The 56,717-nt window shown below is 70.8% G+C and carries 52 protein-coding genes and 1 tRNA gene (2 of these 53 running past the window's edge); 21 read left to right on the top strand and 32 right to left on the bottom strand.

From position 1 onward, the window contains the following. Both OG842_RS23900 and OG842_RS23895 read left to right on the top strand, forming a co-directional pair. Positions 1-649 carry the final stretch of an LCP family protein gene (locus OG842_RS23900; protein WP_266732437.1) on the top strand. Its footprint begins 1,154 nt before the window's first position, so the window shows 649 of its 1,803 coding nt (coding positions 1,155-1,803); its start codon lies off the left edge, out of view; its stop codon occupies positions 647-649. A 49-nt stretch (positions 650-698) separates the two neighbouring features. Further along, a complete protein-coding gene (locus tag OG842_RS23895) occupies positions 699-2,381 on the top strand; it encodes an LCP family protein (protein WP_266732436.1) in 1,683 nt (560 codons plus the stop codon). An 85-nt stretch (positions 2,382-2,466) separates the two neighbouring features. On the opposite strand, the gene OG842_RS23890 is transcribed toward OG842_RS23895, so the two are convergent. Then, the gene (locus OG842_RS23890) at positions 2,467-3,480 is read right to left on the bottom strand and encodes a glycosyltransferase family 2 protein (protein ID WP_266732434.1); all 1,014 of its coding nucleotides are present in this window, start codon (positions 3,478-3,480) and stop codon (positions 2,467-2,469) included. A gap of 133 nt (positions 3,481-3,613) precedes the next feature. Between OG842_RS23890 and OG842_RS23885 the strand changes: the two genes are divergently transcribed. After that, positions 3,614-5,122 carry an LCP family protein gene (locus tag OG842_RS23885; protein WP_443064000.1) on the top strand — a complete coding sequence of 503 codons (1,509 nt, stop codon included), beginning with the start codon at positions 3,614-3,616 and terminating at the stop codon, positions 5,120-5,122. 94 nt (positions 5,123-5,216) lie between these two features. Here the strand turns inward: OG842_RS23885 and OG842_RS23880 are convergent, their stop codons facing one another. Continuing rightward, entirely contained in the window at positions 5,217-5,765 is a 549-nt protein-coding gene (locus tag OG842_RS23880) for an acyl-CoA thioesterase (RefSeq protein ID WP_266732430.1), read from the bottom strand. 119 nt (positions 5,766-5,884) lie between these two features. Here OG842_RS23880 and OG842_RS23875 point away from each other — a divergent pair, with 119 nt between their 5' ends. Both OG842_RS23875 and OG842_RS23870 read left to right on the top strand, forming a co-directional pair. Then, complete coding sequence (locus OG842_RS23875; RefSeq protein ID WP_266732429.1) at positions 5,885-7,177, top strand: LCP family protein; 1,293 nt, start codon at positions 5,885-5,887, stop codon at positions 7,175-7,177. A 94-nt stretch (positions 7,178-7,271) separates the two neighbouring features. Then, positions 7,272-7,913: an SMI1/KNR4 family protein gene (locus OG842_RS23870; RefSeq protein WP_266732428.1), complete on the top strand. Its 642-nt coding sequence runs from the start codon at positions 7,272-7,274 to the stop codon at positions 7,911-7,913. Positions 7,914-7,921: 8 nt separating this feature from the next. Here the strand turns inward: OG842_RS23870 and OG842_RS23865 are convergent, their stop codons facing one another. Both OG842_RS23865 and OG842_RS23860 read right to left on the bottom strand, forming a co-directional pair. Then, the gene (locus OG842_RS23865; protein ID WP_266732427.1) at positions 7,922-8,131 is read right to left on the bottom strand and encodes a DUF397 domain-containing protein; all 210 of its coding nucleotides are present in this window, start codon (positions 8,129-8,131) and stop codon (positions 7,922-7,924) included. Further along, entirely contained in the window at positions 8,128-9,006 is an 879-nt protein-coding gene (locus OG842_RS23860) for a helix-turn-helix domain-containing protein (protein ID WP_266732426.1), read from the bottom strand. The genes OG842_RS23865 and OG842_RS23860 overlap by 4 nt, the downstream gene beginning before the upstream one ends. 174 nt (positions 9,007-9,180) lie before the next feature. Here OG842_RS23860 and OG842_RS23855 point away from each other — a divergent pair, with 174 nt between their 5' ends. From OG842_RS23855 to OG842_RS23845, 3 genes are all read left to right on the top strand, one after another. After that, the gene (locus OG842_RS23855; RefSeq protein WP_266732424.1) at positions 9,181-9,672 is read left to right on the top strand and encodes an ATP-binding protein; all 492 of its coding nucleotides are present in this window, start codon (positions 9,181-9,183) and stop codon (positions 9,670-9,672) included. A gap of 204 nt (positions 9,673-9,876) precedes the next feature. After that, entirely contained in the window at positions 9,877-10,851 is a 975-nt protein-coding gene (locus tag OG842_RS23850; protein ID WP_266732423.1) for a helix-turn-helix domain-containing protein, read from the top strand. 31 nt (positions 10,852-10,882) lie between these two features. Continuing rightward, the gene (locus tag OG842_RS23845; RefSeq protein WP_266732421.1) at positions 10,883-11,779 is read left to right on the top strand and encodes a hypothetical protein; all 897 of its coding nucleotides are present in this window, start codon (positions 10,883-10,885) and stop codon (positions 11,777-11,779) included. A gap of 83 nt (positions 11,780-11,862) precedes the next feature. On the opposite strand, the gene OG842_RS23840 is transcribed toward OG842_RS23845, so the two are convergent. Then, positions 11,863-13,020, bottom strand: a complete 1,158-nt coding sequence (locus OG842_RS23840; protein ID WP_266733788.1) for an acyl-CoA dehydrogenase — start codon at positions 13,018-13,020, stop codon at positions 11,863-11,865. A 209-nt stretch (positions 13,021-13,229) separates the two neighbouring features. Between OG842_RS23840 and OG842_RS23835 the strand changes: the two genes are divergently transcribed. After that, positions 13,230-14,573, top strand: coding sequence for a UDP-glucose dehydrogenase family protein (locus OG842_RS23835; protein WP_328512454.1), 1,344 nt, complete (start codon positions 13,230-13,232; stop codon positions 14,571-14,573). A gap of 15 nt (positions 14,574-14,588) precedes the next feature. Here OG842_RS23835 and OG842_RS23830 read toward each other — a convergent pair whose 3' ends face one another. Further along, positions 14,589-15,098, bottom strand: coding sequence for a CGNR zinc finger domain-containing protein (locus OG842_RS23830; RefSeq protein ID WP_266732419.1), 510 nt, complete (start codon positions 15,096-15,098; stop codon positions 14,589-14,591). 130 nt (positions 15,099-15,228) lie between these two features. On the opposite strand from OG842_RS23830, the gene OG842_RS23825 reads away from it, so the two are divergent. Next, the gene (locus OG842_RS23825; protein WP_266732418.1) at positions 15,229-15,591 is read left to right on the top strand and encodes a VOC family protein; all 363 of its coding nucleotides are present in this window, start codon (positions 15,229-15,231) and stop codon (positions 15,589-15,591) included. Between the two features lie 46 nt (positions 15,592-15,637). Here OG842_RS23825 and OG842_RS23820 read toward each other — a convergent pair whose 3' ends face one another. Genes OG842_RS23820 through OG842_RS23810 form a run of 3 tightly spaced genes read right to left on the bottom strand, consistent with a single transcriptional unit; the run spans position 15,638 to position 18,563 of the window. After that, positions 15,638-16,822: a dipeptidase gene (locus OG842_RS23820; protein WP_328512677.1), complete on the bottom strand. Its 1,185-nt coding sequence runs from the start codon at positions 16,820-16,822 to the stop codon at positions 15,638-15,640. A gap of 53 nt (positions 16,823-16,875) precedes the next feature. After that, positions 16,876-17,415 carry a 5-(carboxyamino)imidazole ribonucleotide mutase gene (purE, locus tag OG842_RS23815; protein WP_266732416.1) on the bottom strand — a complete coding sequence of 180 codons (540 nt, stop codon included), beginning with the start codon at positions 17,413-17,415 and terminating at the stop codon, positions 16,876-16,878. Then, entirely contained in the window at positions 17,412-18,563 is a 1,152-nt protein-coding gene (locus OG842_RS23810) for a 5-(carboxyamino)imidazole ribonucleotide synthase (protein WP_266732414.1), read from the bottom strand. The genes purE and OG842_RS23810 overlap by 4 nt, the downstream gene beginning before the upstream one ends. 172 nt (positions 18,564-18,735) lie before the next feature. Here OG842_RS23810 and OG842_RS23805 point away from each other — a divergent pair, with 172 nt between their 5' ends. Next, positions 18,736-19,326, top strand: a complete 591-nt coding sequence (locus tag OG842_RS23805; protein WP_266732412.1) for a GtrA family protein — start codon at positions 18,736-18,738, stop codon at positions 19,324-19,326. Positions 19,327-19,360: 34 nt separating this feature from the next. Here the strand turns inward: OG842_RS23805 and OG842_RS23800 are convergent, their stop codons facing one another. Together OG842_RS23800 and OG842_RS23795 are read right to left on the bottom strand one after the other, a co-directional pair. After that, on the bottom strand, positions 19,361-20,626 hold the full coding sequence (locus OG842_RS23800) for an ATP-binding protein (protein ID WP_266732410.1): 1,266 nt from the start codon (positions 20,624-20,626) through the stop codon (positions 19,361-19,363). Positions 20,627-20,676: 50 nt separating this feature from the next. Beyond that, positions 20,677-21,354 carry a response regulator transcription factor gene (locus tag OG842_RS23795; protein WP_072488330.1) on the bottom strand — a complete coding sequence of 226 codons (678 nt, stop codon included), beginning with the start codon at positions 21,352-21,354 and terminating at the stop codon, positions 20,677-20,679. A 491-nt stretch (positions 21,355-21,845) separates the two neighbouring features. Here OG842_RS23795 and OG842_RS23790 point away from each other — a divergent pair, with 491 nt between their 5' ends. Then, complete coding sequence (locus tag OG842_RS23790) at positions 21,846-23,336, top strand: peptide MFS transporter (protein ID WP_266732409.1); 1,491 nt, start codon at positions 21,846-21,848, stop codon at positions 23,334-23,336. Between the two features lie 146 nt (positions 23,337-23,482). Here the strand turns inward: OG842_RS23790 and OG842_RS23785 are convergent, their stop codons facing one another. From OG842_RS23785 to OG842_RS23760, 6 genes are all read right to left on the bottom strand, one after another. After that, complete coding sequence (locus tag OG842_RS23785; RefSeq protein ID WP_328512676.1) at positions 23,483-24,838, bottom strand: hypothetical protein; 1,356 nt, start codon at positions 24,836-24,838, stop codon at positions 23,483-23,485. A gap of 38 nt (positions 24,839-24,876) precedes the next feature. Beyond that, on the bottom strand, positions 24,877-26,052 hold the full coding sequence (locus OG842_RS23780) for a hypothetical protein (protein ID WP_443063999.1): 1,176 nt from the start codon (positions 26,050-26,052) through the stop codon (positions 24,877-24,879). Beyond that, positions 26,049-27,068, bottom strand: coding sequence for a hypothetical protein (locus tag OG842_RS23775; protein WP_401878098.1), 1,020 nt, complete (start codon positions 27,066-27,068; stop codon positions 26,049-26,051). Before OG842_RS23775 ends, OG842_RS23780 begins: the two co-directional genes overlap by 4 nt. An 86-nt stretch (positions 27,069-27,154) precedes the next feature. Beyond that, complete coding sequence (locus OG842_RS23770; protein WP_328512453.1) at positions 27,155-27,820, bottom strand: peptidase; 666 nt, start codon at positions 27,818-27,820, stop codon at positions 27,155-27,157. A 190-nt stretch (positions 27,821-28,010) separates the two neighbouring features. After that, positions 28,011-28,532, bottom strand: a complete 522-nt coding sequence (locus tag OG842_RS23765) for an ATP-binding protein (RefSeq protein ID WP_266732407.1) — start codon at positions 28,530-28,532, stop codon at positions 28,011-28,013. A gap of 221 nt (positions 28,533-28,753) precedes the next feature. Continuing rightward, positions 28,754-29,122: an STAS domain-containing protein gene (locus tag OG842_RS23760; RefSeq protein ID WP_266732405.1), complete on the bottom strand. Its 369-nt coding sequence runs from the start codon at positions 29,120-29,122 to the stop codon at positions 28,754-28,756. Between the two features lie 283 nt (positions 29,123-29,405). Here OG842_RS23760 and OG842_RS23755 point away from each other — a divergent pair, with 283 nt between their 5' ends. Beyond that, positions 29,406-30,431: an RNA polymerase sigma factor SigF gene (locus OG842_RS23755; RefSeq protein ID WP_266732403.1), complete on the top strand. Its 1,026-nt coding sequence runs from the start codon at positions 29,406-29,408 to the stop codon at positions 30,429-30,431. A 122-nt stretch (positions 30,432-30,553) separates the two neighbouring features. On the opposite strand, the gene hutI is transcribed toward OG842_RS23755, so the two are convergent. The 4 genes from hutI to hutU all read right to left on the bottom strand — a co-directional run bounded on the left by hutI (position 30,554) and on the right by hutU (position 36,142). Next, positions 30,554-31,741, bottom strand: a complete 1,188-nt coding sequence (gene hutI / locus OG842_RS23750) for an imidazolonepropionase (protein ID WP_266732401.1) — start codon at positions 31,739-31,741, stop codon at positions 30,554-30,556. Positions 31,742-31,773: 32 nt separating this feature from the next. Beyond that, entirely contained in the window at positions 31,774-33,159 is a 1,386-nt protein-coding gene (locus OG842_RS23745; protein WP_328512452.1) for a formimidoylglutamate deiminase, read from the bottom strand. After that, a complete protein-coding gene (locus OG842_RS23740) occupies positions 33,150-34,358 on the bottom strand; it encodes an allantoate amidohydrolase (protein WP_266733781.1) in 1,209 nt (402 codons plus the stop codon). The genes OG842_RS23745 and OG842_RS23740 overlap by 10 nt, the downstream gene beginning before the upstream one ends. A gap of 122 nt (positions 34,359-34,480) precedes the next feature. Continuing rightward, positions 34,481-36,142, bottom strand: coding sequence for a urocanate hydratase (hutU, locus tag OG842_RS23735; protein ID WP_266732397.1), 1,662 nt, complete (start codon positions 36,140-36,142; stop codon positions 34,481-34,483). A gap of 359 nt (positions 36,143-36,501) precedes the next feature. Here hutU and OG842_RS23730 point away from each other — a divergent pair, with 359 nt between their 5' ends. Continuing rightward, a complete protein-coding gene (locus OG842_RS23730) occupies positions 36,502-37,014 on the top strand; it encodes a roadblock/LC7 domain-containing protein (protein ID WP_266733780.1) in 513 nt (170 codons plus the stop codon). Positions 37,015-37,026: 12 nt separating this feature from the next. On the opposite strand, the gene OG842_RS23725 is transcribed toward OG842_RS23730, so the two are convergent. From OG842_RS23725 to OG842_RS23715, 3 genes are read right to left on the bottom strand one after another with little or no spacing between them, the layout of a single operon-like run. Then, positions 37,027-37,593 (bottom strand): hypothetical protein, encoded by a 567-nt coding sequence (locus OG842_RS23725; RefSeq protein WP_266732396.1) that lies wholly within the window; start codon positions 37,591-37,593, stop codon positions 37,027-37,029. A 53-nt stretch (positions 37,594-37,646) separates the two neighbouring features. Continuing rightward, the gene (locus OG842_RS23720) at positions 37,647-38,354 is read right to left on the bottom strand and encodes a hypothetical protein (protein WP_266732394.1); all 708 of its coding nucleotides are present in this window, start codon (positions 38,352-38,354) and stop codon (positions 37,647-37,649) included. Positions 38,355-38,398: 44 nt separating this feature from the next. Beyond that, complete coding sequence (locus tag OG842_RS23715; RefSeq protein ID WP_266732392.1) at positions 38,399-39,247, bottom strand: MurR/RpiR family transcriptional regulator; 849 nt, start codon at positions 39,245-39,247, stop codon at positions 38,399-38,401. 229 nt (positions 39,248-39,476) lie between these two features. On the opposite strand from OG842_RS23715, the gene OG842_RS23710 reads away from it, so the two are divergent. Continuing rightward, positions 39,477-39,896 (top strand): hypothetical protein, encoded by a 420-nt coding sequence (locus OG842_RS23710; protein ID WP_266732391.1) that lies wholly within the window; start codon positions 39,477-39,479, stop codon positions 39,894-39,896. Positions 39,897-39,966: 70 nt separating this feature from the next. Here OG842_RS23710 and OG842_RS23705 read toward each other — a convergent pair whose 3' ends face one another. Further along, positions 39,967-40,728, bottom strand: coding sequence for an SDR family oxidoreductase (locus tag OG842_RS23705; RefSeq protein WP_266732390.1), 762 nt, complete (start codon positions 40,726-40,728; stop codon positions 39,967-39,969). A gap of 149 nt (positions 40,729-40,877) precedes the next feature. On the opposite strand from OG842_RS23705, the gene OG842_RS23700 reads away from it, so the two are divergent. Continuing rightward, positions 40,878-41,714: a helix-turn-helix transcriptional regulator gene (locus OG842_RS23700; RefSeq protein WP_266732388.1), complete on the top strand. Its 837-nt coding sequence runs from the start codon at positions 40,878-40,880 to the stop codon at positions 41,712-41,714. A gap of 323 nt (positions 41,715-42,037) precedes the next feature. On the opposite strand, the gene OG842_RS23695 is transcribed toward OG842_RS23700, so the two are convergent. Next, positions 42,038-43,444: a cystathionine beta-synthase gene (locus tag OG842_RS23695; protein ID WP_266732386.1), complete on the bottom strand. Its 1,407-nt coding sequence runs from the start codon at positions 43,442-43,444 to the stop codon at positions 42,038-42,040. Positions 43,445-43,599: 155 nt separating this feature from the next. Between OG842_RS23695 and OG842_RS23690 the strand changes: the two genes are divergently transcribed. The 3 genes from OG842_RS23690 (at position 43,600) to OG842_RS23680 (ending at position 47,159) form a co-directional block, all read left to right on the top strand. Beyond that, a complete protein-coding gene (locus OG842_RS23690) occupies positions 43,600-44,676 on the top strand; it encodes an SGNH/GDSL hydrolase family protein (protein WP_266733779.1) in 1,077 nt (358 codons plus the stop codon). 122 nt (positions 44,677-44,798) lie between these two features. Further along, positions 44,799-46,019, top strand: coding sequence for an acetyl-CoA C-acetyltransferase (locus tag OG842_RS23685; protein ID WP_266732385.1), 1,221 nt, complete (start codon positions 44,799-44,801; stop codon positions 46,017-46,019). Between the two features lie 309 nt (positions 46,020-46,328). Continuing rightward, positions 46,329-47,159, top strand: a complete 831-nt coding sequence (locus OG842_RS23680; RefSeq protein WP_443064070.1) for a hypothetical protein — start codon at positions 46,329-46,331, stop codon at positions 47,157-47,159. Positions 47,160-47,234: 75 nt separating this feature from the next. Here the strand turns inward: OG842_RS23680 and OG842_RS23675 are convergent, their stop codons facing one another. The 3 genes from OG842_RS23675 to OG842_RS23665 all read right to left on the bottom strand — a co-directional run bounded on the left by OG842_RS23675 (position 47,235) and on the right by OG842_RS23665 (position 48,847). Beyond that, on the bottom strand, positions 47,235-47,552 hold the full coding sequence (locus tag OG842_RS23675) for a hypothetical protein (RefSeq protein ID WP_266732381.1): 318 nt from the start codon (positions 47,550-47,552) through the stop codon (positions 47,235-47,237). A gap of 136 nt (positions 47,553-47,688) precedes the next feature. After that, the gene (locus tag OG842_RS23670; protein ID WP_266732379.1) at positions 47,689-48,576 is read right to left on the bottom strand and encodes a Bax inhibitor-1/YccA family protein; all 888 of its coding nucleotides are present in this window, start codon (positions 48,574-48,576) and stop codon (positions 47,689-47,691) included. Between the two features lie 185 nt (positions 48,577-48,761). Next, positions 48,762-48,847, bottom strand: a tRNA-Leu gene (locus tag OG842_RS23665). 489 nt (positions 48,848-49,336) lie between these two features. Here OG842_RS23665 and OG842_RS23660 point away from each other — a divergent pair. Both OG842_RS23660 and OG842_RS23655 read left to right on the top strand, forming a co-directional pair. Then, positions 49,337-50,107, top strand: a complete 771-nt coding sequence (locus OG842_RS23660; protein WP_266732377.1) for an ABC transporter ATP-binding protein — start codon at positions 49,337-49,339, stop codon at positions 50,105-50,107. Positions 50,108-50,163: 56 nt separating this feature from the next. Beyond that, positions 50,164-52,692, top strand: a complete 2,529-nt coding sequence (locus tag OG842_RS23655) for an ABC transporter permease (protein ID WP_266732376.1) — start codon at positions 50,164-50,166, stop codon at positions 52,690-52,692. 117 nt (positions 52,693-52,809) lie between these two features. Here the strand turns inward: OG842_RS23655 and OG842_RS23650 are convergent, their stop codons facing one another. The 3 genes from OG842_RS23650 to OG842_RS23640 form a co-directional block, all read right to left on the bottom strand. Next, on the bottom strand, positions 52,810-54,114 hold the full coding sequence (locus OG842_RS23650) for an SAM-dependent methyltransferase (protein WP_266732374.1): 1,305 nt from the start codon (positions 54,112-54,114) through the stop codon (positions 52,810-52,812). 277 nt (positions 54,115-54,391) lie between these two features. Further along, positions 54,392-55,777: an NAD(P)/FAD-dependent oxidoreductase gene (locus OG842_RS23645; RefSeq protein WP_266732373.1), complete on the bottom strand. Its 1,386-nt coding sequence runs from the start codon at positions 55,775-55,777 to the stop codon at positions 54,392-54,394. A gap of 461 nt (positions 55,778-56,238) precedes the next feature. Beyond that, positions 56,239-56,717: the 3' portion of a Ppx/GppA phosphatase family protein gene (locus OG842_RS23640; RefSeq protein ID WP_266732371.1), read on the bottom strand. The gene runs 463 nt beyond the window's last position; the window shows 479 of its 942 coding nt (coding positions 464-942); the start codon falls outside the window, past its right edge; it ends in the stop codon at positions 56,239-56,241.

Genomic DNA, 56,717 nt, shown 5'->3' with positions numbered 1-56,717 from the left:
GGCACTCACCGTCGACACCGGCATCGGCACGGGGAAGAAGCTGGCCTCGCTGGCCCAGGAGCTCGGCAAGGTCAACACGAAGAACATCACCTTCACCACGGTGCCGGTGCTAGACAACCCGGCCGAGAAGACACCGGTCACCGTCGTACTGAACCCGCCCAAGGCCGACGCGCTGTTCGCGATGATGCGCGACGACACCTCACTGACCGAGGTGAAGTCGAAGAAGAAGGCCGCGAAGAGCAAGCAGGACGCACTCCTCAAGGGCTCCAAGGCCGCCGCGGGCGACGTACGCGTCGATGTGTACAACGGCGGCAAGGTCCCCGGTGCCGCGCAGGCGACGGTCGTCTGGCTGCAGAACGAGCAGGGCGTCCTCAAGTCCACCAACAAGGCGAACGCCCCGGCGAAGGTCAAGAAGACGACGCTGGAGTACGCGCCGAACCAGGCGGACCAGGCCCGCGCCCTGGCCGCCATGATGGGCCTGCCCGGCTCGGCCATGAAGCAGGGCACCACGGATGCCGAAGGGCTCCAGGCGATGGTGCTGACGTTGGGGGACGACTTCAAGGGCGCGGGCACACCCATCACCGGGCCGGCAAAGGTGCCGGCCGACATCCAGCAAGCAAACGCCGACAAGGCAGAGTGCGCCAAGTGACACCGGGTCACTGCGCGGAACAACGAGTCTGAGCAGCAGGGGGGTCCTGGTGGCACGGAGCGGTACGCCCGGGGAAGGGACGCGGCCACGCGTCCGGCAGGCCGGTCGACCCGGCCGGGACGGCGGTCTCCACACGGAGGCGCCGGAAGAGGAGCCGGGCTCCGGCGGAGGTGGCCGCCGGGCCGCCCCGGCGGAGAGTGGGCACCGGCGCGGTGGCCCGAAGCGGCACGGCAAGAAGGGCAAACGCCGGGTGCTGCGCTGGGTCGCGTCGGTGACCGCGCTGCTCATAATCGGCGGCGCCGGCGCCGGTTACCTATACATCGAGCACCTGAACGGCAATCTCAAGAAGGCCGATCTGACCCTCGGCGACAAGAAGATGGCCGATCACAAGGCCAACGCCGCCGGTCAGACCCCGATGAACATCCTGCTCATAGGCTCGGACGCGCGGGACTCCAAGGAGAACCAGAAGCTCGGCGGGGCCAAGGACACCTTCGGTGCACCGCCCCTGGCCGACGTGCAGATGCTGCTCCACCTCTCCGCCGACCGCAGCAACATGTCGGTGATCAGCATGCCGCGCGACACCATGCTGAAGATCCCGAAGTGCACCGACCCGGAGACGAAGAAGGTCTACCCCGCGACCACCGGTCTGGAGATGACCAACGAGACGCTCGGCCGCGGCGGTCCCGGTTGCTCGGTGGCCACCTGGTATGAGCTCACCGGCATCACCATCGACCACTTCATGATGATCGACTTCTCCGGTGTGATCTCGATGGCGGACGCGATCGGCGGCGTCCCGGTCTGCGTCAAGGGCAACGTCTACTCGCACACCAGCACCGGCAAGGGCTCCGGGCTGAAGCTGGAGAAGGGCACCACGAAGATCAAGGGCAAGCAGGCCCTCCAGTGGCTGCGCACCCGCTACGGCTTCGAGGACGGCACCGACCTCGGCCGTACCCACGCCCAGCACATGTACATGAACTCGATGGTCCGTGAGCTGCGCAAGGGCACCAAGCTCACCGACCCGGGCAAGCTGATGAACCTCGCCGAGGCGGCGACGAACGCGCTGACGGTCGACAAGGGCGACAACGGCCTCGGCTCGGTCAACAAGCTCTACGACCTCGCGGAGGAGCTCAAGAAGGTGCCCACCAAGCGCATCACCATGACGACGATGCCGAACGTCTACGGGACGGGCACGCTCAAGGAGCGGGTGCTCCCCAAGCCCGGCGACGCCGAGCAGCTCTTCCAGATGGTCCGCGACGACGTCCCGCTCGACGGCAAGGCGGCCAAGCGCAAGAAGCCGGCCGCCGCCAAGAAGCCCACCGCGTCCCCCGCCGAGACCCCGGTGACCGTCCGCAACGGGACACGTACCGAGGTCGACTACCCGGTCAAGGGCCGGGCGACGGCGGTCAAGGACCTGCTGGCCGGGAAGGGCTACACCCAGTCCACGATCGACTCGCAGAACACCGAGCCGGCGAAGCGGACCGGGATCCTCTTCCCCACCGTGGACATGGAGGGCAACGCCCAGGCGGTCGCCAAGGCGCTCGGCATCCCGCTGACGGCGGTGAAGAAGTCGACCGACGTCTCCGGCATCACGCTGACCGTGGGAGCCGACTGGCGCGAGGACGGCGACTACCACGCGCCCTCCGCCGAGGAGAAGACCCCGGACAGCGCACGGGCGCTCAACGGCGACGACGACTCGGCCTGCATGGACATCCAGCCCGGCTTCGGCTGGTAGCGCGCTTCAGCTGACAGCGCGCCGCGCACAACGCACCGCGGGGGCCTTCCGGCACATCGGAAGGCCCCCGCGGTGTCGTCGGGTGTCACACGGTGACGGCCGGCCGGCGGCTGGCGATGACCTTCTTCGCGAGCGAGCGGGGGCTGGTCAGGAAGCCGTACCCCCACGACATGTGCATGGTCGCGAGGGCCACCGGGATCTGGGCCCGCGCCTTCAGCGACAGGCCCTTGCCCGCCGGTACGGACCCGGCGACGATCGCCGCGACGTACCCGGCGGGAACGACGAACGCCCACGGGGTGACGGCCGCGCCGACCACGATGCCCGCCGCGATCGCGCAGACGGCGGTGGGCGGCGCCAGGTAGCGCAGGTTGATCGAGCCGGAGTGGTAGCGGGCGACGACGTGGCGCCAGCGGCCGTAGTCCTTGTACTGCTTGGCCAGCGCCCGCACGGAGGGGCGCGGCCGGTACTGCACCTTCAGTTCGGGCGAGAACCAGATCAGGCCGCCCGCCTCGCGGATGCGGAAGTTCAGCTCCCAGTCCTGGGCCCGGATGAACTCCACGTTGTAGCCGTCCGCCTTCTCCAGCGCCTCGCGGCGGAAGACGCCGAGGTAGACGGTCTCCGCCGGGCCGGCCTGGCCCCCGGTGTGGAAGGCCGCGTTGCCGACGCCGATCTTCGACGTCATGGCCGCGGCGACGGCGTCCTCCCAGGCGTTCTCGCCCTCGGCGTGCATGATGCCGCCCACGTTCTGCGCGCCGGTCTCCTCCAGGAGGCGGACGGCGGTCGCGATGTAGTTCGGCGAGAGCATGCCATGTCCGTCGACCCGCACCACTATGGGGTGACGGGAGGCCTTGATCGCGGCGTTGAGGGCTGCCGGGGTGCGGCCGGTCGGATTGGGGACGGTGTGGACCCGGGGGTCCTCGCGCACCAGCTCCGCGGCGATCTCGTCGGTGCGGTCCGTGGAGGGGCCCAGTGCGATGACCACCTCCATCTCACCCGCGTACTCCTGCTCCAGGATGTGCCGGACGGAGTTCCTGAGGTGACGTTCCTCGTCGAGCACCGGCATGATCACGGAGACGGCGGGGTACTGCGCGGCAGGCATGGTGGTCCTCGGGTGGTCCTCGGGTGGCGCCGGGGGTTCGCACCCCACCGGGCGGCGTTATTCGGCCGCCACGTTACCGCGAATGGGGGATGCCGGGGCGCCCCGCCGGGTCGCGCACCGGACCTTTGATCATATGGACCTACTGTGCGAACGGTCCCCTCGCACCGCGGAGGTCTCCCCCGTGCCCACACCCCACCGCTCCCCCAGTCCCTCGCGTTCCCATGCGGTTCCGCCCCGGCGCAGGTCCAGAAAGCAGGACGAACGCCCACGCTGGGGCATGCGGATGGCGACCGGTCTCTCCGTGCTGGTGCTGGGGGCCGGCGGGGTCGGTCATGCGGTGGTGACCAATCTGGAGACCGGGATCGACCGGATCGATCCGTTCAAGGACATGAAGAACCGGCCACGCGCCGGGACCGGCATGAACCTGCTGCTCGTGGGCACCGACGGCCGCGACCGGATCACCCCGGAGGAGAAGCAGAAGTACCGGCTGGGCGGTGCACCATGCCACTGCACCGACACGGTCATGCTGGTGCATCTGTCGGCGGACAAGAAGCGCGCGAGCATCGTCTCGCTGCCCCGCGACAGCTACGCCGAGATCCCCGAGCACACCGACCGGAACACCGGTGTGCGGCACTCCGCGCACCCGCTGAAGCTGAACGCGGCCTATGCCGAGGGCGGTCCGAATCTGACCTTGCGGACCGTCGAGCACATGACGGGCGTCAAGGTCGACCACTATCTGGAGGTCGACTTCACCAGCTTCATGAAGACCGTGGACACCCTGGGCGGCGTGCAGATCTGCACGACCCGGCCGCTGAAGGACTCGTACACCGGTCTCGATCTCGCCGCGGGCACCCATGAACTGGACGGCGGGCAGGCCCTCCAGTACGTACGCTCCCGGCACATCGACGGGGCCGCCGACCTGGGACGGATGCAGCGCCAGCAGAAGTTCCTCGCGTCGCTGATCGCACGGGCGACCAGCAGCGGTGTGCTGCTGAACCCGGTGAAGTTCCAGGACGTCGCCTCGACGATGCTGCGCTCGGTCCGGGCCGACAAGGGGTTCGGTACGGAGCAGCTGCTGGAGCTCGCCCAGGCGATGCGCGGCTTCTCCCCGGCCTCGTCCGAGTTCGCCTCCGTACCGGTGGGGAACGTCTCCTACCCGGTGAAGGGCATCGGCTCGACGGTCAGATGGGACGAGGCCAAGTCGAAGAAGCTCTTCCGGGCACTGCGCGAGGACAAGCCGCTCGCCCCCGCGCGGCCCGAGGAGCCGAAGGCGCAGACGGTCGACGTCGCCCCCCGGCAGGTCCGGGTCCAGGTCTACAACGGGACTCCGAAGGACGGCCTCGGCAAGACGGTCGACGCCGCGCTGCGCGCCACCGGCTTCGACACCACACGCGCCCCGCTCAACGGTGAGCTGCACGCCCTCAAGCGCACCCTGATCAGCTACGACCCGCGCTGGGACCGGTCCGCGAGGTCGCTGGCTGCCGCGCTGCCCGGGGCCGAGCTGCGGCCGGTGCGGGGGCAGGGGGCCACGATGCGGGTGACGGCGGGCGCGGACTTCGAGACGGTGCGGCGGGTACGGGCCGAGGAGAGGGACCCTGGCGAGTTCGGCACGGTCACGGGCGACCAGGTGGCCTGCCCGTGACGGTGGGGCGCCGGGCCCGGAGCGGCTCGGAGCGCCCTGCGGCAGGCAGCCCCGCGACGCCGCGAGGTCTGCTGCCGGGCGCTGCCCCCGGGGCTCAGTCCTCGATGCCCTCCGCCGCGCGCTTCTCGCGCAGCTCCCGGATCGCCCGGCGGCGGGCGAGGCGGTGGGTGCGCCGGATCTGCGCCTCCTGGTAGCGCCGCTTGTCGCGCTCCGTCTCCGGGATCACCTGCGGTACGGGGCGCGGCTTGCCGTCCGCGTCGACCGCGGCGAACACCAGATAGGCGCTGCCGACCTGCTGGGCGGGGGTGGATTCGTTCCATCGCTCGGCCATGACGCGGACGCCGACCTCCATCGAGGAGCGGCCGGTCCAGTTCACCTGGGCGCGGACGTGAACGAGATCACCGACGCGGACCGGCTCCAGGAAGACCATCTCGTCCATCGAGGCCGTCACGGCGGGGCCGCCGGAATGCCGGCCGGCCACGGCACCCGCCGCGTCGTCGACCAGTTTCATGATCACGCCACCGTGCACGGTGCCCAGCAGATTGGTGTCGCTGCCGGTCATGATGTGGCTGAGGGTGGTCCGGGAGGCGGCGGTCGGCTTGCCCGGAATGTCGCCCTCCGGGCGCGGGGCCTGATCTGTCATACCGTCCACCTTATGCGGGGGCTTACACGCGGCCGCAATGCATCAGCTTCGCAACAGCCCTGATGCGATTTCCCGCACCCCCTGTAATAGCGGTACTCCTGGCCTGCACACTGGTTCGCATGAACGATTGGCCCGAGGGATGGTCCGACGACAACCGCGGCGGCAACCGCTACGGGCGGGGCAGCGCCGGTGAGCAGCCGGAGGGCGCCCGCTCGATGCCGCACGTCCAGCGCCGCCCCGCCCCGCAGCAGCGCCCCGCGCCGCCGAGGCAGCGGCCGATCCCCCAGCAGCCGGGCGGCTACGACAACGGTGGCCCGCAGTACGACAGCGGGTACAACACCGGTCAGGTCTACGGCGGCGGCAACGCCGGCGGCCGGGGCAACGGCCACGGGGGCGATCAGGGCGGCGGCGGTTACACACAGGGACGGCCGGCGCCCGACTGGCGCCGCCGGATCAAGATAGGCGCGCTGACCCTGGCGGTCGTGGTCCTCGGGGTCTCCATAGGCACGTACTTCTGGGCCGATTCCAAGCTCAAGCGCGAGGTGGACCTCTCCAAGGTCATCGAGCGGCCGGAGGGCGGCGACGGCACCAACTACCTGATCGTCGGGTCCGACAGCCGTGAGGGCATGACGGCCGAGGACAAGAAGAAGCTCCACACGGGCTCCGCCGAGGGCAAGCGGACCGACTCGATGATGATCCTGCACGACGGCTCCAACGGGCCGACGCTGATCTCCCTGCCCCGTGACTCCGACGTCGAGATCCCCTCGTTCAAGGGCTCCGACTCCGGCAAGCTCTACCCGGGCCGCGGCCGCTTCACCAAGCTGAACGCCGCGTACGCCATGGACGGCCCCGAACTCCTGGTCCGCACCGTCGAGTTCAACACCGGGCTGCGGATCGACCACTACTGCGAGATCGGCTTCGGCGGCTTCGCCAAGATCGTGGACGCGATCGGCGGCGTGGAGCTGGACATCCCCAAGGCATTCAAGGACAAGAAGTCCGGCGCCGACTTCCAGGCGGGCAAGCAGACTCTGAACGGCGAGCAGTCCCTCGCCTTCGTCCGCACCCGCTACGCCTTCGCCCAGGCGGACCTGGCCCGTACGAAGAACCAGCAGAAGTTCCTCGCGGCGCTGGCGAGCCAGACGGCGACGCCGTCCACGATCCTCAACCCGTTCAAGCTGTACCCGACGATGGGGGCGGGCCTGGACACCCTGGTCGTGGACAAGGACATGTCGCTCTGGTCCCTGAGCCAGATGTTCTTCGCCATGAAGGACGTCACGGGCGGCGACGGCAAGTCGATGAACATGCCGATGTCGGGCTTCAGGAACGGCAACGTGGTCTGGGACAAGGCCAAGGTGAAGCAGCTGGTGGAGCAGCTGAAGAACGACGAGAAGGTCACCGTCACCGAGAACTGACGACGCCTGACAGCAGGGCCCGGACGGCACCCCGTCCGGGCCTTGCTGCTGCTCGCCCGCTCATTCGCTGAGGATGATCGCCCATGCACCCAGCGTGCCGAGGTCGCGCTGGAGCCGAAGCCCTCTCACCGGGACCGACGGCTACACCCCCGCCGAACTCGACGCGGCCCAGGCCCGGCTCGGCCTGCCGCTCCCTGCAGCGCTGCGCGACGCCTACCAACTACTTGGGCAGCGACATGACTTGACCGACAATCAGGATTCCCTGCTCGCCCCGAAGGACCTCTACCTCGATGCGGACCGAGGCGTGCTGATCTTCCGCGTCGAGAACCAGTCCTGCGCCTACTGGGGCATACGCGTAACGGACCTCGACCAGGACGACCCGCCCGTCGTGGTCCGCGCCGACCTTGTCCGGCCCACCGCCGACGACTGGGCCGCGTGGCTGGGCCGGGTCAGCGTCGCGTTCGTCGAGATCGTCCTGTCCGAGTCCCTGTGTGCCGATGAGGACCTGATGGGATGGGTGACCCCCGACGACACCGACCTGCCCGAGGACATCGCCGCCACCTTTCGGCGCCTGCCGCTCCCGGAGTACCCGATCAGTCAGCAGCCGGGCTCACGCTGGTACGCGCACGACGAGATCATCCTCCGCGACGATCGCGGGACCGCGATGTTCCGCGCCCGCACGGAGGCGGCCTTCGACCGCTTCGACGGGGCGGACGATGACGACGAGGAGGACTGACGGCCGGGTCAGCGCTCGGCAGCGTAGGAGACGAAGCCCGCCCAGGCACCTGAAGCAAAAGCGAGCCGGGCCCCCTGCGCGTTCTTGGAGTCGCGCACGAGCACCGCGCCCGGAGCGGACGCGACCTCGACGCAGTCGTTGCCGTCGCCACTACTGCTGTAACTGCTCTTGAACCACTCCAGTTCGGAAGCGTCCCCGGCAGAGGGCTTGTTGGTCATGTCTCTCCCAGCACTTGCTCGATGAAGGCCAGCGACTCCCGTGGCGTAAGAGCCTGGGCCCGGATCATCCCATAGCGCAATCCAAGGATCCTGAGCTGCTTCGGGTCCGAGACCGGACGGCCACCGAACGCGCCCTCGGAACGCCCGACCGCACTGCCGTCGGGGAACCTCAGCACCTCGATCAGCCCGCCCGTCCCAGGATGTTCCTCGCGATTAGTCGGCATTACCTGGATCGCCACATTCCGCAACCGCCCAACTTCCAAGAGGCGTTCGAGTTGTCGGCGCATCACCATTGTGCCTCCAACCGGACGGCGAAGCGTCACCTCCTCCTGGACAAAACTCAGCGACGGAAGGGGATCTCGATCAAAGATGGATCGCCGGGCCATGCGAGCGGCCACCACGCGGTCCATCTCGTCCGGCGTGTAGGCGGGCAACCACGAAGCGAACAGGGCCCGCATATGCTCCTCGGTCTGCAACAGGCCATTGATGTTGTGGTGCTGATACGCCTCCAGCTCGACGACCTTGGCCTCCATCTTCGTCAGATCCCGTACCTTCTTCGGATACCGGACCTCCGCCACGTCCTGCTTCATCGCCGCGATCTTCCCGCGTGCCCCGAGCACTTCGTCCGCCCTGTCCAGAAACTCCGGGCGGGGGATGCGACGGCCACCCTCCACCTTGTAGATCTGGTCCTCCCCGTACCCGATCGCGGCCCCGAACTCGCCGGCCCGCAGCCCCGCCGCCTCCCGCCACGCCTTGATCTGGCGGCCCACCGCCGCGACCACGGCCGCCCCCGACTCGTCATCGGGATCGACGTCCCAGCCCGGCTCGTCAGCCCCGGCGTCGCCGCGTTCCGTACCGGTCTCATCCACGCTCATCCGTGCCCCACTTCCGGTGTGCATGCCGTTCTTGACCCAACCCCTGGTCTCCCCGACACGTCACCCCGGACAGCCGGGACAGCCGGGACAGCACTGGACAAGCACGGGACAATCACCGTACGTAAGGGGCTCGTTGCTGTTCACGGTACGCACACCCCGGCCACGCTGAGCAACGTGAACCAACACATCACCCGAACCGAACATTCCGCTCCCGCCCGGCAGTTCACCGTCTCGCTCTCCCCCACCCGCCGAGGCGCCAGGCTCGCCCGGCTCCTGGCCACGGCACACCTGGGCGACTGGGGGATCGTCTGCGAACCGGCCGCGCACATCGTCGCCGAGCTGGCCGTCAACGCCGCCGTCCTCGGCCGCGTACCCGGCCGGGACTTCCGACTCAGCCTCAGTGCCCGCCGCGACGAGCTCCTGCGGATCGAGGTGACCGACACCCGGGGCGAACAACTGCCCGTCGTATCCACCCCCGACCAGTACGCCGAGAGCGGGCGCGGTCTGCTGATCGTCGAGGCACTCGCCGACCGCTGGGGCATAGACGTCGGACCCGTCCCGCGCAAGACGATCTGGGCCGAACTCGACCTCGTACCGCGACCGCCCCACCGGGTCGCGGAATCCCACGACCCGGTGAGCCACGTCCCCGCGCTCCACGACGTATAAGGCTTTAAAGAACCTGGGGAAATCACCCTCCCCACCCAAACCCGCTCCCGTCACTCACTCGGGTGACATGGGGCAACTGGGCTGGATTTCAAGCGGGTTGGCTGGCATATGCTCGCCGCGACAACTCCAGACATGCGACGGCCCCCGACCGAGATTCACAGTCTCAACCGGGGGCCTGACCACCGAGGAAGTAGGAGCTTCCCGATGGCTACCCCGCAGGTTACCGCGCCCCCGTGCGCCCCGTCCCCCGTACCCGGAGACACCACACCGTCACCCGGTGTCATCCACATCAACTTCCGGCACGCCGCAGGCTTCACCGTCATCGGCAACCACCTCGCCCAGCACCGCGGACTCTCCCTCACCGCGATCGGGCTCGCCGCCCACATCCAGTCGCTGCCCGCCGGAGCCAGGATCGGCATCAAGCGCCTCGCCGAACGCTTCCCCGAGAGCGAGACCCGCGTCGCCGCCGCCCTGCGCGAGCTCGAAGCCCACGGCTACCTCCACCGCAGCCGCGTACGCCTCGCCGACGGCCGCATCGTCACCCGCACCGTCTCGTACAACCAGCCCGGCGCCGCCACACACCCCGTCACAACTCCCCACCCCCGGACGGCAACCCCCAGCAAGCCGGCCGCACAACCCACGCCGCCACCGCCGCCACGCGTAACCACCCCCGAGCCGCGCCCGGCTCCGCCCCCCGCACCGCAACCGCAGTCGCACCCCACCCCCGCCCTCGTCCCGGCCCCCACCGCGCGCACGACGCCGCCACCGCCGCTCCCCCAGCCGCAGGAGCTCACGCCGGAACTCCAGCGCGTGGCCACCGCCCTCCTCGCCGACCTGCGCCGCCACGCACCTCAACTCGTCCTCTCCGAGAACGACATCCACACCCTCGCCCCCGGCGTCGCCACCTGGCTCGAACGCGACGCCCACCCCGACACCATCCGCCACACCCTCACCACCGACCTCCCGAACCCTCTGAAACACCCCGCCAAGCTCCTGCGCCACCGGATCACCACTCTCCTGCCACCACCGCTGCCGGGAGCCCAGGACGTCGTCGCACTCGCACGCCCCGGCGTCATCGTCATCCCGCTCCAGAACTGCGACCACTGCGACCGCGCCTTCCGCTCCCGCCACCCCGGCCACTGCCGCGACTGCCGGACGGACCTCCACACAGCCGCCTGACGGAAACGTCACTCAACCCGAACGGACCTACATGGTCAGCTCGCCCCACGAAGCGATGCACCGCATCTTCCAGGAGTACCCCGGCCTCTTCTCCCGCGTCTCCGAAGTGCTCGGAGTCGACATCCCACCACCCACATCGGCCACCGCGCTGCCCACCGACCTCACCGAGGCCCGTCCCGTCGAACGCCGGGTGGACACCCTCCTGCGCATCGAAACAGAGCACGACGGGCCCTTCCTCCTCGCCATCGAGGCCCAGGGCAAGAAGGACCCGCGCAAGACCGCCAGCTGGCCGTACTACGTCAGCTATCTCCACAACAGGTATGGGCTGCCCGTCCTGTTACTGGTCGTCTGCCAGGACCACGCCACCGCCGAATGGGCCGCACGCCCCATCTCCATCGGCGTCCGTCAATGGCAGACCCTCGCCCTGAACCCCCTCGTCGCGGGTCCGCACAACATGCCGGTCATCACCGATGTGGCCGAAGCCCGCAAAGACCTCGCGCTCGCCACCCTGGCGGCCATCACACACGCCGACAATCCGGACGTCGGTGCCATACTGAAAACGCTGTCCGCCGCACTGCGGGACACACCGGAAGCAATCACCGACCCCATCGTCGAACTCACCGCACAGGGCCTGGGCAACCGCCCGGCCGCACAACAGTGGAGGAACCTGGTGGCCGTGGACACGTCTTTCTACAAGTCCTTCATGTCGGAAGAAATCCGGGACGAAGGCCGGGCGGAGGGCCGGGTGGAGGGCCGGGTGGAGGGCCGGGCAGAAGGACTCTTGCTGGTCCTCGAAGCACGCGGCATCGCCCTTGCCGAAGAGACCCGCGAGAAGATCACCGGCTGCGACGACCCCGAGCTCCTGCGCCAGTGGCTGAACCGCGCCGCCACCGCCACCACCGTCGAGGACGTCTTCACCGGGGAGTGATCCAGCCTCGGCCTCCCCGCCGCATACACACGTCCGGCCCCCCGATGCGCACATCGGGGGGCCGGACGCCGGAGAAGCGACCGCTACGGCAGGTTCCTCGCCATGACGATCCGCTGGACCTGGTTCGTGCCCTCGTAGATCTGCGTGATCTTCGCGTCGCGCATCATCCGCTCCACCGGGTAGTCCCGCGTGTAGCCGTAGCCGCCGAGAAGCTGGACCGCGTCCGTGGTGATCTCCATCGCGACGTCGGAGGCGAAGCACTTGGCCGCGGCGCCGAAGAAGGTCAGGTCGCCGTCGAGGCGTTCGGACTTGGCGGCGGCGGAGTAGGTGAGCTGGCGGGCCGCCTCCAGCTTCATGGCCATGTCGGCGAGCATGAACTGGATGCCCTGGAAGTCGGCGATCGGCTTGCCGAACTGCTTGCGCTCCTGGACGTAGCCCTTGGCGTAGTCGAGGGCGCCCTGGGCGATGCCGAGGGCCTGGGCCGCGATGGTGATGCGGGTGTGGTCCAGGGTCTTCATCGCGGTGGCGAAGCCGGTGCCCTCCTCGCCGATCATGCGGTCGGCGGGGATGCGGACGTTGTCGAAGTAGACCTCGCGGGTCGGGGACCCCTTGATGCCGAGCTTCTTCTCCGGGGCGCCGAAGGAGACGCCCTCGTCCGACTTCTCGACGACGAAGGCCGAGATGCCCTTGGAGCGCTTGGTCGGGTCGGTGACGGCCATGACCGTGTAGTACTCGGAGACGCCCGCGTTGGTGATCCAGCGCTTCACGCCGTTGAGGACCCAGAAGTCGCCGTCACGGACCGCGCGGGTCTTCATGCCGGCCGCGTCCGAGCCCGCGTCGGGCTCGGAGAGGCAGTACGAGAACATGCCGTCGCCCTTGGCGAGCGGGCCCAGGTACTTCTTCTTCAGGTCCTCGGAGCCGGAGAGGATCACCGGGAGGGAACCGAGCTTGTTCACGGCCGGGATGAGGGAGGAGGAGGCGCAGACGCGGGCCACCTCCTCGATCACGATGACCGTGGCGAGGGCGTCGGCGCCCGCGCCGCCGTACTGCTCGGGTACGTGCACCGCGTGCAGGTCCGCCGCGGTCAGGGCGTCCAGCGCCTCCTGCGGGAAACGCGCCTCCTCGTCGACCGCAGCCGCGTGCGGGGCGATCTTCGCCTCGGCGAGCGCGCGCACCGTCTCCCGGAGCATCTCGTGCTCCTCGGCCGGACGGTACAGGTCGAAATCGGTCGAACCCGCCAAGACGCTCACTCCCCAAGACGCTAACTACCGTTAAGTAACCCAATTTTAGAGCGCTGCTCCCGCAATGGCCTATGCAAAGCCCGCGTGAGCTTCACGACAGGGGTCCGAAAGGGGTGGGCGAGGCTGTGCGGGCGGCCGGAAACCGGGCCTTCGGGAGCACGACTATGCTCGTTCACCGCAAGTCTGTCCGCATCTCCCAGGAGCGTTCCATGGCCCTCAGGATCACTGTGATCGGCACCGGCTACCTCGGCGCCACCCACGCCGCAGCCATGGCGGAGCTGGGCTTCGAAGTGCTCGGCCTCGATGTCGTGCCCGAGAAGATCGAGATGCTGGCCACCGGCAAGGTCCCGATGTACGAACCGGGCCTGGAGGAGCTGCTGCGCAAGCACGTCGAGGGCATCGAGGGGTCCACGGGACGGCTGCGGTTCACCACCTCCCCGGAAGAAGTGGCGGCCTTCGGCGATGTGCACTTCGTCTGTGTGAACACTCCGCAGAAGCACGGCGAGTACGCCTGCGACATGAGTTACGTGGACGCCGCCTTCGAGTCGCTGGCGCCCCACCTGACCCGCCCCGCGCTGGTCGTCGGGAAGTCGACCGTCCCGGTGGGCTCGGCGGCCCGGCTCGCGGCGCGGCTGGCGGAGCTGGCACCCGCGGGTGCCGACGCGGAGCTGGCCTGGAACCCGGAGTTCCTGCGCGAGGGCTTCGCCGTGAACGACACCCTGCACCCGGACCGGATCGTCGTCGGGGTGGCGAGCGAGCGGGCCGAGAAGCTGCTGCGCGAGGTGTACGCGGTGCCGGTCGCCGAGGGGTCGCCGTTCGTGGTGACGGACTTCCCGACCGCCGAGCTGGTGAAGACCGCGGCCAACTCCTTCCTGGCCACGAAGATCTCGTTCATCAACGCCATGGCGGAGGTCTGCGAGGCCGCCGACGGCGACGTCAAGAAGCTGGCCGAGGCGATCGGGCACGACGAGCGGATCGGCTCGAAGTTCCTGCGGGCCGGGATCGGCTTCGGCGGCGGCTGTCTGCCGAAGGACATCCGGGCCTTCATGGCGCGCGCCGGTGAGCTGGGCGCGGACCAGGCCCTGACCTTCCTCCGCGAGGTCGACTCGATCAACATGCGGCGCCGCGGCCACATGGTGGAGCTGGCCCGGGAGGCCGTGGGCGGCGATTCGTTCCTCGGCAAGCGGGTGGCGGTGCTGGGCGCGACGTTCAAGCCGGACTCGGACGACGTGCGGGACTCCCCGGCGCTGAACGTGGCCGGGCAGATACACCTCCAGGGCGGCCAGGTCACCGTCTTCGACCCGAAGGGCATGGACAACGCCCGGCGGCTCTTCCCGACCCTCGGTTACGCGGACACGGCGCTGGACGCGGTGCGTGGCGCCGATGTGGTGCTGCATCTGACGGAGTGGCGGGAATTCCGCGAGCTGGACCCGGCGGCGCTCGGCGAGGTCGCGTCCCGCCGGATCATCCTGGACGGCCGCAACGCGCTCGACAGCGAGCTGTGGCGCGAGGCCGGCTGGACGTACCGGGCGATGGGGCGTCCGACGGCCTGAGCCGGGGAAGAGACCTCAGCCGCGCTTCGCGCGGTAGGTGCGCATCTTGGCGCGGGCGCCGCACACCGACATCGAGCACCAGCGGCGGCGCCCCGCCGGGCTGCGGTCGTAGTACGCCCAGCGGCAGTCCTCCGCCTCGCACGCCTTGAGCCGGGCCCAGGTGCCCTCGGCCGCCGCGGTGGCGATGGCCGCGGCGACGCGGGCGGTCAGCCCGGCCGGTTCGGTGGCGGGGCACAGTGCGGCGGCGCCCGCCGCGTCCACGGTGACGCGCAGGGGCGCTTCGGCGAGGAGCCGGTCGAGCGGGGACGCCGCGTCGTCCGGCGGGCGGTGGCCGGCGTGGGCGAGGCAGGCGGTACGGAGCGCCTCGCGCAGGTCCCGGGCTTCGGGGACGTCCCGTTCGGTGAGGCCGAAGGCGGCGCGTCCGTCCGCCGTGTCGAGGGTGTCCGCGCCCGTCTCGACGTCCAGCGTGTTGACCAGGGCCTCGATCAGTGCGAGTTCCCCGGGCGCGGGTTCCTTCTCAGTCATGACTGCGACCTCACGATTTCGACCTCATGGTTGCGACGTTACCTCCTTTGCGGCAGCATGCAGTAACGGTTACCGGTTGAGCCAGTGAAGCGGTAACCGCTGTATCCGTCTGTCCGGAGGAGGAATTGTCATGGCTGTCGCCACACTGGGTGCCGTCGTCCTGGACTGCCCCGACCCCGCCGCGCTCGCCGGTTTCTACGCGGGGCTGCTCGGCGGGGAGATCGTGCCCGGCGGGGACGACTGGCTGGAGCTGACCGGTACCGGGGGCACGGTTCTCGCGTTCCAGGCCGCGCCCGGCTTCGTACCGCCGCGGTGGCCGAGTGCGGAAGCGTCGCAGCAGGTCCACCTGGATCTGACCGTGCCGGATCTGGACGCGGCGGAGAAGGAGGCGCTCGCGCTGGGCGCCACCGTGCTGGAGGCGGAGGACCGGGAGCGGAGTTTCCGGGTGTACGCGGATCCCGCGGGGCACCCGTTCTGCCTCTGCGCGGGATGACGGACGGCAGGTGGGGCGCCCCGGAGGGCGCCCCACCTGCCGTGCCTCAGACGGCCGGGCCGTCCAGCTGCTCGATCGTGGCGTGCGAGGGGCCGCGGCGGGTGCGCAGCTCGCGCGCCACGTCCTCGGCGTCGCGCAGCACCCGTACGGCGTTTCGCCAGGTGAGCTTGGCGAGGTCGGCGGCGGACCAGCCGCGGCCGATCAGCTCCGCGATCAGGTTCGGGTAGCCGGCGACGTCCTGGAGGCCCTGGGGAAGGAAGGCGGTTCCGTCGTAGTCGCCGCCGATGCCGACGTGGTCGATGCCGGCGACCTCGCGCATGTGGTCGAGGTGGTCGGCGATGGTCGCCACGGTGGCCATCGGGCGCGGGTTGGCCGCCTCGAAGTCGGCGTGGACCCTCATGGCCTGCGCGGTGGTGTCGAGGTGGTGCAGGCCGTGCGCGCGCATGTTCTGGTCCGCGGCCTGGGTCCAGGCGACCGCCTCGGGCAGGACGAACTTCGGTACGAAGGTCGCCATGGCGATGCCGCCGTTGGCCGGGAGCCGGCCGAGGACGTCGTCGGGGATGTTGCGCGGGTGGTCGCAGATCGCCCGCGACGAGGAGTGCGAGAAGATCACCGGCGCCGTGGAGGTGTCGAGCGCGTCGCGCATCGTGGTGGCAGCCACGTGGGAGAGGTCGACCAGCATGCCGGTGCGGTTCATCTCCCGTACGACCTCGTGGCCGAACGGCGAGAGGCCGCCGACGCCGGGCTTGTCGGTCGCCGAGTCCGCCCACGCGATGTTGTCGTTGTGCGTGAGCGTCATGTAGCGGACGCCCAAGGTGTGCAGGGCGCGCAGGGTGCCCAGCGAGTTGTTGATGGAGTGGCCGCCCTCGGCGCCCATCAGGGAGGCGATGCGGCCCTCGGCGCGGGCCGCCTCCATGTCGTCGGCGGTCAGGGCGCGCCGCAGGTGGGCGGGGTGACGGCCGATCAGCTCGGCGACCACGTCGATCTGTTCCAGGGTGGCGCTGACGGCCACGTCGCCCGCCATGTCCGACCGTACGTAGACGGACCAGAACTGGGCGCCGACGCCGCCCGCGCGCAGCCGCGGGATGTCGGTGTGCAGATGGGCGGACTGGTCGGTGGCGATGTCGCGGGCGTCGAGGTCGTAGCCGACCTGTTCGCGCAGCGCCCACGGCAGGTCGTTGTGGCCGTCGACGACGGGGTACTCGGCGAGGAGCTCCCCGGCCCACCCCAGCCACTCCGCCTGCTGTCCCTGCTGTACCTGCTCCCTCTGCTCCACCGTCGCGCCTACTTCCCGAAGCCGAAGGAGTCGGCGCCCTGGACCTTGCTGCGGAGCCGCTTGCCCTTCTCCGTCGCCTGGTCGTTGAGCTCCTGCTGGAACTCCTGCATCCGGGCCAGCAGCTCACCGTCGTGGGCGGCGAGGATCCGGGCGGCGAGCAGACCGGCGTTGCGCGCGCCGCCGACCGACACGGTCGCGACCGGCACACCGGCGGGCATCTGCACGATGGAGAGCAGGCTGTCCATGCCGTCCAGGTACTTCAGCGGGACCGGTACGCCGATGACCGGCAGCGGGGTCACGGAGGCGAGCATGCCGGGGAGGTGGGCGGCACCGCCCGCGCCCGCGATGATCGCCTTCAGGCCACGGCCGGCCGCCTGCTCGCCGTACGCGATCATCTCGTGCGGCATGCGGTGGGCGGAGACGACGTCGACCTCGTAGGGGATCTCGAACTCGTCGAGGGCCTTGGCCGCTGCTTCCATGACGGGCCAGTCGGAGTCCGAGCCCATGACGATGCCGACGACGGGCGCGGTGGTGGCGGGGGAGGTCATTCGGTGATCGTTCCTCGCAGGTAGTCGGCCGCGTGCCGGGCGCGCTCGCGCACGTCCGCCAGATCGTCGCCGTAGGTGTTGACGTGTCCGACCTTGCGGCCGGGCTTCACGTCCTTGCCGTACATGTGGATCTTGAGCTGCGGGTCGCGGGCCATGCAGTGCAGGTACGCCTGGTACATGTCCGGGAAGTCGCCGCCGAGGACGTTGGACATGACCGTCCAGGTGGCGCGCGGGCGCGGGTCGCCGAGCGGCAGGTCGAGCACGGCCCGGACGTGGTTGGCGAACTGCGAGGTGATCGCGCCGTCCTGCGTCCAGTGGCCGGAGTTGTGCGGGCGCATCGCCAGTTCGTTGACCAGGATGCCGGGCTTCCCGTCGGGTCCGCTCGTCTCGAAGAGCTCCACGGCGAGGTGGCCGACGACACCGAGCTCGGAGGCGATCCTGAGCGCGAGCTGCTGGGCCTCGCCGGCGAGGTGCTCGTCCAGCTCGGGGGCGGGGGCGATCACCGTGTCGCAGACCCCGTCGACCTGGATCGACTCGACGACCGGGTAGGCGACGGCCTGGCCGTGCGGCGAGCGGACGATGTTGGCCGCCAGCTCCCGTACGAAGTCGACCTTCTCCTCGGCCAGGACCGCGACACCGGCCCGGAACGGGTCGGCCGCGTCCGCCTCGGAGCGGACCACCCAGACGCCCTTGCCGTCGTACCCGCCGCGGACCGTCTTGAGGATGACGGGGAAGCCGCCGACCTCGTCCGCGAAGGCCGCGGCGTCGGCCGGGTCCGTCACGATGCGGTGGCGGGGGCAGGGCGCGCCGATCTCGGTGAGCTTCGCGCGCATCACCCCCTTGTCCTGGGCGTGCACCAGAGCGTCGGGGCCGGGGCGCACGGGGATGCCGTCCGCCTCCAGGGCCCGCAGGTGCTCGGTCGGCACGTGCTCGTGATCGAAGGTGATCACGTCACAGCCGCGCGCGAAGGCGCGCAGCGTGTCCAGGTCGCGATAGTCGCCGACGACGACTTCGCTCACCACCTGGGCCGCAGAGTCCTGAGGGGTGTCGCTGAGGAGCTTGAACTTGATGCCGAGGGGGATGCCCGCCTCGTGGGTCATTCTGGCGAGCTGACCGCCACCGACCATGCCGACTACCGGGAACGTCACTCCTCCAGGGTATCCGTCGCCCCGGGAAGCTCCGGACGACGCCCTCCGCCGCCCCGGCCGGGCGGTCGTGTCACAGCATCGCCACACCACTCCGGTGTCCCCGGGCGGCCCTTGGCCGGGCTGGTTAGCATGGCCGGGTTGACGTAACCGACGGACGGGCTGAGCCATCACCATGAACGAACGGGGCGCACTGCGGGCGCGGCTGGAGCTGCTGGCCCGGGAAGTCGCCAAGTTCGGCGCGGTCGGCGCGGTCGGCCTGGTGGTCAACATGGCAGTGTCCAACCTGCTCTGGCGCTACACCGCCATCCCGACCGTACGGGCCGGTCTGCTGGCCACCCTCGTCGCCATCCTCGGCAACTACCTGGGCTTCCGCTACTGGACGTACCGGGACCGCGACAAGACCGGACGGACCCGTGAGCTGACGCTGTTCCTGCTGTTCAGTGCGGTGGGCGCGGTCATCGAGACCGGTGTGCTTTACGTGGCGACGTACGGCTTCGGGTGGAACAGCCCGGTCCAGAGCAATGTCTTCAAGATCCTCGGGATCGGCATCGCGACCCTGTTCCGCTTCTGGTCCTACCGGACGTGGGTGTTCAAGGCGCTGCCCGTCGAGAAGCCCGCACCGGCGGTCGAGAGCCCGGCGCCGGCCGACGAGGAGCCCGCACCGGCCGCCGAGAACCCCGTGGCCGGTGGGGCCGAGGGGTTCCTGAAGCAGGGCCGCACGGAGCCGGTGCCGCGGATCGGCGTGGATCCCGTACGGCGATAACGCGCGCCCCGCGCCGCACGCAGCTCACCGCCGCTCACCGCACCGGGCGTTCCGGCTCCTGCCGCTTCAGGGCCACCCGGCTGAGGAACAGGGCGAAGACCGCGGGCTGCTGCTGGAGCAGTTCCAGGCGGCCGCCATCCGCCTCCGCGAGGTCCCTGGCCACCGCGAGGCCGATGCCCGTGGAGTTGCGGCCGCTGATCGTCCGCTCGAAGATCCGGGCGCCCAGGTCCGGAGGAACCCCCGGGCCCTCGTCCGTGACCTCGATGACCGCCTGATTGCCGGTGACCCGGGTGCGCAGCGCGACCGTGCCGCCACCGTGCATCAGCGAGTTCTCGATCAGCGCGGCCAGCACCTGGGCGACGGCGCCCGGCGTGCCGACGGCCCGCAGGCCCTGCTTGCCGGAGCGGACGATGGCCCGGCCCGCGCTCCGGTAGGCGGGACGCCACTCCTCGATCTGCTGCTTGACGACCTCGTCGAGGTCGAAGACGACGGCGGAGCCCGTGCGCGGATCGCGGGCGTTGGTCAGCAGCCGCTCCACCACGTCGGTGAGCCGCTCGACCTGGGTGAGGGCGATGTTCGCCTCCTCCTTCACCGTGTCCGGGTCGTCGGTGACCGAGATCTCCTCGATCCGCATGGAGAGCGCGGTGAGCGGCGTGCGGAGCTGGTGCGAGGCGTCGGCGGCCAGCCGGCGTTCCGCGGTGAGCATCCGGGCGATCCGTTCGGCGGAGGCGTCCAGGACGTCGGCGACGCGGTCCAGTTCCGGCACCCCGTACCGCTTGTGGCGGGGGCGCGGGTCACCGGAGCCCAGTCGTTCGGCGGTCTCGGCCAGGTCGGTCAGCGGTGAGGTCAGCTTGTTGGCCTGGCGTACGGCCAGGAGCACGGCGGAGACGATGGCCAGCAGCGCCACCGCGCCGATGATCATCAGGGTGCGGCCGACCTCGCGGGTGACCTCGGAGCTGGACTCCTCGACGGTGACCTTCTCGCCGTGTTCCCCCTCGGCGGTGCTGCTGATCACCCTGCCCGTGGGGCGCTTGCCCACTTCGAGCGGGGCGCGGCCGGGCATCTCGACCAGCGCGTAGCGCTTGGTGTCGATCTGCTGGGACAGCAGCACGGTGGTGATCTGCTCGTCCTCCAGCAGCCGGCTCTCGACGACGCTGATCAGCCGCAGCGCCTCGGAGTCGACGCTCTCCTGGGCGCTGTTGCTGATGGTCCGGGTCTCGACGATGACGAGGGAGACGCCGAAGACGGCGATCACCACGAGCACCACGGCGAGCGTTGAGTTGATCAGTCTGCGTCGCATGAATACTTCTGCTCGTCGGCTCTTCCTGGAACGGTGGCCCCCTCGGAACGTCAGCTCTTCTCGAAGCGGAAACCGACGCCCCGTACGGTCGCGATGTAGCGGGGGTTGGCGGCGTCGTCGCCGAGCTTCTTGCGGAGCCAGGAGATGTGCATGTCGAGGGTCTTCGTCGACGACCACCAGGTGGTGTCCCAGACCTCGCGCATCAGCTGGTCGCGGGTGACGACCCGGCCGGCGTCCCTGACCAGGACCCGCAGCAGGTCGAACTCCTTGGCGGTGAGCTGGAGTTCCTCCTCGCCCATCCAGGCGCGGTGCGACTCGACGTCGATCCGGACGCCGTGCGTCGCGGGCTGCGGTGCGGGCTCGGTGGCGCCGCGGCGCAGGAGGGCCCGGACGCGGGCGAGCAGTTCGGCGAGGCGGAAGGGCTTGGTGACGTAGTCGTCGGCGCCCGCGTCGAGGCCGACGACGGTGTCCACCTCGTCGGCGCGGGCGGTCAGCACCAGGATCGGCACGGTGTGACCCTCGGCACGGAGCCTGCGGGCCACTTCCAGTCCGTCCATCCCGGGCAGCCCCAGGTCGAGCACGACCAGGTCGATTCCGCCCTGGAGGCCGGCGTCGAGCGCGGTCGGACCGTCTTCGCGGACCTCGACCTCGTAACCCTCCCGACGCAGTGCGCGGGCCAGCGGCTCCGAGATGGATGCATCGTCCTCGGCGAGCAGTACACGGGTCATGGAGTGATGGTAGTCCGCGCGGAGCGGATGCAGTGAGGTGATCCAAAAGCCCTGCGGGTCTGCGAAATAAACGGGCAGGCGCCTTTGAATATGAGGGAACGGTTCCATCGAAACCTGTGATCCATCTCTCAAGTCCATTCATATCGGGCTCTGTCGTGTCGTATGGTGGCTCGACGCCTGTTGCACTACTCAAGGACCCTTGGGCAGCTTTTAGCGCCGAGGGTCTCTTTTGTTGGCCGACTGGTACCCGCCAGTCGCGGAATCAGTGAATGACCTGTGGCCGGGCCCGGAACGCGAGGATGCGTGCCGGGCGTGGATCCCGACACGGTCGGTCCCCGTCTCCTTCGGCCGGCTCCTTCGTGAGCCGGGCGGTCGGGGCGAATCCCCTCTCGGGCGTGAGGGGTGGGACGTACCCGTGCCGGTGCCGGCCTCCCCCCACCGGGCGCACCACGCTCACAAGGCGTCGCGTCCCGAGCACACAAGGATCGACCATGGCGTCCAGCCTGACGAAGGACCCGGCCAGTACTTCTGGATCCGAGAAGACCTTCTTCGGCCACCCCCGCGGCCTGGCCACTCTCTTCATGACCGAGATGTGGGAGCGCTTCAGCTTCTACGGCATGCGGGCCCTGCTTCCGCTCTACCTGGTCTCCAGTTCCGGCCTGCACATGAACGCGGCCACGGCCACCGCGATCTACTCCATCTACATGGCGATGGTGTACCTGCTGGCCATGCCCGGCGGCTGGTTCGGCGACCGGGTCTGGGGGCCGCGCAAGACGGTCACCATCTCGGCCGCGATCATCATGCTGGGCCACCTGACGCTCGCGCTGCCGGGCTCCGGCACCTTCTTCGCCGGTCTGGCGCTGGTCGCGCTGGGCTCCGGACTGCTGAAGGCCAACATCTCGACGATGGTCGGCCACCTCTACAACGGTCCGGACGACGCCCGTCGCGACGGCGGCTTCACCGTCTTCTACATGGGCATCAACCTCGGCGCCTTCGCCGCGCCGCTGATCATCGGCACCGTCGGCGAGAAGGTGAACTGGCACCTCGGCTTCGCCATCGCCGCGGCCGGCATGGCGCTGGGTCTGACCCAGTTCCTCATCGGTACCCGCCACCTCAGCGCGCGCAGCAGCGTCGTCCCGAAGCCGCTGTCGGCCGAGGAGCGCCGTACGACCCTGCGCAAGGGCCTGCTGTGGCTGATAGTGGCCGTCGTCTTCTACGGCGTCCTCGTCGCCACCGACGTCTACACGCTGAACTGGGCGCTCGTCCCGATCACCATCGCCGGTCTGATCATCCCGATCGCGGTGCTGGTGCGGATCAAGCGGGACCGGGACCTCTCGAAGACCGAGCAGTCGAAGATGTCCGGCTACATCTGGTTCTTCGTCGCCGCGGCCGTGTTCTGGATGATCTACGACCAGGGCGGCTCGACGCTGTCGCTCTTCGGTGAGTCCTCCACCACCAACAGTGTGTTCGGCCTGGACTTCCCGACCTCCTGGTACCAGTCGGTCAACCCGGTCTTCATCATGGCGCTGGCCCCGGTCGTCGCCTGGATATGGCTGGCGCTGAACCGGCGCGGCAAGGAGCCGAGCACGGTCGTCAAGTTCGGCTCGGGCCTCTTCCTGGTCGGCGTCTCCTTCCTCGTCTTCATGCTGCCGCTGACCATGACGACGGACGGCGACAAGGTCAGCCCGATGTGGCTGGTGTCGATCTACTTCCTGCAGACCGTCGGTGAGCTCTGCCTCTCCCCGGTCGGCCTCTCGGTCACCACGAAGATGGCGCCCGCGAAGTACGGCAGCCAGATGATGGGTGTCTGGTTCCTCGCGGTCACCGCGGGCGACTGCACCACCAGCCTGCTGTCGCTGGCGGGTGTCGACCTGAACAAGACCGGCATGGTGGGCCTGGAGGCGGCGCTCGCGATCGTCGCCGCATTCGCGATCTGGATGTACCGCAAGAAGGTCAGCGAGCTCATGGGCGACGTGCGCTGACGCGCTGATCGCTCTCCGCCCGTACGCAAGGGCCTCCGCACCGGTCGACGGTGCGGAGGCCCTTGTGCCGTTGTTGCGGCGGTCGCGGCCGTTGTGCCGTTGTTGCGGCTGTCGCGGCCCCTTGTGGCGTTGTTACGGGAGCCGGCTCACCTGGTGCCTCGCAGCCTGCGCCACGGGGTGAAGGTGAACACTGCGCCGCCCAGCAGGATCGCCGTGCCGGCGACCAGGCCGAGGGCGCGCAGGGTGCCGTTGTCCTCGGCCCCGGTGGCGGCCAGCCCGCCGGAGGCGGTGCCGCCGGCCGTGGAGGAGGCACCCGTGGAGCCCGAGGTGGCGGAGCCGGAGGCGCCGCCCTCCTGGGCCGCGGTGTCGAGCTCCAGCGACACGGCCGCCGAGCCCTTCACCTTGCACGGGATGCTGATCTTCTGGCCGCCCAGGGTGACGTCGATCGTCAGGGTGCCGGGGCTGAGCGTGGACTTGCCGGACGCGCCGGGCTTGTACGTGCCGGTCATGTCGGCCAGGTCGACCGGCTTGCCCTGCTTCAGCGGTTCGGTGTTGGCGGGCCCGGTGACCTTCACCGAGCCCTTGTCCGCGCCGCCCAGGGCGACGTCCATGGACGGCTTGAGCGCACCGGCGGGCAGGTCGGCCGGGCTGTCCATCACGCCCTTGGCCGTCTTGACCGTGAGGGCGTAGCTCCCGCCGCTCTTCTTGGCGTTGATCGTCACCTTGGAGCCGATGTCAGCCGGCCCCGGGGACTCGCAGCCGAAGCGGACCGCGACCTCCTTGCCGGGGAAGTCGGTCTGTCCGCTGCCGCCGCCGGAGCCCGAGGTGGAGCCGCCGGAGTCGCTGCCGCCCGCGGTCGTACCGCCTGCGGTCGTGCCTCCCGCGGTGGTGCCGCCCGAGGTCGTGGAGCCGGAGGTGGTGCCGCCCGCGGTGGTGGAACCGCTGGTCGAGCCACTCGTGGAGCCGCTCGTCGTACCGCCAGTGGTGGTGGATCCGCCGCCTTCCGTGACCTTGATGGTCGCGCCCGGCTGCACGGCCTCCTTCGGGGTGCACTTGGTGTCCGTGGAGATCGGCTTGGACACGTTGATGTTGTACGCGTCCGGCGTCAGCGTGATCTCACCGGCCTTCTCCAGCTTCAGCGTGCCCTTCATGTCGGACAGCACCATGGCGGTGTTCTTGGGGATCGGCGGGTTCTGCCGGGGCCCTTCCATCTGCACGGTGCCGGTGGCGGCACCGCCCACCTTGAGGGTGCCGGTCGGCTTGACCGTGTCCTTGCCCAGATCGAGCATGTCGGGGTTCCTGGAGGCGGCCTCGACCGTCTTCCACACCACCTCGACGGTGTCCCCGACCTTGGCCTCGGCGGGCGCGGTCAGCTGCACCTTGGTGGTGCCCTGCACGGGGGGCAGCCCCGAAATGGGCGGCGGAATGCACTCCGTCGCGTACGAGACGTCGGCGGCCTGTGCCGGACTCGCGGCCAGCAGCATGCCCGCGCCGCCGAGCATCATCGCGACTCCCGCCGCGACCGTCCTGCGTTGCGTACTCACGAATGTCCCTTCGTCGTCGGTCTGTTCTCTGACGGTGCGGAATCGGGTGTGAACCACGGCAGCGCGGCCGTGGTGGCGGCCGGGCCGTCGATGGGCGCGGCCGCGGGGTCCTCGGCGGACCCCGGCGCACGGCGCGGCTTCGCAGCCTTCGAGGTCTTCGGGGCCTTCGTCGATTTGCCGGTCCCCCGCCGGGGTCGGTGGCGCCGGGCGCGGCCCGGGGCGCGTGAGGAGCGGGGCCGTACCCTGTCGACCACCGCCATGCCGATCCGGAACACGGCGGCCGGCACGACGAGGCACAGCAGGATCCAGAAGAGCGTGACCCCCCAGGGGCGGCCGACCCCCCACGGCTGTTCGGCCAGCACCTTGCCGCCGTACCTGAGCGAGACCTGGTAGTCGCCGTGGGCGCCCGCCGTCAGCTCGACCGGGAGCTTGATCTGCGCCTTGCGGCCGGAGGCGATGGTGCCGCGCCACTGCTGTTCCTCCCACTGCGGGGCGAAGACGCCGTGCGCGGTGCCGACCTCGAAGACCGGGTCCTTGACGGGGGCGGAGCCGAGGTTGCCCACGGTGAGGACGAGCTGCCGGGCGGGCGGGGCGCCGAACCACGTGAGGATCCCGCTCTCGCCCTCCAGCCGGGTGGTGGCGAGCACCGCGAGCCTGCCGCCCCCGGTCTCCTTCGGCAGCGCGGCGAGCGGGTGGCCCGCGACGACGAACACGGCGTCGGCGGCGGCCTGTTCCCCGGTGACGGTGGCGACGTGCACCACACAGGGGCAGGGCACGGGCGGTTCGGCGACCGGCATCTTCTTGCGGAAGGCGCCCTTGGCATCGGTGGTGACGGCCCGGCCCTCGGCGTTGGCGCAGGAGTTGGTGCCGCCGATCACGCCCCGCTCCTGCGTGGACCGTCCGCAGATCAGCATCATCAGCAGTGCGTTCGGGCGCCAGCCGCTGCCCTTCACGGTGATCTCACCGCCCTTGCCCGCCTGCTGCTTGGAGAGGGTGACCACGGGCTTCGCGTCCGCGGCCCTCGTGTCCGCCGCCCCGGCCCCGGGTGCGGAGAGCATCAGCAGGGCGGGCAGCAGGGCCACGAGCAACGCCACGAACGGCGCGGCGAACGGGCTCCTGGCCCCTCGGTGACCGCCGCTGCGGGGTGCTGCCGGTCCGGCCTGTCCAGTCACGATTCCGCTCCCGCCTTCGCCAAGTCCCTGCTCCCTGAGTCCTGTTGACCGCCCGGTGACCCCCCGGGCCGTTCTCCGGCACCGGCACCGATATCGGGATCGGTGCCGGTGTCGGCTCGCTGCTGCCCGCGCCGCGATCGCCTGCGCCGGTACGCGTACGCCCCCGCGCCCGCGCCGGCCAGGACCAGCAGCGCGCCGGCGGTCAGCGGCGCCCACGGGACGAAGACCGCGCGGGCCGTCGCCTCGCCGTGCGCGCCGCCCGCCGCCGTGACGCGCAGCCGTACGGTCGCCGAGTCGAACGCGGGGACGTCCCATGGCTCGGTGAGCCGCAGCCGCTGTCCGGGCCGCACCTCCACCGGCAGGGTGCGGGCCCCGCGCCGCAGCAGCGTCCCGAACACCCCGTCCGCCCGGACGGCGAGCCGGGGGGCGAGGACCGCGTTGCCCCGGTTGACCAGCGTGTAGTGGATGGCCCGCCCGGACACGGTGACGTCCTCCACGGTGAGCGCGGCCAGCGTCGGCCCGCCCACCCGCAGCCGGACCGGTACGCCCACCGTGCGGTCGCCGCCGCGTACGACGATCGCGGCGGGGCGGTCGCCGGGCGTCGCGCCCGTCGGCACCGTGACGGTGAACGGCACATCGGCACGGGTGCGGGCCGGGACAGTCACCTCGGTGGCGGCGGTCCGCAGCCAGCGCCCGGTCCCGGTGGCGCCCCCGCCACCGGGACCGCCGCCCTTCTCGTCGTACGTGTCGGCACCGCTCAGCCGCACGGTGACCGGGGACCGCCCGGAGTTGGTGACGGAGATCCGGTCCTGGAGAACGGTGCCGGGCGGGCCCTCCAGGTAGACGTACGGTCTGCCGCCCGTACCGGAACCGCTCACCGCGGGTTGCGCCGTCCACGAGGCGGCGCCCGTGTGCGGCGTCGTCCGCGGCGCGGCACCGGCCACCGGTGTCATGGCGAGGGCGCACAGCAGTACGGCAAGGGCGAGTCGGGCGGCGTGACCGGTCGGCGACGGCATGGGCGGCTCCCTGGTGCGTGACGGCGGCGGCTGGATCCCGGGCCCCGGGCCGCTCCGGTTCCGGCCCGGTCCGGCAGGAACGGCCCCTATCGGCCCGCGACCCCCTGCCCGCGCCTGGTCAGCCAGAGCACCCCGGCCGCACCGGTCAGCAGCACCGTGCCGCCCAGCGTGCCGAGCGCCACGGCCGAGTCGAGCGGACCGGTCTTCGGCAGCTGTCCGTCGTCCGGGGCGCTCTGCGCGTTGCCCGCGGCCGTCACGTCGAGCTGGAGCGACGGTCCGGGCTTGTTGGTGGGGGTGCAGGTCGTGGTCGTACCGAGCGCCTTGATGGTGAGCACTCCGGCGGTGAAGTCGACCTTGCCGCTCTTCTTCGGGGTGTACGTACCCGACAGGTCACTGATCTTGATGGGGCTGTTGGCGGGTATCGCGGCGGAGTTCGGTGCGCCGGAGACCTGGACCTGGCCGGAGTCCGCGCCGCCCACCTCGATGACCGCGCTGGGGCTCATCGCCCCCTTGCCCAGTTCAACGGGGCTGGAGGAGACGCCCTTCTGGAAGGACATGGTGAGCCGGTAGCCACCCCCGCTCTTGACGCTCTTGATGTCGATGGGCGACACGGCACTCTTGTCGCCGATCGGGGTCTTGCACTTGTAGTCGACGTCCACGACCGTGGCGTGGGCGGCGGGCGCGGCCATCAGCACCACCGTGCCCGCCAGCGCGGACGCCAGCGCGAGAGCTGTTCGCTTCTGGTAGGACACCTGAGTTCCCCTCATGCCGGAAGTCGCCGCACGCCGGTTCGCACCGACGTATTTTTCTGACGACACATCAGATCGGGCGCTCAAGGTACGCCCGGCGCCTTGTGGAGGGAAGACAAAGAGCGCGCCGATCCGGCGCGCTCCTCGGTGCTGCAATCCACGGGGCCGTACACCCCGGGAGGGTCCGGCCGGCCTACGCGGGGGCGGCCAGCTCAGCCCAGACGGTTTTCCCGGACCGGCCGGGCACCCGCAGGACGCCCCAGTCCAGGCAGAGCCGCTGCACGATGAACATGCCGTGCCCGCCGGGCCGCCCGGCCCGGTGCGGGGTGCGCGGCGCGGGCTGTCCCGCGCCCGAGTCGACGACCTCCACCCGCAGCACCTTCGTGGTGCGGGCGATACGCATCTCCTCGGGCCCGTCGGCATGCAGACAGGCGTTGGTGACCAGCTCGGAGACGACCAGCAGGACATCCTCGGCGGCGGCCCGGCCGTCGGCGCTCGACGCGGGGAGCCAGCCCCATTCGTAGAGCGCCTGGCGGGCGAAGTCGCGGGCGGTCGGCACGATGCCGCTGACCCCGCGCAGCGACAGGGTGAGCCACTGCCGCTCGGCCGGCTCGGAGGAGGCCGCACCGGCGCCCTCGTCCGGGTGCGGCTGAACGCCGACGTCCTCCGGCTCGGGGCCGAGGTCGCCCGGCGGATGCTGCCGGGTGGTGCTCATCAGCGCTTCACCTCACCGATTCACCATGTCGCCATCGAACAATTGCATCGAACAGCTACAAGATCGAACAGTTGCAAGTACGGATTCAGATTCTGGTGGTCGCCCACGGCTCCGCCGGATGACTCCTGCCCGGCCGAATCGTGACAACACCCACTTCGTCTACGCGGATCGCGTGACACGGGCAACACCAGGGGCGCCCGGGGCCGCGAAACGCGCCGCGGTCACGTGTCCAGGGCCGCTTCGAGGGAGTCGTGGACGGTGAAGACCGCCTCGGCCCCGGTGATCTCGAAGACCCTCGCCACCACCGGCAGCATTCCGGCCAAATGGACCCCTCCCCCGGCCGCCTCCGCCTTCAGGCGGGCACCGAGCAGCACATTGAGCCCGGTGGAATCACAGAATTCGAGTCCCGAGCAGTCGACCACCAGGCGCACCCGCCCCTGCTCGACCGCGTGCTCCAGGGGCTCCCGCAGCAGATCCGCCGTGTGGTGATCCAACTCACCCACCGGCGTCACTACCTCGCTGCGCCCTTCGGTCCGGACCTCGACATGAAGTCGACCCCGGTTCGCGCTGCCGACCGTCCCGCGGTCCATGCCCGTCCCTCTTCGCCGTTCGTCACTGCCTGCGCCTTCGCGTGCGCAGATGCGTATGTGCTGCCTCTGACGTTCTTGAAACAGTACGCGGTCTGTGCGCCACGCGATACCCGAAGACCTCAACAAACCGGACATATAGCGCCAATTGGAGCTTGTAACTGCCCGTCCGAAGCGGGTAAGGGTAGGAGGACACCCAAAACACGGTCGGCTTCGGAGGCGCCGCTTCACCGCAGGAACACGTATGGGCATCGGCAGCCATATGCCGAGAACGATGGAGGAGACCATGTCACCCCGGCTCGACGGACCGCGTCCCCACAACGCGACGTCAGCATGTCCTCAGGGACTGACCCACTCAGACTCCCCTGCCGCGAGCGCCGAGGACGGCACCCGCAGCAGCACCGGTACCGACACCGGTACCAGCACCACCACGAGCACCACCACAGGCACCATCAGCATCAGCGACACCGACCGCACCGACGGCTCCGGCCACGGCGCGAGTGACGGTCTCGAAGGACTTCCCGAGATCCCGCCCTACGACGAAGTGGGGCCGCTGGACGCCAGGGCACTGTCGAAGACGCTCTTCGATCGGCTCGAATCCCTCGAAGAGGGCACCCACGAGTACTCGTACGTCCGCAACACGCTCGTCGAACTGAACCTGGCCCTGGTCAGGTTCGCCGCCTCCCGGTTCCGCTCCCGCAGCGAGCCGATGGAGGACATCGTCCAGGTCGGCACCATCGGCCTGATCAAGGCGATCGACCGCTTCGAGCTCAGCCGGGGCGTGGAGTTCCCGACGTTCGCGATGCCGACCATCGTCGGCGAGATAAAGCGCTTCTTCCGCGACACCAGCTGGTCCGTGCGCGTCCCGCGCCGGCTCCAGGAACTGCGGCTCGACCTGGCCAAGGCGGGCGACGAGCTCGCCCAGCGACTGGACCGATCGCCCACCGTGGGCGAGCTCGCCGACCGCCTCGGCATCACCCGCGACGAGGTCGTCGAGGGCATGGCCGCGAGCAACGCGTACACCGCGAGCTCGCTGGACGCCAAGCCCGAGGAGGACGAGCACGAAGGCGCGCTGGCGGACCGCATCGGCTACGAGGACCACGGACTCGAAGGCATCGAGTACGTCGAGTCCCTGAAGCCGCTGATCGCCTCGCTGCCACGCCGCGACCGCACGATCCTCTCGCTACGGTTCGTCGCCAACATGACGCAGTCGGAGATCGGCGAGGAGCTGGGCATCTCCCAGATGCATGTGTCGAGGCTGCTCTCCCGCACCCTGGTCAAGCTGCGCAAGGGGCTGACCCTGGAGGAGTGAGCGGGCGCGCCGCCTCATGGAAGGACCCGCCTCGTCAGGAGGCGGGTCCTTCCGCGTGTTTGAGCGTGGCCTACGGCTACGGCTACGGCTACGGCTCTGCGGCTACGGCCGCGGCCACGGCTCTACGACTGCGGCTCCCTGACGACGCGTTCGCCCCGCCGCCAGACCGTGTGGACCAGCGGGACGCCCGGCCGGTAGGCGAGGTGGACGTGGCTGGGGGCGTCGAGGAGGGCCAGGTCGGCGCGGGCGCCGGGGGCGATGCGGCCGATGTCCGTACGGCGCAGGGCCGCGGCGCCGCCCGCGGTGGCGGACCAGATGGCCTCGTCCGGCGTCATGCCCATGTCGCGTACGGCGAGGGCGATGCAGAAGGGCATGGAGGACGTGAACGACGAGCCCGGGTTGCAGTCCGTGGAGAGGGCGACGGTGGCGCCCGCGTCGAGAATGCGGCGGGCGTCCGGCCAGGTGGCGCGGGTGGAGAACTCGGCGCCGGGGAGCAGGGTGGCGACGGTGTTGCCCTGGGCCAGGGCGTCGACGTCGGCGTCGGTGAGGTGGGTGCAGTGGTCGGCGGACGCGGCGTCGAGTTCGACGGCCAGCTGAACGCCGGGGCCGTGGCCGAGCTGGTTGGCGTGGACGCGGGGGAGCAGGCCCTTCGCCATGCCCGCGGTCAGGATCGTGCGGGCCTGGTCGCCGTCGAAGGCGCCCTTCTCGCAGAAGACGTCGATCCAACGGGCGTACGGGGCACAGGCGTCGAGCATCGGCCCGGTGACCAGGTCGACGTAGCCGGCCGGGTCGTCGGCGTAGTCCGGGGAGACGACGTGGGCGCCGAGGTAGGTGACCTCCTCGGTGTGCCGGGCGGCGATGCGCAGGGCACGGGCCTCGTCCTCGACGGTGAGGCCGTAGCCAGACTTGGTCTCGAAGGTGGTGGTGCCCTGGCGCAGCGCCTCGGCGAGGTAGCGGGCGACGTTGGCGGAGAGCTCTTCGTCGGTGGCCGCGCGGGTGGCGGCGACCGTGGTCCTGATGCCGCCCGCGCTGTAGGCGTGGCCGGACATCCGGGCGTTGAACTCCTCGGTGCGGTCGCCCGCGAACACGAGGTGGGAGTGGGAGTCGACGAAGCCGGGGATCATCGCCCGGCCGCCCGCGTCGACGGCGTTGTCGGTGGCGGGTGCTTTGCTTGATTCACCGGTCCAGACGATCCGGTCGCCCTCGATGACGACGGCCGCGTCCCGGATCGTGCCCAGGGGAGAATCCGCGCACAGGGAGGGGTCGTTGGTGACCAGACTGGCGATGTTGGTGATGGCGGTCGTCGTCATCGGGGTGTTGCTCTCCTTACTGGGTTCCGGCGTCAGCCGTGCAGGGCTGCCATGGCCGAGGCGAGTGCTGCGGGTACGTCCTCGACAAGTGCGTGCTGCCCGTCGCGGACAAGGTGTCGGCCTGCCACGACCGTGTGCCGCACATCGGCGGCGGAGGCGGCGAATACGACTGCTTCGGCAGCCAGTCGGGGCACCGGCCCCACTGTTCTGACGGAGTCCAGGGCGACGGTCGCCAGGTCCGCGGGGGCGCCGGGTTCGATGACGCCCGCCTCGGGCCGGCCGAGCGCCGCGTGTCCGTCGACGGTGGCGGCACGCAGCAGGGCGGCCGCCGTCCAGTGGCCGCGCGCCCGGGTACGCAGGCGCTCGTCGAGCTCCATCGCGCGGGCCTCCTCGAAGAGGTCGATCACGGCATGGCTGTCGCTGCCGAGGGAGAGCGGCGAGCCGGCCCGCTGGAGGGCGACGGCGGGGCCGATTCCGTCGGCGAGGTCGCGTTCGGTGGTGGGGCACATGCAGGTGCCGGTCGCCGAGGAGCCCAGGAGCGCGATGTCCTCGGCGGTGAGGTGGGTGTTGTGGATGCTGGTGGTGCGCGGGCCGAGGACGCCGTGGTCGGCGAGGAGCCGGGTGGGGGTGCGGCCGTGGGCGGCGAGGCAGGCGTCGTTCTCCGCGGTCTGCTCGGAGAGGTGGACATGGAGCGGGGCCTGCCGCTCCTCGGCCCAGGCGGCCACGGTGGCGAGCTGCGCGGCGGGCACGGCGCGCACGGAGTGGATGGCGGCGCCGATCAGGGCGTGGTCGGAGCCCTTGAGGAGACCGGCGCGTTCGGCCCAGGCGTCCGCGGTGGTGTCGGAGAAGCGCAGCTGGTGCCGGTCGGGCTGCTGGTACTGGGTGGGGCGCCTGCCGAATCCGGCGGAGAGATAGGCGGTGTCCAGCAGGGTGATCCGGATCCCGGCCTCGCCCGCGGCCGCGATCAGGGCCTCGCCCATCGCGTTCGGGTTGTCGTACGGGGTGCCGCCCGGCGCGTGGTGCAGATAGTGGAATTCGCCGACCGCGGTGATGCCCGCCAGCGCCATTTCGGCGTACACGGCACGGGCCAGTTCGAAGTACGAGTCGGGGGTGAGCCGGGAGGCGACCTGGTACATGGTCTCGCGCCAGGTCCAGAAGGTGCCGGAGCCCACCTGGACGGTGGAGCGCAGGGCGCGGTGGAAGGCGTGCGAGTGGGTGTTGGCGAGCCCGGGGACGGTGAGCCCGCGCAGCACGGTGGCGCCCGGCGGCGGGGTGGCGACGCCGGTGCGGACGCCCGCGATCAGTCCTCCGGAGACGTCCAGGGCGACGCCCGGCTCGACATGGGTGCCGAGCCAGGCGTGGGACAACCAGTACGTCACGGTGGCGGGCCTGCCCGCCGGCTCCGTTGTCAGCTGCACGCGAGACCTTCCAGTACGTCGGCGAGTGCGACCACCCCGGCCACGCAGTCGTCCTCGGCCGCGTGTTCGGCCGGCGAGTGCGAGACCCCGGTGGGGTTCCGGACGAACAGCATGGCGGTCGGCACCGAAGCGGACAAAATACCCGCGTCGTGTCCGGCGCCGGTCCCGAGGACGGGTACGGCACGACCGGCGTCGCCCCGGCCCGCGAGGATCTTGCCGAGCTCGTCGCGCAGGGTGTGCTCGAACTCCACGACGGGCGAGAAGGACTCCCGTACGACGTCGACGTCGATACCGGCCCGCTCGGCGTGTTCCCGGGCGGCCCGTTCGATGCCGGTGACCACGGCGTCCAGGCGGTCCTGGTCGGCGGCGCGGGAGTCGAGCCAGCCCCGGACGAGGGAGGGGATGGCGTTGACGCCGTTGGGCTCGACGGCGACCTTGCCGAAGGTGGCGAGGGCCCCGGCCAGCTCCGCCTCCCGGCGGGCGGCGAGCACGGTCTCGGCGTACGTGAGCATCGGGTCGCGGCGGTCGGCGAGCCGGGTGGTGCCCGCGTGGTTGGCCTCGCCCCGGAAGTCGAACCGCCAGCGTCCGTGCGGCCAGATCGCGGAGGCGATGCCGACCGGGTCGCCGCCGAGGTCGAGGGCGCGCCCCTGTTCGACGTGGAGCTCGACGAACGCGCCGATGCGGGCGAGCCGTTCGGGGTCCGGGCCGATGGTGTCGGGGTCGTACCCGGCCGCCTCCATGGCCTGCGGCAGTGTGATGCCCTGGTCGTCGCGGAGCCGGTGCGCCGCCTCGACGGTCAGCCGTCCGGCGGCGAGCTGGGAGCCGACGCAGGCGAGCCCGAAGCGGGCCCCCTCCTCGTCGCCGAAGCTGCTGATGGCCAGCGGCCGGGTGAACTCCACTCCCCTGCGGCGGAGTTCGTCGAGCGCGGCGAAGGAGGAGACCACGCCGAGCGGCCCGTCGAAGGCGCCGCCGTCCGGTACGGAGTCGAGATGCGAGCCGGTGACGACGGCGTCCCCGGCCAGGGGGTCACCGAGCCAGGCCCACTGGTTGCCGTTCCGGTCCACCTCGTAGGTGAGCCCGCGCGCCTCGGCCTGCGCCCGGAACCAGGCCCGGCAGTCGACGTCGGCCCCGGTCCAGGCGTAACGCCGGTAGCCGCCGCTGCCCCGGTTCCGGCCGATGGGCAGGAGCTCCCGCCACATGGCCTGGAACGAGGACGAACCGCTGTGGCCGCCGGCGTCGGCGCGGGCGCCTGAGTCGGCCGTGTTCCCGGTCCTGATCCCGGCCCCGGTCCTGATCCCGTTCCCGTCCCCGGTCGGAAGGTTCACTGGCCGTCCTCCGTCATCGGAACGCGCACGCCCTTGTCCGCGGCGACGGACTCCGCGATGTCGTACCCGGCGTCGACGTGCCGGATGACGCCCATGCCCGGGTCGTTGGTGAGCACCCGGCGGATCTTCTCGCCCGCCAGCTTCGTACCGTCTGCGACGGTCACCTGCCCGGCGTGGATGGAGCGGCCCATGCCCACGCCGCCGCCGTGGTGGATGGAGACCCACGAGGCGCCGGACGCCACGTTGACCATGGCGTTGAGCAGCGGCCAGTCGGCGATCGCGTCGGATCCGTCGAGCATGGCCTCGGTCTCCCGGTACGGGGAGGCCACGGAGCCGCAGTCCAGGTGGTCGCGCCCGATGGCCAGCGGGGCGGCCAGCTCACCGCTCGCCACCATGTCGTTGAACCGCTCACCGGCCCGGTCGCGCTCGCCGTAGCCGAGCCAGCAGATCCGGGCGGGCAGCCCCTGGAAGTGGACGCGCTCGCCGGCCATCCTGATCCAGCGGTGCAGCGACTCGTTCTCCGGGAAGAGCTCCAGCATCGCCTTGTCGGTCCTGTGGATGTCGGAGGCCTCACCCGACAGGGCCGCCCAGCGGAACGGGCCCTTGCCCTCGCAGAACAGCGGCCGGATGTACGCGGGCACGAAGCCGGGGAAGTCGAACGCCCGGTCGTAGCCCGCGAGCCGGGCCTCGCCGCGGATGGAGTTGCCGTAGTCGAAGACCTCGGCCCCGGCGTCCATGAAGCCGACCATCGCCTCGACGTGCTTGGCCATCGACTCCCGGGCGCGCTGCGTGAAGTCGGCGGGCTTCTCGGCGGCGTACGAGGCCATGTCGTCGAAGTCGAGACCGAGCGGGAGGTACGACAGCGGGTCGTGCGCGCTGGTCTGGTCGGTGACGATGTCGATCGGGGCGCCCTCGACGAGCATCCGGGGCAGCAGCTCCGCCGCGTTGCCGAGCAGGCCGATGGAGAGCGGACGGCGGGCGTCCCGCGCCTCGGTGGCCAGCTGGAGCGCGTGCTCCAGGGAGTCGGCGCGCACGTCCAGGTAGCGGTGCTCGATCCGGCGCTCGATGGCGCGCGGGTCGCAGTCGATGCAGATCGCGACGCCGTCGTTCATGGTCACGGCGAGCGGCTGGGCGCCGCCCATGCCGCCGAGTCCGGCGGTCAGGGTGATCGTGCCGGCGAGGGTGCCGTTGAACTTCTTGGCCGCCACCGCCGCGAACGTCTCGTACGTGCCCTGGAGGATGCCCTGCGTGCCGATGTAGATCCACGATCCGGCGGTCATCTGGCCGTACATGGTGAGCCCGAGCGCCTCCAGGCGGCGGAACTCCTCCCAGTTCGCCCAGTCGCCGACCAGGTTGGAGTTGGCGATCAGGACGCGCGGCGCCCACTCGTGCGTCTGCATGACGCCGACCGGGCGGCCGGACTGGACGAGCATCGTCTCGTCCTGCTTGAGCGTCCGCAGCGTGCGCACCATCGCGTCGAAGGAGCGCCAGTCGCGGGCCGCCTTGCCGGTGCCGCCGTAGACGACGAGCTTGTCGGGGTGCTCGGCGACCTCGGGGTCGAGGTTGTTCTGGAGCATGCGCAGGGCGGCCTCCTGCTGCCATCCCAGGGCGCTGAGTTCCGTACCGCGCGGTGCCCGAACTGGGCGGGGTCCTGCCATGGCAATGCCTCCTCGCGACTGTAAGTCCTCTATTCACATCCTGAATGCCTGAATACTCGTAGTCAACAGCCCCGCGCCGTCGCACGGGGACGGACGCCCGGCGCTCACCCCGCACACGGGTCGCCCGGCGCCCTCGACACGCGCCCTCCGTACGCCTCCGTGCACCAGGGCATGTGCCCCTGGGAGGTGCCTGAACCCCTGTCCAGGGAAAGCACGTTGCGTAGCCTCGTGGTCACACTCGCACACCGAGCCGGCAGGGGTGTCCGTATGCCCCGGCCGCTGCGCCGCACCGGCTCGCAGACGCATGGGAGGCCCCTGTGATCCGAGCACTCAGGCTGCGCGCCGGGACGAAACCGCCGATGGCGCCCGACGCGGAAGCCGAAGCGCAGGCGCGGGACGTCCTGGCCGAGCTACGGCGATTACGGACCCGGGTCCCGCTCCTGTCCGGCGCCCTGGTCGCCGGCACCGACGGGCTCGTCCTGGCCCACGACACCCCGGACGTGGAGCCGGAGCGCGTCGGCGCGCTGACCGCGGCCGCGCTCGGCGTCGCGACGCGGATGGCGGAGGCGACCGGCCGGGGCGGCTTCGGTGAACTTCTCGTACGGGGCGAGTCCGGCTGCGTCGCGTCGTACGCCGCAGGGCCCTCGGCCGTCCTCACGCTGCTGGCCGAGGACCGGGTCGACGTCGGGGCACTCCACATCGAGGGCCGCCTCGCGGGCGCCCGCATCGGCGAGCTGATCGACGCCGCATCGCGCCGCGCCGCCCGACCGGCACCCCCGTCCCTCACCTCCCAGCAACGACCCCGGTCACAGCCCCCGCAACCGTCCCAGCAGCAACTCCCGCACCCCGGCCCGCAGCCGCCCCGCTCCTGACGGCGGGCGGATTCAGCGCCGGCGCCGCGCCCCGCCGGGCGCGGCGTCGCCCGCCATCGGCCCGGTCGACCGGTACCCCTTGACCTGCTTGCCCGCGGGCCGCCCGCGCTCCACCCAGTCGGTCCGCACCCAGTACAGGGCGTCGTCCCGCTCCTCGCGCCGCCCGATCCGGACGGCCTTGAGCCAGAGCCCGGCGCCCGCCCCGGCGAGCACCAGCCCACCGGCCCCGGGCAGCAGGAACGCGCTGGCCACCGCCACGAGGAACGCGCCGAGCAGCCACCACCGGTGCCCGCGCCGCCAGTTGCGTACGGTCACGGCGCGGTCCTGGAGGAAGTCGGACCGCCCGGCACGCGTGGCGCCCCCGGCCAGCTCCGCGTACCGGCCGCCGCGCGCGAACGCCACCACCGCCGTCGTGATCAGGAAGAGCGCGGCCCCGGACAGCAGGCCGATCCGGCGCCCGGTGAGCCCCGGCACCAGCGCGCCGATCGCCGCTGCCAGCAGCCCCGGCCACCACAGCGGTGCGGCACCGGCCCGTACGATCACGGCCACCCTCGCCAACGACTGCGCTCCGCGTCCCACGTCCGTACCCCTCTCCGCAGCTCCTGGTGAGCCGCCAACTCCTGATGAGCCCGTCAGCTCCTGGTGAGCCTTCCGGCCCGGAGGTTAGTGGCCGTAGATGAGCGGTGCCTGAGAATCGGCGAAGCCGCGGCGGTCACCCCGCCGCGCGCCCCTCGGCCCGTGATCCCCACCAGTCCGTTGCCGCCCCCGGCGCAGTGGAACCGGCCGGCGCAGCAGCGCGCCCAGCCGTCGGACTCCGTGCCGGTCAGGGTCAGCCGCCCCCACCTGTCGCCCACCGGGGCGTTCCCGCCCAGCCGCAGCCCGAGCGCGGGCACGGCCACGCCCGAGGCCGGTTCCGACAGCCGCACCGTCTCCGGGAGCACCAGGAGTACCTCGTCGGCCGGGTGCCCGAACAGATCGACCCCGTCCCACACGGCAGCGGCCGCACTCGGCCCCGACGCCGGGCGCACCCGCTCCACCTCGACCCGTGCGAGCCCGTCGGCCGCGTCCGGGCCGCCACCGGCCATGGTCAGCCGGATCCCGTCGAACTCGGCCACGGTGTTCCATCCGGGCTGGAAGAGGCAGCCGCCGAGCCACGCGTCGTGGGCATGGCGGAGTTCGGAGTAGTCCTTGATCATCAACGACCCGCACTGCCGCCCCAGGTGGACCCGGTCCGCGGACGCGGTCAGCAGGTCATGGGCGGCATCGGCGCTCGTTCCGAACCGCAGCACCCCGCCCCCGCACGGCAGTGCCACACCGATTCCCGGCAGCAGCTCCAGCATCGCGCCATTGTCCCCGGCCCGGCCGGACGGCAGCCCCGGGCCCGTCACTCCACGAACAGCCCCCGCGCCGCCCTCGCGTCGAACTCCTCCAGCCATGCCTGCGCGTCGGGCAGGTCGTCGCACATCGCCTCCAGCAGCACCCGCCCCAGCAGCATCGGCGCGCACGCCGTGTCGAAGGCGAGCCCGGTGCCGACGGCGGCCGGGATCAGCAGATCGCTGTACTTGGCGACGGGCGCGAACGCGGAGTCCGCCACCGACACGACGGTCATCCCCTGCTCCTGCGCGTACGCGAGCGCGTCCACGACCTCCTTCGGGTGCCGGGGCAGCGCGAAGCAGATCAGCGCGGAGCCACCCGCCCGGCGTGCGGCGTCGATCCGGTCGCGCAGCATGCTGCCGCCCTCGTCGAGCACCCGGACATCGGGGTGGACCTTGGCCGCGAAGTAACCGAAGCCGCGCGCCTGCGAGGAGGCGGCCCGCAGCCCGAGCACCAGCAGCGGCCGCGAGGCCGCCAGCAGCCTGCCCGCCCGCTCGACGGGCCCGGGGTCGGCGAGCAGTTCGGCCAGGTGCCGCAGATTCTCGATCTCGCCGAGCACCGCCTGCTGGTACTCGTTGTACACGTCGTCCCCGCCCCCGGCCACGGACACGGGCTCGGCGGGTGCGACCTCCCGCAGGTGCTTGCGGAGCGCCGGGTAGCCGTCGAAGCCGAGCGCCACGGCGAACCGGGTGACGGACGGCTGGCTGACCCCGGCGAGCTCGGCCAGCTCCACGCTCGACAGGAACGGGACGTCCCCGGCCCTGCGCACCATCGAGTGCGCGATGCGCCGCTGGGTGGGTGTGAGCCGGCGCCCCTCGAAGAGCTGCTGCAACCGCGCAGCCGGGCTGCTCCCGCTCATGCTGTCCCCTCGGTGGATTCCGGCGCACCGCGATCCGGCGCCGACAAATCCATTCAGCCAGCAAGGTGTCTGCATGTCCATATGCAGCCGGGGCGGTCGGCCACGCGGGACACCCGGTCCGAGGAGCCGCCCGGCCCAAGGACCGACCCGAAGCCCGACCCGAAGCCCGACCCAAAGAGGGGGGTTAGCCCCACTGCCCGCGACGCCCGCGATTCGTACCGTAAAGGTCATGAAAGCCCGTGACCCCGAGCTCAGGAACGAGCTCGATGCCGCCCTGCATGCCCGTAGTGAGCTGGGTTCGGAGTACGAGCCCGCGCTCGTGGAGTCTTTTCTGGAGAAGGTCGAGCAGCAGCTCGACAGCACTCTCGACCGCCAGGTCCGGCGCCATCTCGCCGAACAGCGGGTGAGCGCCGCCAGGGGTGCGCGCCCGTCGCAGCCCCTGGGGAATTTCGGCGAGCGCTACGGCTTCGGGATCATCTCGCTGGTCCTGGCCGTACCGCTGTCGGCGATCGCTGCCGGGGCCGCCCACACCGGAGGCCTGATCGTCGCCTGGCTCGGGATCGTCGCGGTCAACGCCGTGCACGCGGCCCGCAACTGGCCGTGGTTCTCGCACGGCCCCGGCCGTACGGGCTCCGACTGGGAGGACTGACGGCCGGGAGGACCGACGGCTGGGGGAACTGACGGCCGGGGGCTCGGAACCGCCCCGGGAATCCACCGCCCTACGCCTGGCGGGTGGGCTGCACGACCAGCTGGCGCAGGTTGATGTGGCGCGCCCGGCTGGTCGCGTAGGCGATCAGGTCGGCGATCTCGTCGCTGGAGAGCCCGCCGAGCGCGTCGAACATGCCGTCGAGCTGGCCGCTCAGCTCGGCGTTGTCGACGTGGCCGGCCAGCTCCGTGTCCGTGAGGCCCGGCTCGATGTTCGTGACGCGGACGTCACGCGGCCCGAACTCGGTGCGCAGCGACGTGGACAGGTACGTCAGCGCCGCCTTCGTCGCCCCGTACACGGCGTAGTTGGGGAACATGATGTGCGCGCCGATGGACGAGATGTTGACCAGGTCCGCGGTGCGGCCCTCGGCGGCCGCCGCCACCAGGTCGGCCGTGAAGGCCCGGATGATCCGCAGGGCGCCCGTCACATTGGTGTCGATCATCCGCTGCCACTCGTCGGTCCGGCCCTCGTCCACCGGGTTCGGCAGCATCACACCGGCCGCGTTGACCACCAGGTCCACCTGGCCGAAGGTGCTGTGCACCAGCTCGGCCGCGGCGTCGACGGACGCCTGGTCGGTGACGTCGGTGGCGACGGCGAGCGCCTCGCCGCCCGCCTCCTTGATCGCGGCGGCCAGCTCCTCCAGCCGCTCCGCGCGCCGGGCCAGCAGGGCGACCCTGACTCCCTGGGCGGCGAGCAGCCGGGCGGTCGCGCTGCCCATGCCGCTGGCGGCTCCGGTGATGACGGCGGTGCGGCCTGCGAGAGTCGTGTACGACATGTCCGTGCTCCTTGTGCGCCTTGCGGCCCGGGGCGTTTCCCCGGCCTGGTTCCACTCTGCGGGGCCGCCGACGGGTTACCCAGGGGGACGCTGTTCCTGGGTCTGCCAGTACCAGGCTGGGCGATCGCGGTTCTTCTACGATCGACGCCATGGAAGCTGACCTGGGGGATTTCCTCCGCTCACGCCGCGCCCGTATCCAGCCCGAGGACGTGGGGCTCCAGGCGTACGGCCGGCGGCGCGTGCCGGGACTGCGGCGCGAGGAGGTGGCGCAGCTCGCCGGGGTGAGCGTCGACTACTACATCCGGCTGGAGCAGGGGCGCGGCCCGAGCGTCTCGGACGCGGTGCTCGACGCGATAGCCCGGGTGCTGCGGCTGGACGAGACGGAGCACACGTACCTGCGTACGGTGGCACGCCCCAGGGCCGGCGCCTCGGCTCCGGCCTCCTCCCAGCGGGTGCGTCCGGGGCTGCGCCTGGTGCTGGACTCGCTGGCCGGTGCCCCGGCGTTCATCCTGGGGCGCCGGATGGACGTGCTGGCCTGGAACGCGCTGGGGGACGCCGTCGTCGGCTTCTCCCGGATGCCCGCCGCCGAGCGCAACATGCCGCGCCAGGTGTTCCTGGAGCCGGCGGCGCGGGAGCTGTACCCGGACTGGGCGGCGGTGGCGGCGGAGACGGTCGCGTATCTGCGGCTGGACGCGGGGCTGCACCCCAATGACCGGCAACTGGCCACACTGGTGGGTGAGTTGTCCTTGAAGAGCGAGGACTTCCGCCGGCTGTGGGCGGACCATCAGGTGAAGTCGAAGACCGGTGGCGTCAAGCGCATCAACCACGCGGTCGCGGGTGAGCTGGTCCTGCCGTACGAGACGCTCGGCGCGGCCGGCGATCCCGGTCAGTCCCTGGTGGTCTACACCCCGGAGCCCGGCAGCGAGACCGCCGAACGCATCGCGCTGCTGGCGAGCCGGGCGGCCGCACCGGCACCGGCCGGCTGAGACACGCCCAGGGGCCGCGCGTGTGGAGGGACGGAGCCGCGCGCCTGCACCGACGGATGTGTCGCGGGGACCGCCGCACCCCCGGTCGCCCGGGGGGCGGGACGACGGCGGTCCCCGCGAGAAGACACGGTCCGGGTCAGTTCCGGTCACCGCGTCCTGGCGACGGTGGAGGTCCGGGAGCCGCTCCGTAGTCCGTGTCGCCGTATCGGGTGTCGGCGGGTCTCCCTGCCGACACCCGTCAATCTGCCGGACTCGTGTTAAGCCGGTGCTGCGCGAACGTGTCGCGCTCGTACCGTTTTCGCGAAGCGGAGCCCCGCGGGGTGCTACGGCTTGCCGGCCGTCGCGTCCTTGGCGAGGAACGCCAGCAGGTCCTGGCGGCTGACCACGCCCTTCGGCTTGCCCTCCACCAGCACGATCGCCGCGTCCGCGGTGTTCGTGCCGCCGAGCACGGCCATCAGGTCCTCGACCGGTTCGCCGGAGCCGACCTGCGGCAGCGGCGGCGACATGTGCTTCTCCAGCGGGTCGGAGAGCGAGGCGCGCTGGGCGAAGAGCGCGTTGAGCAGCTCCCGCTCCACCACCGAACCGATGACCTCGGCGGCCATCACGTCCGGGTGGCCGGCGCCCGGCTTCACGATCGGCATCTGCGAGACGCCGTACTCGCGCAGCACGTCGATCGCCTCGCCGACGGTCTCCTCCGGGTGCATGTGGACGAGGGTCGGGATCGGACCGGCCTTGTGGTCGAGCACATCGGCGACGCGCGCGGACGGGCCGGTGTCCTCCAGGAAGCCGTAGTCGGCCATCCACTCGTCGTTGAAGATCTTGCTGAGGTAGCCGCGGCCGCTGTCGGGCAGCAGGACGACGACCACGTCGTCCGGGCCCAGGCGGCTCGCGACCTCCAGGGCGGCGACGACCGCCATGCCGCAGGAGCCGCCGACCAGCAGCCCCTCCTCCTTGGCGAGGCGGCGGGTCATCTGGAAGGAGTCCTTGTCGGACACGGCGACGATCTCGTCCGTGACCGTACGGTCGTAGGCGCTCGGCCAGAAGTCCTCGCCGACGCCCTCGACGAGGTAGGGGCGCCCGGAGCCGCCGGAGTAGACCGAGCCTTCCGGGTCCGCGCCGACCACCTTCACCGATCCGCCGCTGATCTCCTTCAGATAGCGGCCGGTGCCGCTGATCGTGCCGCCGGTTCCGACCCCCGCGACGAAGTGGGTGATCTTCCCGTCCGTCTGCTCCCACAGCTCGGGACCAGTGGTCTCGTAGTGGGAACGCGGGTTGTTGGGGTTGGAGTACTGGTCCGGCTTCCAGGCCCCCGGCGTCTCGCGGACCAGACGGTCGGAGACGTTGTAGTAGGAGTCCGGGTGCTCGGGGTCAACGGCCGTCGGGCAGACGACGACCTCGGCACCGTAGGCGCGCAGCACATTGATCTTGTCCAGGGACACCTTGTCCGGGCAGACGAAGATGCACTTGTACCCCTTCTGCTGGGCGACGATCGCCAGGCCGACGCCGGTGTTGCCACTGGTCGGCTCGACGATCGTGCCGCCGGGCTCGAGCTCGCCGCTCTGCTCCGCGGCCTCGATCATCCTCAGGGCGATGCGGTCCTTGACCGAACCGCCGGGGTTGAAGTACTCGACCTTGGCCAGGACCGTCGCCTGGATGCCGGCCGTCACACTGCGCAGCCTCACCAGCGGGGTATTGCCTACGAGACTGATCATCGAATCGTGGAATTGCACCGTGTACTCCGGGGTCTCCGAGATGGTGCGGCAAGGGTATGCGTACGGGGACGGGATTGGGCGAAGCGATTGAGCAACGGTCACTGCGGGGCAGTTAGCTGTATGTACGGCGGTACGGCGACGAGGAGGTGGACCGGACTGTGTCAAGGGCAAGGGTGGCACGGCGGATCGCGGCGGGCGCGGCCTACGGCGGCGGCAGCATCGGATTGCTCGGTGCGGCGGCGGTGGGCGTCCTGCTGGCGGAGGTCCAGCTGGCGAAACGGCAGGTGGGCGGCGGGATCGCCCCGGTTCCGCCGAGCGCGGACGGGCGGTACGGGGTGGCGTTCGCCGGTCCCGCGGAACCGTTGCGGCTGGGGTTGCTGGGTGACTCGACGGCGGCCGGGCAGGGGGTGCGCCGGGCCGGGCAGACCCCGGGGGCGCTGCTCGCCTCGGGGCTCGCGGCGGTGTCGGAACGGCCGGTGGATCTGCGCAATGTGGCGCAGCCGGGCGCCCAGTCGGACGATCTGGAGCGGCAGGTCTCGCTGCTGCTCGCCGACACCTCCCGTCCGCCGGACGTCTGCGTGATCATGATCGGTGCGAACGATGTGACGCACCGGATCCCGGCCACCCAGTCGGTGCGCTGCCTGACCACCGCCGTGCGCAGGCTGCGCACGGCGGGCGCGGAGGTGGTGGTCGGCACCTGCCCGGACCTGGGCACCATCGAGCCGGTCTACCAGCCGCTGCGCTGGCTGGCCCGGCGGGTGAGCCGGCAGCTGGCGGCGGCGCAGACGATCGGCTCGGTGGAGCAGGGCGGGCGCACGGTGTCGCTGGGCGATCTGCTCGGTCCGGAGTTCGAGGCCAACCCGCGGGAGCTGTTCGGGCCGGACAACTACCACCCGTCGGCCGAGGGGTACGCCACGGCGGCGATGGCGGTGCTGCCCACGCTCTGCGCGGCGCTGGGGCTGTGGCCGGAGTCCGAACGGCTGGACGGGGCCCGGCGCGCGGACATGCTGCCGGTGGCCAAGGCGGCCTCCCAGGCGGCCAAGGAGGCCGGTACGGAGGTCACCGGGGCCCGGGCGCCGTGGGCGCTCCTCAAGCAGCGCAGGCGGCGGCGTCTGCCCACGGCCACGGAGCCCCACCCGCAGCCGGAACCGCACGGGGAACCACGCGATCTACCGGCTGGTCCACCGGCCGGTCCCAGGCTTGTCGAGCGGCCGGCCGAGCAGCCTGCCGACCGGCCACCAGTCGACTGAGCGGTCGCTTAGAAAAGAGGTCCGCGTCACATGCGCAGCCCGGTGACCCAGCGTCTACGTACAGGTAACTTCCAAGTCAGCACCTGCCCGAACCCGCCTTCCAGCCCTCATGGAGCCGCGTGATGCCCGAAGCCGTGATCGTCTCTGCAGCCCGTTCCCCCATCGGCCGGGCCTTCAAGGGCTCGCTCAAGGACCTGCGCGCGGACGACCTGACCGCCACGATCATCCAGACCGCGCTGGCCAAGGTTCCCGAGCTGGACCCGAAGGACATCGACGACCTGATGCTCGGCTGCGGCCTCCCCGGCGGCGAGCAGGGCAACAACCTGGGCCGCATCATCGCCGTGCAGATGGGCATGGACCACCTTCCCGGATGCACGATCACCCGCTACTGCTCGTCCTCTCTCCAGACCAGCCGGATGGCGCTGCACGCCATCAAGGCCGGCGAGGGCGACGTCTTCGTCTCGGCCGGTGTCGAGATGGTGTCCCGCTTCTCGAAGGGCAACTCCGACAACTGGCCGGACACGCACAACCCGCTGTTCGCCGACGCCGAGGCCCGCACCGCGGCCCGCGCCGAGCGGGGCGGCGACGACTGGCACGACCCGCGCGAGGACGGCGTCGTCCCGGACGCATACATCGCGATGGGGCAGACCGCGGAGAACCTGGCCCGGCTCAAGGGCGTCACCCGCCAGGACATGGACGAGTTCGGCGTCCGCTCGCAGAACCTCGCCGAGGAAGCCCTCAAGAACGGCTTCTGGGAGCGCGAGATCACCCCGGTCACCACCCCGGACGGCACGGTCGTCTCGAAGGACGACGGCCCGCGCGCGGGCGTCACCCTGGAGGGCGTGCAGGGCCTGAAGCCGGTGTTCCGCCCCGACGGCCTGGTCACCGCGGGCAACTGCTGCCCGCTCAACGACGGCGCCGCCGCCCTCGTGATCATGTCCGACACCAAGGCGCGCGAGCTGGGCCTGACCCCGCTGGCCCGGATCGTCTCGACCGGCGTCTCCGGTCTCTCCCCCGAGATCATGGGATACGGGCCGGTGGAGGCCAGCAGGCAGGCGCTGAAGCGGGCCGGGCTGACCGTCGACGACATCGACCTGGCCGAGATCAACGAGGCGTTCGCCGCCCAGGTGATCCCCTCCTACCGCGACCTCGGCCTGCCGCTGGAGAAGGTCAACGTCAACGGCGGCGCGATCGCCGTCGGCCACCCCTTCGGCATGACCGGCGCCCGGATCACCGGCACGCTGATCAACAGCCTGCAGTTCCACGACAAGCAGTTCGGCCTGGAGACCATGTGCGTCGGCGGCGGCCAGGGCATGGCGATGGTCATCGAGCGGCTGAGCTGAGCCACCTGCCGAGGCCGAGCCGGGCGGCCCGGACCTGACATAGCCGTCAGTGGGCCCGCGCCCCACACGACGGCCGGTTCCGAGCCCCGACCGTGACCGAATCTCCCCCAGGATGTGACCTATCTCCTGGGGGAGAGCCATTCCCGCAGGTCACACCCACATCAGGGTTAAACCCCAGGCCCAAAGACCTGTCCAATTCGTGACGTAATGCACTGACACAGGGCGCAGGTAGGGGACAAGCTGATGTAGGAAGTCGGGGGATCGATTGAAACCGGGAGTATGTCAGTGAGCGCCATGTCTCTTGCCCTGTTGCTGACCACCGCCGCCGCCACGGCCGTGGGCGCCGCTGCTCTGCACGCTGCTCACGGGCTGCGCAAGCAGGTCACGGCCCTTCGTACCGAACTGTCCGAGGCCCGCGCGCACGGCGTCACCGTGCCCGCGCAGAGCCGCAGCACCGTCACCCCGGTCGCCGAGATACGCGCGGCCGTCGCCGAAGCCCTGGCCGAGGAGCGCGAGCGCGAGCTCGCCGAGGCCCGTGCCTTCTGGGCCACCCAGGAAGCGCGTGACGCCGCCGACGCCCCGTCCCTGCTGGGCGGCCTGACCGGGGTGGGCGAGGACGTGCCGTTCTTCATGCCCCGCCAGGCCGACTTCGCGGGCCTGGACGCGATGGACCTCGACGCCACCGAGGCCCTCGACGAGCTGGTGGAACTGACGGAGCTGGCCGACATGACCGAGCTGCCCGGACCGGCGGAGTTCGCCGAGGACTCCCCCGAGCTGGCCGCCGCCCGTCGCCGGCACCCCTCGCACCCCGACTTCGTGCCGGTGCAGACCCCGGTCGTCACCGACCACGAGCGCACCGTCAACCGCCTCGAAGAGCTCGCCGACAGCCGTACGGAGCTCGCCGATGTGCGCCCCGGCCCGCTCGGCACGCTCGACGTCTACGTCTTCGCCGACGGCACCACGCTCTGCATGACCCCCGGGCACCGCGAGACGGCCGAGCGCCTGGCCGGTTCGCTGCGCGACGGTGAGCACCCGGTGCTGCTGGGCGGTTCCGGCGTCTCCGGCGCGTACGCCCTGACCTTCTCCTGCGGCAAGGAGAACGTCTACATCCTCGCCGACCGGGTCATCGCCTCGTTCTGAAACCCCGGCATCCGGACGCAGCGGCCCTCGCCGGCCGCCGGCCCCGGACCGATCCCCCCGGAGCACCACCCGCCGCTACGCGAACGCGCGTGCGGCGGCCTCGTCCACGAATTGCACGGCCTCGTCGAGCTCGCCCGACGGGGCCTTTTCCAGTGCCACCGCCAGATCGCGCCCCGCCACGGCGAGCTGGTCACCGACCGAGAAGAGCCCGGCGTCCGGCATGGGGCGCGGCTCCCGGTCCGGCGCCTCGATCCGCTGGGCGCGCAGCGCCAGCTCCCGCGCCGCGGCAAGTCCCTCGGCAGCGGCTCCGCGCTGCAGACGGCTCTGCGGGGCGGCGCGCAGCCGGTCGGCGAATCGGTCCACGGCGATGATCAGCGGGGTCGTATCGAGCACTCCGCGACCCTACGCGCCCCGGCAGGACGGTTGCCAACGGGCCGATGCACGGGCACACGTGGAAACGCCTGCGAGAACGGGGAACGGCCCGCAGGCACAGTGCCTGCGGGCCGTTCCGTCGTGCGGGTGCGGACGATCAGTCGTCGCCGCTGAGGATGGAGAGCAGACGCAGCATCTCCAGGTAGATCCACACCAGGGTCATGGTGAGGCCGAAGGCCGCCAGCCAGGACTCCTCGCGGGGCGCGCCGTAGGCGATGCCGTCCTCGACCTGCTTGAAGTCCAGGGCCAGGAAGCACGCGCCGAGGATGATCCCGATGACACCGAAGAGGATGCCGAGGCCACCGCTGCGGAAGCCCAGGCCGTCACCGCCGCCGAAGACGGCGAACAGCAGGTTGACCACCATCAGGAGCATGAAGCCGATGGCGGCGGCCATCACGAAGCCGTAGAAGCGCCGGGTGACACGGATCCAGCGCATCTTGTACGCGAGCAGCACACCGGCGAAGACACACATGGTGCCCATCACCGCCTGCATCACGACGCCGGGTCCGATGTACGTGCTGACCGCGCTGGAGATCACTCCGAGGAAGACACCCTCGAAGGCCGCGTACGAGACGATCAGCGCCGGCACCGGCCTGCGCTTGAAGGACTGGACGAGCGACAGGACGAACGCCACCAGGGCGGCGCCGATCGCGATGCCGTACGACTTGCCGAGGTTCGCCTCGTCGACCGGCAGCAGCGCCCAGGCGAGCACGGCGCCGAGCACCACGGTGCCCAGCGTGATCGCGGTGCGCGTGACGACGTCGTCGATCGTCATCGCGCCGGTGCGCGCCGGTGCCTGCGGGGCGCCGTACTGGGCGTCCGGCTGGGCGTAGGGGTTGGTGGCGTACGGGTTCGCGGCGGTGCCCTGCGCGTACGGGTTGGCACCCGCTGCGGGGGCCCCGGCCTGCGGCGCCGCGTTGAAGCCCGCGTATCCGTTGTCGCGGCTGAAGCCCCGTCGCGAGAAGACCGGGTTGCTGCTCCTCATCTCACTCCTCCATGGCCACCCTGCGTGGCCTTCCCACAAGAGTAATGGGTAGGCAAAAGAATCAGACTAGTGCTTGGGGAGGATCTTTCTGGAAACCCGTACGAAGACGAGCCGCAAACCTGTCGGAAACCGGTCGGGATCGGTGGCGGGCGGATCCGCCGCCGGCTCGGCCCCCAAGTGAGAAGTGGTGCCTGGAACCGGACTCGAACCGGTACGCCCCCGAGGGGCAGCGAGGTTTAAGCTCGCCGTGTCTGCATTCCACCATCCAGGCCTGGCGCGCGGCTCCGCGTTGGCACATGACCCTATCCGGGGACTTCCCCCGAACAGCGGATCAGTGGCGCGATGTTGTCTTATTTTATTGACCGCTTGAGGGGTCGTCAGCACTCATTCAAGGGCATCGCCACATGCCTGGGCGGGGTAGCGGGCACGACGGCCGGTGATCCGGATTGACGTAAAGTCGCCGCACTCGGACGGCGCATTCACCGGGCGCGCGCCGGTGGCCGCCACGGGCGCACCACCAGCGGGGCGGAGGGCCGGGCGCGGGGCTGCCGGGTGCCCGGACGGGCGGTGGCCCCCGGAGCGGCGACTCAGGGTCGGTGTCATACCGCAGGAGGATCCGGGGCCCTCCCGGTGCGACTCAAGGCTGCCCCAGGAACGGGCACGCGGACGGACGCCCGGCAGCGCGACGGCGGTGAGGATTGAGGGGTCCCGCTCAAACCCCGGACGAGCCCTCGGCCGGAGCCCGAAACAGGAGATTCCCGTGACCACCATTTCCACCGCACCCCGCGTCACCACGGTGGCCGCCCGCGCCACGGATCTGTCGAAGGTCTACGGGGAGGGCGAGACCAGGGTGACCGCTCTGGACCAGGTCTCCGTGGACTTCCCCCGGGGCGAGTTCACCGCGATCATGGGCCCGTCCGGCTCCGGCAAGTCCACGCTGATGCACTGCGTGGCCGGTCTCGACAGCTTCAGCAGCGGTTCGGTACGGATCGGCGACACGGAGCTGGGCTCCCTCAAGGACAAGCAGCTCACCCAGCTCCGCCGGGACAAGATCGGCTTCATCTTCCAGGCGTTCAACCTGCTGCCGACGCTGACGGCGTACGAGAACATCACGCTCCCCATGGACATCGCGGGCCGCAAGCCCGACGCCGAGTGGGTGCGCCAGGTCATCGACATGGTGGGCCTTTCCGACCGGCTGTCCCACCGGCCGACCGAGCTCTCCGGCGGTCAGCAGCAGCGCGTCGCGGTCGCCCGCGCCCTGGCCTCCCGGCCGGAGATCATCTTCGGTGACGAGCCGACCGGGAACCTGGACTCGCGCTCCGGCGCCGAGGTCCTCGGCTTCCTGCGCAACTCGGTGCGCGAGCTGGGACAGACCGTGGTGATCGTGACCCACGACCCGGCGGCCGCCTCCTACGCGGACCGGGTCATCTTCCTCGCGGACGGCCGGATCGTCGACCAGATGATCAACCCCACCGCGGACCGGGTCCTCGACCGGATGAAGGCGTTCGACGCCAAGGGCCGCACCAGCTGAGTCCGCCCCGCCCTGCGCCCCTCCCCGGACCCTCTCCCATCCCAGGACTGACAGACATGTTCCGTACCGCCCTGCGCAATGTGCTCGCGCACAAGGCCAGGCTGCTGATGACCGTCCTCGCCGTGATGCTCGGCGTGGCCTTCGTCTCCGGCACGCTGGTCTTCACCGACACCCTCGGCAACGCCCTCCGCAACCAGTCGGCCAAGAGCTACGACGACGTCGCCGTCGCCGTCACCACCTACGCCGACCGGAACAACGAGAAGACCCCCGGCATCACCGCCGCCACCCTGAAGAAGATCCAGGGCCTGGACGGCGTCGACACCGCCACCGGCCGGGTCTCCGGCTTCGCCGGGGTCGCCGACCCCGACGGCAAGCTGATCGGCAACGGCTGGTCGAACACCGGCGGGAACTACTTCCCCGGCAAGAACGGCAAGGACTCCGCGTACACCTTCGTCGACGGTACGGGCCCGGCCGCGGCCGACCGGATCGCGCTCGACGAAGAGACCGCGAAGAGGGGCGAGTACAAAGTCGGTGACCGGGTCCGGGTCGCCACGAACGGGCCGGTGAAGGAGTACGTCCTGTCCGGCGTCTTCACCACCGAGGACGGCGCGGTCAACGCGGGCGGCAGCTTGGTCCTCTTCGACACCGAGGTCGCCCAGAAGCTCTACCTCAAGCCCGGTGTGTTCCAGGACGTCAACGTGTCCGCCGCGTCCGGCGCCTCCGCCGAGAAGCTGCTGGCCGACGTGAAGCCGCTGCTGCCGAAGGACGCCGAGGCCCAGACCGGCCAGGCGCTCGCGGACGAGCAGGCCAAGAACATCGAGGACGGTCTGAGCGGTCTCAACGGAGTGCTGCTCGCCTTCGCCGGCATCGCCCTGTTCGTCGGTGTCTTCCTGATCGCCAACACCTTCACCATGCTGGTGGCCCAGCGCACCAAGGAGCTGGCGCTGATGCGCGCCGTCGGCGCCTCCCGCCGCCAGGTCAAGCGCTCGGTGCTCCTCGAAGCGGCCGTCGTCGGCGTGATCGCCTCGGTCGTCGGCTTCGCCATCGGTCTCGGCCTCGCCGTCGGACTGCGCTCCGCGATGGGCCTGTTCGGCGGCAAGATCCCGGCCGGCCCGCTGGTCGTCTCGCCCACCGCGGTCCTCGCCGCGTTCGCCGTCGGCATCGTGGTCACCGTGCTGGCCGCCTGGCTGCCCGCCCGCCGGGCCGCCAAGATCCCGCCGGTCGCGGCGATGAGCAGCGTGCACGCGACGGCCACCGTCAAGTCCCTGGTGGTGCGCAACTCGATCGGCGCGGTGCTCACCCTGCTGGGCGGGGCGGCGATCGTGGCGGGCGCGTCCAAGTCAGGATCGACCGGCCGGACCGTCATCGCCACGGGCGCCTTCCTCGCGCTGGTAGGTGTCATCGTGCTGATCCCGCTGCTGTCGCGGCCGGTGATCGCGCTGGTCCGCCCGCTGCTCAAGCGGCTGTTCGGGGTCTCCGGCAAGCTGGCCGCCCAGAACGCGGTCCGCAACCCGCGCCGTACCGGCGCCACCGCCTCCGCGCTGGCGATCGGCCTCACCCTGGTCACCGGCATCTCGGTCCTCGGCGTCACCCTCGGCCAGGCGGTCGACCGGATGACCACGGACAACATCAAGGCCGACTACATGGTGACGATGGCGAGCGGCCGGCCGCTCGACGAGTCGGCGCTCACCGCCCTGGAGAAGGCCGACGGCGTCACGGCGATCTCGCCGCAGCAGGCCACCTCACTGGAGGTCAAGGGCGAGTACCACTCCGCGTCCGCCGTCACCCCCGGCGACATGCAGCAGCTCTTCGCGCTGAAGACCTTCTCCGGCTCGCTCGACGCGCTGGCCAAGGGTGAGATCGCCGTCGACAAGAAGACGGCCGAGTCGAACGGCTGGAAGACCGGCGACAGCCTCCGGGTGAAGTTCGAGGACGACAAGAAGAGCGAGCTCAAGGTCGGGGCGGTCTTCGAGGGGAACGAGATGCTCTCCCCGGTCCTGGTCCCGAAGAACGTCGCCGACGCGCACGGCAGCCTGGCGAACATCCGCGAGATCTGGCTGAAGACGGACGGCGGCGCGAGCGACGCCAACGAGCAGGCCCTGGTGAAGGCTCTGGGTGACAACCCGGCGATGAGCATCATGGACCGTCAGGACATCCGTGACATGTTCGGAGGCTCGGTCAACCTCGCGATGAACATCATGTACGGACTGCTGGCGATGGCCCTGATCATCGCGGTGCTCGGGGTCGTCAACACCCTGGCGATGTCGGTCTTCGAGCGCCAGCAGGAGATCGGCATGCTGCGGGCGGTCGGCCTGGACCGGCGCCGGGTGAAGCGCATGATCCGGCTGGAGGCCGTGGTCATCTCGCTCTTCGGCGCGGTGGTCGGTGTCGTGCTCGGCATGTTCCTCGGCTGGGCGATCGGGCAGACCCTGTCCTCGGATATCCCGCAGTACGCGCTGGTCATCCCGTGGGACCGGATCGCGGTCTTCCTGGTGCTGGCCGGGATCGTGGGTGTGCTGGCCGCGCTCTGGCCGGCCCGCAGCGCCGCGAAGCTGAACATGCTGACGGCGATCAAGACGGAGTAGCGGACCCGGCGGGACGGGATCCCGCCGAAGCCGCCCGAGGGCCGGTGCACGCAGCGAAGGGGCTGCGCGCACCGGCCCTCGGCCCGTTCTTCCGGCCCTCGGTCCGCTTCCGGTGTGTCAGCCGGTCGCGGACGCCGTCCAGTCACGGGCCCGCAGCGGCATGCGGGAGGCCCCGCCCTCCGCCGGACGCACCGCGAGGATCTGGTTGACGCCGATCTTGTTGTGCTCGAAGGAGAGGGCGGAGGCGGCCATGTAGAGCCGCCAGACCCTGGCCCGTCCGGCCGAGGTCGTCCGGACCGCCCGGTCCCACTGCTTCTCCAGGTTGGCGACCCAGCGGCGCAGGGTCAGCGCGTAGTGCTCCCGGATCGACTCGACGTCGCGGGCCTCGAAGCCGGCCTCTTCGAGGGTGGCCACGGTCCGGCCCACCGGGGCCAGTTCGCCGTCGGGGAAGACGTAGGCGTCGATGAACTCGTCCACGTGGTACGCGGACTCGTCCTTCTCGGGGCGGCGGGCGATCTGGTGGTTGAGCAGCCGGCCGCCGGGCTTGAGGAGTGCGTAGAGGTCGTCGGCGTACTCACGGAACCGGGCCGAGCCGACGTGTTCCGCCATGCCGATGGACGAAATGGCGTCGTAGGGGCCGTCCCTGACGTCCCGGTAGTCCTGGACCCGGATCTCGATCCGGTCGGTCAGGCCCTCCTGCGCGATGCGCTTCCTGGCGAAGGCGGCCTGTTCCACGGAGAGGGTGACTCCGGTGACCCGGGCGCCGTACTCGCGGGCGGCGTGGATGGCCATGGAACCCCAGCCGCAGCCGACGTCGAGGAGGCGGTCGCCCTCCTTCAGCGCGAGCTTGCGGCAGACCAGGTCGAGCTTGTCGCGCTGGGCGTCCTCAAGGCTTCCGTCGTCCTCCCAGTAGGCGCAGGAGTAGACCATGGACGGGCCGAGGACCAGTTCGTAGAAGTCGTTGCCCACGTCGTAGTGGTGGCTGATGGCCTCCTTGTCCCGGCGCTTGGTGTGGAGGGTGCCGGGGCGGCGGCGCACCTCCTCGGGCGGCGGGGGCGGCGGGGGCAGGGGGCCGGCCAGTCGCAGCATCCCCTTGGCGAAGGCCCGCACCCTGGGGTCGCGGACCGGGTGGACGCTCTCCTTGGCGTCGGCCCCGCGCTCCCAGATCAGCGAGGCCATCAGGTCCAGGGCCTCGTAGAGATCGCCTTCGATGTCGAGTTCGCCCGCGACCCAGGCGCGGGCCAGGCCCAGTTCGCCCGGCTTCCAGAGCAGCCGGCGCAGCGCCCGGCGGTTCCGGATCACAAGTACGGGAGCACCGGGCGGTCCGGATTCGCTGCCGTCCCAGGCCCGGATACGGACCGGCAGCTTTTCTCCCAGCAACTCCTCGGCAAGAGCGGTCAGCCGCAACGCGGCGTCTGCCATGGCGCACACCTCCGTGATGGTGTTCCCAATGTGCCCAAACATGGTCGAACATGCCTGCAACCACGCCGGGCACCCGTGCGCCACGACGAGGTACGTACCCGTCAACAGTCCGCGAAGCCCCCGCCATCCCGCTACAGCGCAATGGAAGGGCAAAACAGCTGTACGGCACATGCATTCGGCGCCGGATACGCCGAAGGGGCCGCCCGCACCACGGATGGCGGACGGCCCCTTCGGGCATTGTGCGTGTACTGCGCGGGCGAGTGGGCCCGCGGTCGGACTAGGAGGCCTTGGCCTTCTCGCCCTCGGCCTTGGCGGCGGCCGGTGCCGGGGCCGGCTTGGCGGCCTCGTAGAACTCCTCGCGCGGCGTCTCCATGGCGCCGAGCGAGACGACCTCGCGCTTGAGGAACATCGCGAGGGTCCAGTCGGCGAAGATCCGGATCTTGCGGTTCCAGGTCGGCATCGCCATGCCGTGGTAGCCACGGTGCATGTACCAGGCGAGGCGTCCCTTGAGCTTGATCTTCATCTTGCCCATGACGATCATCGCGACGCCCTTGTGCAGCCCCAGACCGGCGACGGCACCCTTGTTGGCGTGGCTGTACTCCTTCTGCGGGAAGCCCCGCATGCCGGAGATGACGTTGTCGCCGAGGACCTTGGCCTGCCGCAGCGCGTGCTGGGCGTTGGGCGGGCACCAGGCGTTCGGGTTGCCGGCCCGGCGGCCGATCATGTCCGGGACCTGGGCGTTGTCGCCCGCGGCCCAGATGTAGTCGGTGCCCTGCACCTGGAGCTTCTCGGAGGTGTCCACGTGACCGCGCGGACCGAGCGGCAGGCCGAAGCGGGCCAGCGCCGGGTTCGGCTTCACGCCGGCCGTCCACACGATGGTGTTGGAGTCGACCTCGAGGCCGTTCTTCAGGACGACGTGACCGTCGACGCAGGAGTCCATGGAGGTCGAGAGGAAGACCTCGACACCACGGGACTCCAGGTGCTCCCGGCCCCAGGTGCCCAGCTTCGGGCCGACCTCGGGAAGGATCTTGTCGGCGGCGTCGACGAGGATGAAGCGCATGTCCTCGCGCTTCACGTTCGTGTAGTACTTCGCCGCGTCGCGGGCCATGTCCTCGACCTCGCCGATGGTCTCCGCACCGGCGAAGCCGCCGCCCACGAAGACGAACGTCAACGCCCTGCGGCGGACGTCCTCGTCGGTCGTCGAGTCGGCCTTGTCCAGCTGCTCGAGGACGTGGTTGCGCAGGCCGATGGCCTCCTCGATGCCCTTCATGCCGATGCCCTGTTCGGCGAGGCCGGGGATCGGGAAGGTGCGGGAGACCGCGCCCATCGCGATGACCAGGTAGTCGAAGGGCAGCTCGTAGGCCTCGCCGACGAGCGGCGCGACCGTGGCGACCTTGCGGTCCTGGTCGATGGTCGTGACTCGGCCGGTGAGAACCTCGGCCTTGGGCAGGACGCGTCGCAGCGGGACGACGACATGCCGAGGCGAGATGCTGCCGGCAGCAGCTTCGGGGAGGAAGGGCTGGTAGGTCATGTACGACCGGGGGTCGACGACCGTGACGGTCGCCTCTCCGTAGCGCATCTTCTTGAGGATGCGCCGAGCTGCGTACAGGCCTACGTACCCACCGCCTACTACGAGGATCCTGGGACGCTCCGTGGTGCTCATGCCATCGAGTATCCACCCCCCTCGGAGGGCATGCTCGTGAGCCCCTTCACAAGCATGTGTCCACCTTCTGCTACACTTCGCCGCCCACGTGACCGAGGTCATGGCGACGCAGGGGAACCACGGTGTGACGGCGAACGTTGTTCACCGCTTGTGAGCTGGCCCTTGGCCCTCCGGACGGACCGAACCACCGCTCCGGTTCACCTGTCGGCAACACGTCCGGAACACTCGCGCACGGCCTCGCAACGGCCTTGCGGGCGGCCCTGGATGCCCATCCGGAGCAGAACTGCCCTCCACAGAGCCGAATTCCTTGTGAAGAAGTTCACGAACTTCGTCGCGGCGTGTCCCGTGAACCACCCCCCGGGTGGCCCACGAGAGCTCAAAGGTGCAGGCCAAGGTACGCGTGAGCGCCCCGCACGGAGCGCCCCTGCCGGCCTCTTCCAGGCCCTTCCGGAGCCTGTCCCCTAGGCGATCGACCAGCCGATCCCGTCGAGGATGTCGTGCTCGCTGACGACGACCTCACGGGCCCCGGTCCGCTCCATCACGGCGAGCAGGATCAGCGCACCGGACGTGATCACATCGACCCGTCCCGGGTGCATCGCGCCGATCGCGGCCCGCTCGGCGTGGGTGGAGCCGAGGAGCCGTCCGGTGATCTCCTGGACCTGCTCGAAGGAGATCCGGGAGTGGTGGATCGCCTCGGAGTCGTACGCGTCGAGCCCCAGGGCGATCGCGGCGACCGTGGTGACCGTCCCGGCGAGGCCGACGAGGGTGGCGGCCCCGGTGATCGGCACGCTCTCCCCGGCGAGGTCGAGGGCGGCGTCGATGTCGGCCCGGATCGCGGCGACCTGGGCGTCGGTCGGCGGGTCGGTGACGACACCGTCGCGCACCAGGTGCCGCTCGGTCATCCGTACGCAGCCGATGTCCACGGAGCGCGCGGCCCGTA

Origin of the sequence: Streptomyces sp. NBC_00376 (assembly GCF_036077095.1) — a bacterium.
GTDB lineage: Bacteria > Actinomycetota > Actinomycetes > Streptomycetales > Streptomycetaceae > Streptomyces.
The sequence above is the reverse complement of the archived record's forward strand: the minus strand, read 5'-3'. Positions and strand labels throughout refer to the sequence as shown.

Coding starts and splice junctions, on each gene's coding strand:
- OG842_RS23790 (WP_266732409.1), top strand. CDS start 21,846: ATGGCGTCCAGCCTGACGAAGGACCCGGCCAGTACTTCTGGATCCGAG.
- OG842_RS23800 (WP_266732410.1), bottom strand. CDS start 20,626: ATGCGACGCAGACTGATCAACTCAACGCTCGCCGTGGTGCTCGTGGTG.
- OG842_RS23890 (WP_266732434.1), bottom strand. CDS start 3,480: ATGCCTGCCGCGCAGTACCCCGCCGTCTCCGTGATCATGCCGGTGCTC.
- OG842_RS23805 (WP_266732412.1), top strand. CDS start 18,736: ATGAACGAACGGGGCGCACTGCGGGCGCGGCTGGAGCTGCTGGCCCGG.
- OG842_RS23710 (WP_266732391.1), top strand. CDS start 39,477: ATGAAAGCCCGTGACCCCGAGCTCAGGAACGAGCTCGATGCCGCCCTG.
- OG842_RS23885 (WP_443064000.1), top strand. CDS start 3,614: ATGGACCTACTGTGCGAACGGTCCCCTCGCACCGCGGAGGTCTCCCCC.
- OG842_RS23775 (WP_401878098.1), bottom strand. CDS start 27,068: ATGCCGTCGCCGACCGGTCACGCCGCCCGACTCGCCCTTGCCGTACTG.
- OG842_RS23785 (WP_328512676.1), bottom strand. CDS start 24,838: ATGCTCGGCGGCGCGGGCATGCTGCTGGCCGCGAGTCCGGCACAGGCC.
- OG842_RS23755 (WP_266732403.1), top strand. CDS start 29,406: ATGTCACCCCGGCTCGACGGACCGCGTCCCCACAACGCGACGTCAGCA.
- OG842_RS23865 (WP_266732427.1), bottom strand. CDS start 8,131: ATGACCAACAAGCCCTCTGCCGGGGACGCTTCCGAACTGGAGTGGTTC.
- OG842_RS23740 (WP_266733781.1), bottom strand. CDS start 34,358: ATGTGGCGGGAGCTCCTGCCCATCGGCCGGAACCGGGGCAGCGGCGGC.
- OG842_RS23720 (WP_266732394.1), bottom strand. CDS start 38,354: ATGCTGGAGCTGCTGCCGGGAATCGGTGTGGCACTGCCGTGCGGGGGC.
- OG842_RS23825 (WP_266732418.1), top strand. CDS start 15,229: ATGGCTGTCGCCACACTGGGTGCCGTCGTCCTGGACTGCCCCGACCCC.
- OG842_RS23880 (WP_266732430.1), bottom strand. CDS start 5,765: ATGACAGATCAGGCCCCGCGCCCGGAGGGCGACATTCCGGGCAAGCCG.
- OG842_RS23670 (WP_266732379.1), bottom strand. CDS start 48,576: ATGAGGAGCAGCAACCCGGTCTTCTCGCGACGGGGCTTCAGCCGCGAC.
- OG842_RS23655 (WP_266732376.1), top strand. CDS start 50,164: ATGTTCCGTACCGCCCTGCGCAATGTGCTCGCGCACAAGGCCAGGCTG.
- OG842_RS23850 (WP_266732423.1), top strand. CDS start 9,877: ATGGCTACCCCGCAGGTTACCGCGCCCCCGTGCGCCCCGTCCCCCGTA.
- OG842_RS23760 (WP_266732405.1), bottom strand. CDS start 29,122: ATGGACCGCGGGACGGTCGGCAGCGCGAACCGGGGTCGACTTCATGTC.
- hutU (WP_266732397.1), bottom strand. CDS start 36,142: ATGGCAGGACCCCGCCCAGTTCGGGCACCGCGCGGTACGGAACTCAGC.
- OG842_RS23650 (WP_266732374.1), bottom strand. CDS start 54,114: ATGGCAGACGCCGCGTTGCGGCTGACCGCTCTTGCCGAGGAGTTGCTG.
- OG842_RS23875 (WP_266732429.1), top strand. CDS start 5,885: ATGAACGATTGGCCCGAGGGATGGTCCGACGACAACCGCGGCGGCAAC.
- OG842_RS23730 (WP_266733780.1), top strand. CDS start 36,502: ATGGCGCCCGACGCGGAAGCCGAAGCGCAGGCGCGGGACGTCCTGGCC.
- OG842_RS23830 (WP_266732419.1), bottom strand. CDS start 15,098: ATGACTGAGAAGGAACCCGCGCCCGGGGAACTCGCACTGATCGAGGCC.
- OG842_RS23685 (WP_266732385.1), top strand. CDS start 44,799: ATGCCCGAAGCCGTGATCGTCTCTGCAGCCCGTTCCCCCATCGGCCGG.
- OG842_RS23835 (WP_328512454.1), top strand. CDS start 13,230: ATGGCCCTCAGGATCACTGTGATCGGCACCGGCTACCTCGGCGCCACC.
- OG842_RS23765 (WP_266732407.1), bottom strand. CDS start 28,532: ATGAGCACCACCCGGCAGCATCCGCCGGGCGACCTCGGCCCCGAGCCG.
- OG842_RS23705 (WP_266732390.1), bottom strand. CDS start 40,728: ATGTCGTACACGACTCTCGCAGGCCGCACCGCCGTCATCACCGGAGCC.
- OG842_RS23795 (WP_072488330.1), bottom strand. CDS start 21,354: ATGACCCGTGTACTGCTCGCCGAGGACGATGCATCCATCTCGGAGCCG.
- OG842_RS23645 (WP_266732373.1), bottom strand. CDS start 55,777: ATGAGCACCACGGAGCGTCCCAGGATCCTCGTAGTAGGCGGTGGGTAC.
- OG842_RS23860 (WP_266732426.1), bottom strand. CDS start 9,006: ATGAGCGTGGATGAGACCGGTACGGAACGCGGCGACGCCGGGGCTGAC.
- hutI (WP_266732401.1), bottom strand. CDS start 31,741: ATGACGACGACCGCCATCACCAACATCGCCAGTCTGGTCACCAACGAC.
- OG842_RS23715 (WP_266732392.1), bottom strand. CDS start 39,247: ATGAGCGGGAGCAGCCCGGCTGCGCGGTTGCAGCAGCTCTTCGAGGGG.
- OG842_RS23845 (WP_266732421.1), top strand. CDS start 10,883: ATGGTCAGCTCGCCCCACGAAGCGATGCACCGCATCTTCCAGGAGTAC.
- purE (WP_266732416.1), bottom strand. CDS start 17,415: ATGACCTCCCCCGCCACCACCGCGCCCGTCGTCGGCATCGTCATGGGC.
- OG842_RS23700 (WP_266732388.1), top strand. CDS start 40,878: ATGGAAGCTGACCTGGGGGATTTCCTCCGCTCACGCCGCGCCCGTATC.